Origin of the sequence: Nostoc sp., from assembly GCF_036917195.1 — a bacterium.
In the GTDB taxonomy this organism is placed as follows: Bacteria; Cyanobacteriota; Cyanobacteriia; order Cyanobacteriales; family Nostocaceae; genus Nostoc.
Genome location: NZ_JBALDG010000066.1, coordinates 230,685 through 288,355, shown reverse-complemented (window position 1 = coordinate 288,355; position 57,671 = coordinate 230,685). Strand labels below are relative to the sequence as shown.

52 protein-coding genes and 6 pseudogenes (2 of these 58 cut by a window edge) are annotated in these 57,671 nt (G+C 41.7%); 25 read left to right on the top strand and 33 right to left on the bottom strand.

Annotation, left to right across the window (positions count from 1 at the left end):
- A pseudogene (locus tag V7K40_RS21665) lies at nucleotides 1–331 on the bottom strand (adenylate/guanylate cyclase domain-containing protein); its annotated part reaches 72 nt to the left of the window's first position; the annotation flags it as partial.
- 435 nt (nucleotides 332–766) lie between these two features.
- Between V7K40_RS21665 and aroA the strand changes: the two are divergent.
- The 3 genes from aroA (at nucleotide 767) to V7K40_RS21650 (ending at nucleotide 4,999) form a co-directional block, all read left to right on the top strand.
- Entirely contained in the window at nucleotides 767–2,047 is a 1,281-nt protein-coding gene (aroA, locus tag V7K40_RS21660) for a 3-phosphoshikimate 1-carboxyvinyltransferase (RefSeq protein WP_334963275.1), read from the top strand.
- A 586-nt stretch (nucleotides 2,048–2,633) separates the two neighbouring features.
- Nucleotides 2,634–3,182, top strand: coding sequence for a PEP-CTERM sorting domain-containing protein (locus V7K40_RS21655; protein ID WP_334963273.1), 549 nt, complete (start codon nucleotides 2,634–2,636; stop codon nucleotides 3,180–3,182).
- Between the two features lie 227 nt (nucleotides 3,183–3,409).
- A complete protein-coding gene (locus V7K40_RS21650) occupies nucleotides 3,410–4,999 on the top strand; it encodes an alkaline phosphatase (RefSeq protein ID WP_334963270.1) in 1,590 nt (529 codons plus the stop codon).
- Nucleotides 5,000–5,205: 206 nt separating this feature from the next.
- Here the strand turns inward: V7K40_RS21650 and V7K40_RS21645 are convergent, their stop codons facing one another.
- On the bottom strand, nucleotides 5,206–5,901 hold the full coding sequence (locus V7K40_RS21645; RefSeq protein ID WP_334963268.1) for a DUF3226 domain-containing protein: 696 nt from the start codon (nucleotides 5,899–5,901) through the stop codon (nucleotides 5,206–5,208).
- Nucleotides 5,894–6,988, bottom strand: a complete 1,095-nt coding sequence (locus tag V7K40_RS21640; protein WP_334963266.1) for an AAA family ATPase — start codon at nucleotides 6,986–6,988, stop codon at nucleotides 5,894–5,896. Before V7K40_RS21640 ends, V7K40_RS21645 begins: the two co-directional genes overlap by 8 nt.
- A gap of 135 nt (nucleotides 6,989–7,123) precedes the next feature.
- On the opposite strand from V7K40_RS21640, the gene V7K40_RS21635 reads away from it, so the two are divergent.
- The 5 genes from V7K40_RS21635 to V7K40_RS21615 all read left to right on the top strand — a co-directional run bounded on the left by V7K40_RS21635 (nucleotide 7,124) and on the right by V7K40_RS21615 (nucleotide 9,967).
- A complete protein-coding gene (locus V7K40_RS21635) occupies nucleotides 7,124–7,330 on the top strand; it encodes a CHAT domain-containing protein (protein ID WP_334963264.1) in 207 nt (68 codons plus the stop codon).
- A gap of 159 nt (nucleotides 7,331–7,489) precedes the next feature.
- Nucleotides 7,490–7,669 (top strand): high light inducible protein, encoded by a 180-nt coding sequence (locus tag V7K40_RS21630; RefSeq protein ID WP_334963262.1) that lies wholly within the window; start codon nucleotides 7,490–7,492, stop codon nucleotides 7,667–7,669.
- 287 nt (nucleotides 7,670–7,956) lie between these two features.
- Nucleotides 7,957–8,280, top strand: coding sequence for a hypothetical protein (locus tag V7K40_RS21625; RefSeq protein ID WP_298903980.1), 324 nt, complete (start codon nucleotides 7,957–7,959; stop codon nucleotides 8,278–8,280).
- Nucleotides 8,281–8,923: 643 nt separating this feature from the next.
- Nucleotides 8,924–9,217 carry a hypothetical protein gene (locus V7K40_RS21620; RefSeq protein ID WP_334963260.1) on the top strand — a complete coding sequence of 98 codons (294 nt, stop codon included), beginning with the start codon at nucleotides 8,924–8,926 and terminating at the stop codon, nucleotides 9,215–9,217.
- A 576-nt stretch (nucleotides 9,218–9,793) separates the two neighbouring features.
- A complete protein-coding gene (locus tag V7K40_RS21615) occupies nucleotides 9,794–9,967 on the top strand; it encodes a hypothetical protein (RefSeq protein WP_334963258.1) in 174 nt (57 codons plus the stop codon).
- 211 nt (nucleotides 9,968–10,178) lie between these two features.
- On the opposite strand, the gene V7K40_RS21610 is transcribed toward V7K40_RS21615, so the two are convergent.
- Both V7K40_RS21610 and V7K40_RS21605 read right to left on the bottom strand, forming a co-directional pair.
- Nucleotides 10,179–10,508: a hypothetical protein gene (locus tag V7K40_RS21610; RefSeq protein WP_334963256.1), complete on the bottom strand. Its 330-nt coding sequence runs from the start codon at nucleotides 10,506–10,508 to the stop codon at nucleotides 10,179–10,181.
- 199 nt (nucleotides 10,509–10,707) lie between these two features.
- A complete protein-coding gene (locus V7K40_RS21605) occupies nucleotides 10,708–10,932 on the bottom strand; it encodes a hypothetical protein (RefSeq protein ID WP_334963254.1) in 225 nt (74 codons plus the stop codon).
- Nucleotides 10,933–11,049: 117 nt separating this feature from the next.
- On the opposite strand from V7K40_RS21605, the gene V7K40_RS21600 reads away from it, so the two are divergent.
- Nucleotides 11,050–11,781, top strand: coding sequence for a hypothetical protein (locus V7K40_RS21600; RefSeq protein WP_334963252.1), 732 nt, complete (start codon nucleotides 11,050–11,052; stop codon nucleotides 11,779–11,781).
- A gap of 214 nt (nucleotides 11,782–11,995) precedes the next feature.
- On the opposite strand, the gene V7K40_RS21595 is transcribed toward V7K40_RS21600, so the two are convergent.
- Nucleotides 11,996–12,304, bottom strand: a complete 309-nt coding sequence (locus V7K40_RS21595; RefSeq protein ID WP_334963250.1) for a hypothetical protein — start codon at nucleotides 12,302–12,304, stop codon at nucleotides 11,996–11,998.
- A 200-nt stretch (nucleotides 12,305–12,504) separates the two neighbouring features.
- Nucleotides 12,505–13,536 carry a VOC family protein gene (locus V7K40_RS21590; RefSeq protein WP_334963248.1) on the bottom strand — a complete coding sequence of 344 codons (1,032 nt, stop codon included), beginning with the start codon at nucleotides 13,534–13,536 and terminating at the stop codon, nucleotides 12,505–12,507.
- A 970-nt stretch (nucleotides 13,537–14,506) separates the two neighbouring features.
- Here V7K40_RS21590 and V7K40_RS21585 point away from each other — a divergent pair.
- Together V7K40_RS21585 and V7K40_RS21580 are read left to right on the top strand one after the other, a co-directional pair.
- Nucleotides 14,507–15,883, top strand: a complete 1,377-nt coding sequence (locus V7K40_RS21585) for a calcium-binding protein (protein WP_334963246.1) — start codon at nucleotides 14,507–14,509, stop codon at nucleotides 15,881–15,883.
- A gap of 265 nt (nucleotides 15,884–16,148) precedes the next feature.
- A complete protein-coding gene (locus V7K40_RS21580; protein WP_334963244.1) occupies nucleotides 16,149–17,600 on the top strand; it encodes a PQQ-dependent sugar dehydrogenase in 1,452 nt (483 codons plus the stop codon).
- A gap of 146 nt (nucleotides 17,601–17,746) precedes the next feature.
- Here V7K40_RS21580 and V7K40_RS21575 read toward each other — a convergent pair whose 3' ends face one another.
- A complete protein-coding gene (locus tag V7K40_RS21575; RefSeq protein ID WP_334963493.1) occupies nucleotides 17,747–18,367 on the bottom strand; it encodes an rRNA large subunit pseudouridine synthase E in 621 nt (206 codons plus the stop codon).
- Nucleotides 18,368–18,566: 199 nt separating this feature from the next.
- On the bottom strand, nucleotides 18,567–19,331 hold the full coding sequence (locus V7K40_RS21570) for a methyltransferase domain-containing protein (protein ID WP_334963242.1): 765 nt from the start codon (nucleotides 19,329–19,331) through the stop codon (nucleotides 18,567–18,569).
- Between the two features lie 141 nt (nucleotides 19,332–19,472).
- On the opposite strand from V7K40_RS21570, the gene hisC reads away from it, so the two are divergent.
- Nucleotides 19,473–20,558 carry a histidinol-phosphate transaminase gene (gene hisC, locus V7K40_RS21565; protein ID WP_334963240.1) on the top strand — a complete coding sequence of 362 codons (1,086 nt, stop codon included), beginning with the start codon at nucleotides 19,473–19,475 and terminating at the stop codon, nucleotides 20,556–20,558.
- An 8-nt stretch (nucleotides 20,559–20,566) separates the two neighbouring features.
- Here the strand turns inward: hisC and V7K40_RS21560 are convergent, their stop codons facing one another.
- The 9 genes from V7K40_RS21560 to V7K40_RS21520 all read right to left on the bottom strand — a co-directional run bounded on the left by V7K40_RS21560 (nucleotide 20,567) and on the right by V7K40_RS21520 (nucleotide 25,788).
- A complete protein-coding gene (locus tag V7K40_RS21560; RefSeq protein WP_334963238.1) occupies nucleotides 20,567–21,127 on the bottom strand; it encodes a GNAT family N-acetyltransferase in 561 nt (186 codons plus the stop codon).
- 248 nt (nucleotides 21,128–21,375) lie between these two features.
- The gene (locus V7K40_RS21555; RefSeq protein ID WP_334963236.1) at nucleotides 21,376–22,191 is read right to left on the bottom strand and encodes a class I SAM-dependent methyltransferase; all 816 of its coding nucleotides are present in this window, start codon (nucleotides 22,189–22,191) and stop codon (nucleotides 21,376–21,378) included.
- A 54-nt stretch (nucleotides 22,192–22,245) separates the two neighbouring features.
- Complete coding sequence (locus V7K40_RS21550; protein WP_334963234.1) at nucleotides 22,246–22,722, bottom strand: NUDIX hydrolase; 477 nt, start codon at nucleotides 22,720–22,722, stop codon at nucleotides 22,246–22,248.
- 255 nt (nucleotides 22,723–22,977) lie between these two features.
- Nucleotides 22,978–23,247 carry a hypothetical protein gene (locus V7K40_RS21545; protein ID WP_334963232.1) on the bottom strand — a complete coding sequence of 90 codons (270 nt, stop codon included), beginning with the start codon at nucleotides 23,245–23,247 and terminating at the stop codon, nucleotides 22,978–22,980.
- Entirely contained in the window at nucleotides 23,225–23,482 is a 258-nt protein-coding gene (locus tag V7K40_RS21540) for a hypothetical protein (RefSeq protein ID WP_334963230.1), read from the bottom strand. Before V7K40_RS21540 ends, V7K40_RS21545 begins: the two co-directional genes overlap by 23 nt.
- An 11-nt stretch (nucleotides 23,483–23,493) precedes the next feature.
- The gene (gene hpxZ / locus V7K40_RS21535) at nucleotides 23,494–23,880 is read right to left on the bottom strand and encodes an oxalurate catabolism protein HpxZ (protein ID WP_334963228.1); all 387 of its coding nucleotides are present in this window, start codon (nucleotides 23,878–23,880) and stop codon (nucleotides 23,494–23,496) included.
- A 153-nt stretch (nucleotides 23,881–24,033) separates the two neighbouring features.
- Nucleotides 24,034–24,243 (bottom strand): hypothetical protein, encoded by a 210-nt coding sequence (locus tag V7K40_RS21530; RefSeq protein WP_334963226.1) that lies wholly within the window; start codon nucleotides 24,241–24,243, stop codon nucleotides 24,034–24,036.
- Between the two features lie 38 nt (nucleotides 24,244–24,281).
- Nucleotides 24,282–24,620 (bottom strand): MFS transporter, encoded by a 339-nt coding sequence (locus tag V7K40_RS21525; protein ID WP_334963224.1) that lies wholly within the window; start codon nucleotides 24,618–24,620, stop codon nucleotides 24,282–24,284.
- A gap of 184 nt (nucleotides 24,621–24,804) precedes the next feature.
- A complete protein-coding gene (locus V7K40_RS21520; protein WP_334963222.1) occupies nucleotides 24,805–25,788 on the bottom strand; it encodes a DMT family transporter in 984 nt (327 codons plus the stop codon).
- Nucleotides 25,789–25,851: 63 nt separating this feature from the next.
- On the opposite strand from V7K40_RS21520, the pseudogene V7K40_RS21515 reads away from it, so the two are divergent.
- The 3 genes and pseudogenes from V7K40_RS21515 to V7K40_RS21505 all read left to right on the top strand — a co-directional run.
- Nucleotides 25,852–26,096: pseudogene (locus V7K40_RS21515) on the top strand (hypothetical protein); the annotation flags it as partial.
- Between the two features lie 259 nt (nucleotides 26,097–26,355).
- Entirely contained in the window at nucleotides 26,356–27,063 is a 708-nt protein-coding gene (locus tag V7K40_RS21510) for a Crp/Fnr family transcriptional regulator (protein ID WP_334963220.1), read from the top strand.
- A 282-nt stretch (nucleotides 27,064–27,345) separates the two neighbouring features.
- Nucleotides 27,346–27,741, top strand: a pseudogene (locus tag V7K40_RS21505) (ISLre2 family transposase); the annotation flags it as partial.
- A gap of 223 nt (nucleotides 27,742–27,964) precedes the next feature.
- Here V7K40_RS21505 and V7K40_RS21500 read toward each other — a convergent pair.
- The 3 genes from V7K40_RS21500 to V7K40_RS21490 all read right to left on the bottom strand — a co-directional run bounded on the left by V7K40_RS21500 (nucleotide 27,965) and on the right by V7K40_RS21490 (nucleotide 30,360).
- The gene (locus V7K40_RS21500) at nucleotides 27,965–28,336 is read right to left on the bottom strand and encodes a hypothetical protein (protein WP_334963218.1); all 372 of its coding nucleotides are present in this window, start codon (nucleotides 28,334–28,336) and stop codon (nucleotides 27,965–27,967) included.
- A 9-nt stretch (nucleotides 28,337–28,345) separates the two neighbouring features.
- Entirely contained in the window at nucleotides 28,346–29,260 is a 915-nt protein-coding gene (locus V7K40_RS21495; protein ID WP_334963216.1) for a TauD/TfdA family dioxygenase, read from the bottom strand.
- A 383-nt stretch (nucleotides 29,261–29,643) separates the two neighbouring features.
- Nucleotides 29,644–30,360 carry an SDR family oxidoreductase gene (locus V7K40_RS21490; protein ID WP_334963214.1) on the bottom strand — a complete coding sequence of 239 codons (717 nt, stop codon included), beginning with the start codon at nucleotides 30,358–30,360 and terminating at the stop codon, nucleotides 29,644–29,646.
- On the opposite strand from V7K40_RS21490, the gene V7K40_RS21485 reads away from it, so the two are divergent.
- Complete coding sequence (locus V7K40_RS21485) at nucleotides 30,346–30,711, top strand: GNAT family N-acetyltransferase (protein WP_334963212.1); 366 nt, start codon at nucleotides 30,346–30,348, stop codon at nucleotides 30,709–30,711. The genes V7K40_RS21490 and V7K40_RS21485 overlap by 15 nt on opposite strands.
- A gap of 48 nt (nucleotides 30,712–30,759) precedes the next feature.
- Here V7K40_RS21485 and V7K40_RS21480 read toward each other — a convergent pair whose 3' ends face one another.
- The 8 genes and pseudogenes from V7K40_RS21480 to V7K40_RS21445 form a co-directional block, all read right to left on the bottom strand.
- Nucleotides 30,760–32,055, bottom strand: coding sequence for a dihydroorotase (locus V7K40_RS21480; RefSeq protein WP_334963211.1), 1,296 nt, complete (start codon nucleotides 32,053–32,055; stop codon nucleotides 30,760–30,762).
- Between the two features lie 432 nt (nucleotides 32,056–32,487).
- The gene (locus tag V7K40_RS21475; protein WP_334963210.1) at nucleotides 32,488–33,843 is read right to left on the bottom strand and encodes a histidine phosphatase family protein; all 1,356 of its coding nucleotides are present in this window, start codon (nucleotides 33,841–33,843) and stop codon (nucleotides 32,488–32,490) included.
- 409 nt (nucleotides 33,844–34,252) lie between these two features.
- Nucleotides 34,253–34,606, bottom strand: coding sequence for a hypothetical protein (locus V7K40_RS21470; RefSeq protein WP_334963208.1), 354 nt, complete (start codon nucleotides 34,604–34,606; stop codon nucleotides 34,253–34,255).
- A gap of 348 nt (nucleotides 34,607–34,954) precedes the next feature.
- Nucleotides 34,955–35,197, bottom strand: a complete 243-nt coding sequence (locus V7K40_RS21465; protein ID WP_334963206.1) for a hypothetical protein — start codon at nucleotides 35,195–35,197, stop codon at nucleotides 34,955–34,957.
- A gap of 81 nt (nucleotides 35,198–35,278) precedes the next feature.
- Complete coding sequence (locus V7K40_RS21460; protein WP_334963204.1) at nucleotides 35,279–36,199, bottom strand: bestrophin family ion channel; 921 nt, start codon at nucleotides 36,197–36,199, stop codon at nucleotides 35,279–35,281.
- 655 nt (nucleotides 36,200–36,854) lie between these two features.
- The gene (locus V7K40_RS21455) at nucleotides 36,855–37,253 is read right to left on the bottom strand and encodes a VOC family protein (RefSeq protein WP_334963202.1); all 399 of its coding nucleotides are present in this window, start codon (nucleotides 37,251–37,253) and stop codon (nucleotides 36,855–36,857) included.
- A 972-nt stretch (nucleotides 37,254–38,225) separates the two neighbouring features.
- The gene (locus V7K40_RS21450; protein ID WP_334963201.1) at nucleotides 38,226–38,603 is read right to left on the bottom strand and encodes a hypothetical protein; all 378 of its coding nucleotides are present in this window, start codon (nucleotides 38,601–38,603) and stop codon (nucleotides 38,226–38,228) included.
- A gap of 509 nt (nucleotides 38,604–39,112) precedes the next feature.
- Nucleotides 39,113–39,813: pseudogene (locus tag V7K40_RS21445) on the bottom strand (FAD-dependent oxidoreductase).
- Between the two features lie 123 nt (nucleotides 39,814–39,936).
- Here V7K40_RS21445 and V7K40_RS21440 point away from each other — a divergent pair.
- The 7 genes and pseudogenes from V7K40_RS21440 to V7K40_RS21410 all read left to right on the top strand — a co-directional run bounded on the left by V7K40_RS21440 (nucleotide 39,937) and on the right by V7K40_RS21410 (nucleotide 47,201).
- On the top strand, nucleotides 39,937–40,779 hold the full coding sequence (locus tag V7K40_RS21440) for a YaaW family protein (protein WP_334963200.1): 843 nt from the start codon (nucleotides 39,937–39,939) through the stop codon (nucleotides 40,777–40,779).
- Nucleotides 40,761–42,098, top strand: a complete 1,338-nt coding sequence (locus tag V7K40_RS21435) for an O-antigen ligase family protein (RefSeq protein WP_334963491.1) — start codon at nucleotides 40,761–40,763, stop codon at nucleotides 42,096–42,098. The genes V7K40_RS21440 and V7K40_RS21435 overlap by 19 nt, the downstream gene beginning before the upstream one ends.
- 551 nt (nucleotides 42,099–42,649) lie before the next feature.
- The gene (locus tag V7K40_RS21430; RefSeq protein ID WP_298904038.1) at nucleotides 42,650–43,171 is read left to right on the top strand and encodes a Ycf51 family protein; all 522 of its coding nucleotides are present in this window, start codon (nucleotides 42,650–42,652) and stop codon (nucleotides 43,169–43,171) included.
- Nucleotides 43,172–43,509: 338 nt separating this feature from the next.
- Entirely contained in the window at nucleotides 43,510–44,700 is a 1,191-nt protein-coding gene (locus V7K40_RS21425) for an iron-containing alcohol dehydrogenase family protein (RefSeq protein WP_334963199.1), read from the top strand.
- Nucleotides 44,697–45,908 (top strand): aspartate aminotransferase, encoded by a 1,212-nt coding sequence (locus V7K40_RS21420; RefSeq protein WP_334963197.1) that lies wholly within the window; start codon nucleotides 44,697–44,699, stop codon nucleotides 45,906–45,908. The genes V7K40_RS21425 and V7K40_RS21420 overlap by 4 nt, the downstream gene beginning before the upstream one ends.
- A 160-nt stretch (nucleotides 45,909–46,068) precedes the next feature.
- Nucleotides 46,069–46,185 (top strand): annotated as a pseudogene (locus V7K40_RS21415) (ArsC family transcriptional regulator); the annotation flags it as partial.
- Between the two features lie 464 nt (nucleotides 46,186–46,649).
- Nucleotides 46,650–47,201, top strand: a complete 552-nt coding sequence (locus V7K40_RS21410; RefSeq protein ID WP_334963195.1) for a hypothetical protein — start codon at nucleotides 46,650–46,652, stop codon at nucleotides 47,199–47,201.
- 304 nt (nucleotides 47,202–47,505) lie between these two features.
- On the opposite strand, the gene V7K40_RS21405 is transcribed toward V7K40_RS21410, so the two are convergent.
- Entirely contained in the window at nucleotides 47,506–51,105 is a 3,600-nt protein-coding gene (locus V7K40_RS21405) for a PAS domain S-box protein (protein WP_334963193.1), read from the bottom strand.
- 1 nt (nucleotide 51,106) lies between these two features.
- Nucleotides 51,107–51,424, bottom strand: coding sequence for a helix-turn-helix domain-containing protein (locus V7K40_RS21400; RefSeq protein ID WP_334963191.1), 318 nt, complete (start codon nucleotides 51,422–51,424; stop codon nucleotides 51,107–51,109).
- Nucleotides 51,425–52,105: 681 nt separating this feature from the next.
- Between V7K40_RS21400 and V7K40_RS21395 the strand changes: the two are divergent.
- A pseudogene (locus V7K40_RS21395) lies at nucleotides 52,106–53,141 on the top strand (1-acyl-sn-glycerol-3-phosphate acyltransferase).
- A 390-nt stretch (nucleotides 53,142–53,531) separates the two neighbouring features.
- Here V7K40_RS21395 and V7K40_RS21390 read toward each other — a convergent pair.
- Both V7K40_RS21390 and V7K40_RS21385 read right to left on the bottom strand, forming a co-directional pair.
- Nucleotides 53,532–55,421 carry a transketolase gene (locus V7K40_RS21390; protein ID WP_334963189.1) on the bottom strand — a complete coding sequence of 630 codons (1,890 nt, stop codon included), beginning with the start codon at nucleotides 55,419–55,421 and terminating at the stop codon, nucleotides 53,532–53,534.
- A gap of 568 nt (nucleotides 55,422–55,989) precedes the next feature.
- On the bottom strand, nucleotides 55,990–56,451 hold the full coding sequence (locus tag V7K40_RS21385) for a GNAT family N-acetyltransferase (RefSeq protein WP_334963187.1): 462 nt from the start codon (nucleotides 56,449–56,451) through the stop codon (nucleotides 55,990–55,992).
- An 863-nt stretch (nucleotides 56,452–57,314) separates the two neighbouring features.
- Here V7K40_RS21385 and V7K40_RS21380 point away from each other — a divergent pair.
- Nucleotides 57,315–57,671, top strand: partial view of a hypothetical protein gene (locus tag V7K40_RS21380; RefSeq protein WP_334963185.1) — the 5' portion only. It continues 141 nt past the right edge of the window; 357 of the gene's 498 nt are visible here — the first part of the coding sequence; the start codon lies at nucleotides 57,315–57,317; its stop codon lies off the right edge, out of view.

The window sequence follows — 57,671 nt, the reverse complement described above, 5'->3', positions numbered from 1 at the left end:
GCGTTTTTGAGAACTAAGATTTTCCAGCACAACCTCGCCTGTATTCATTCCAATTCCCATTTCGAGGATTGGGAAATTCATTTGCTGATGAAAGTTTGTTCACTTGCTGCATTACCAATCGCATGGCAATAGCACAGGCGATCGCTCGTTGAAAATCATCTTTGCGACTAATTGGCGCACCAAATATCACAAAAATACCATCAGCCATAAACTCATTAATCGTGCCTTTATACTGGTTTATCACATCTGTCATTGTTCCCAGATAAAGATTCAAAATCTTTACTACTTCTTCAAGTAGCAATTGTTCGGAAATAGCCGAAAATCCTCTTAAATAGGTTTTCAATGCGTAAGTCCTGAAAATATAGGAATGGTTTAATCCATTTCATATTGATAATGCCTGGGTTCTAGATTAGTCAGGTGAATAAAATCAAATATTCCCAAAAGCAAGATTAGATTTTACTTTTCAACTAGGAACTATTGGGCATGGGGCACTTGTCCTGAGCGTAGCCGACACTGAGCATCTTGGCTTGCTTCTCTTCGAGAGGCTGCGCCAACGACTGCGCTACTTCGACGCCGCTCAGTACAAGTCAGCACAAGTCGCTCGATGGAGCCGACGTCGTAAAGCCTACGGCATAGCTACGCTTAGGGCGCAGCCTCTCCAAGAGTTGTATTGGGCAATAATCAATAGTTCTTCTTCCTCTCCCCCTTTTGGTCACAATATGGCAATATATAAAGTTGTAGCTAACCGCCTACGTAGAGGTTTAACGTGGATACCATTGCAATTCCTGCTCTAAATCGGCCAGTGGATGCCACGGTAGAAATTCCCGGTTCTAAAAGTCTTACTAATCGCGCACTGCTCGTTGCTGCTTTGGCACAAGGTGATTCCATTTTAGAAAATGCCTTATTTAGTGAAGACAGCGAGTATTTTGCCAAATGCATAGAGCAATTGGGCATTCCCATTACTTTGAATCCTCATCAGGCACAGATCCAAGTCGCGGGAAGAGGAGGCGACATTCCAGCTAAACAAGCAGATTTATTTGTGGGTTTGGCAGGCACAGCAGCACGGTTTATCTCGGCGTTGGTGGCATTGGGTAACGGCGAATATCGCCTAGATGGCGTTCCCCGGATGCGAGAACGACCGATGGGTGACATGTTGACGGTGCTGGAAGCGGGTGGAGCAACCGTTAACTTTGAGGGAAACTCCGGGTTTATGCCTTACACCGTCTATAGTCGGCAATTCGCTGGTGGAAATTTTCGCTTGAAAGCGAACCAAACAAGTCAGCAACTTTCAGCATTGCTGATGATTGCGCCTTATGCTCAACAAGATACGAGTATTGAGGTTGAGGGGACACTAGTTTCTCAATCTTACGTCAAAATGACCTGTCGTTTGATGGCAGATTTTGGCGTAGAGGTGATTCAAATCAGCGATAATCAATTTCAGATTAAAGCGGATCAACGTTACCAAGCTCGACATTACACAGTAGAACCTGATGCGTCAAATGCTTCTTACTTTTTTGCCGCCGCCGCCGTCACGGGTGGACGGGTGCGCGTCAAACATTTGACCAAACAATCGTGTCAAGGTGATATTCTGTGGCTGAATGTTTTAGAACAGATGGGTTGCCAAATTAAAGATTCGGATGATTACACCGAAGTGACGGGACCGAAGCAATTGCAAGGCATCGACATTGATATGAATGATATATCAGATTTAGTGCAAACATTAGGAGCGATCGCCCCCTTTGCCGGTTCACCTGTTACCATCCGCAATGTGGAACATATTCGATATAAGGAAACCGATCGAATTCGAGCTGTGGTTACAGAGTTGCGTCGGCTAGGAGTTGAGGTTGAAGAATTTGCAGATAGACTGAAAATTGAGCCTGGCCCGATTACCCCGGCGGCGATTGAAACCTATCACGATCATCGAATGGCGATGGCTTTTGCTGTTACTGGCTTGAAGGTTCCAGGAATTGTAATTAAAGATCCTGGCTGTACAGCGAAAACCTTTCCAGATTACTTTACCCGATTCTTTCAAATGTTAGAACAATAAGAGATTGACCAGTATTCTCGTAGGGGAGCCAGTGCGTTGCGGAGGTTCCCGACGCTCGATGACTCGCTAACGCTGCGCTATCCGTTGTAGCAACTGGCGTTGTGTTATACCCTAAGCTAACGCACCAACTCTTTTTACCTTTCGGATCAGCGCTACCAACCTTCAAGGATAGGGCTGAAACTCTATGTGTTACAATCACTTCAAAATTTTTAACATAAATATCTTATACCGATTACCTGTGAGGTTGAATAGAACAATTTGCTCAAGCCCCAAGCCTGGACAAGCCTGATTTTATTCAGTTTCACAAATAATTGGTATTAGTTATTGATTAAGTCTTTCATTGGAAAATTTAAATTCGGTTTTATTTTACCTTTAATTAAAGTTTGCTTAAACTCCTGATTATAAAATAGGGTGACTCCAAATAATTGAAGACTTATTGATTTTTCTGAAAAAGGGAAAAAGCATTAATCATCACTGTTCTAATCAGTGATGAATACCCATTTGGAAATAAGTAAGTTAGAAACAAACTATTTCTATACCTTGCAGTGTGCATTGCTTACAGAAGTTTATGGTGAGAAAAACTCAGATGAAATTGGTTCCACGATTAGTGCTTGCTGCTACTTTGACTTTAGGTTTTGCTACTGTAAATGCAAAATATGCATCGGCTGCAATTATTAATTACGCTTTCACAGTTGATAGTCCCGTAACAAAGGGAAATGGCTTTTTTAGCTTTGATGACTCAACTTTCAGTAATGAAGATAATCCTGTAGCTACCATTAAGTCACTCTCATTACAATTTGACGGTGACTCTACTGTTTATACTGAAAAAGATGACACCAAATATCCAGAATTTCCCCTGGTATTTCCAACTACGTTCTTAACTGGACAAACATCTTTAGCATTAGACTATCTGTTCAACGATAAATCTAATCCTTCCAGTTCTATAAGTTACGAAATCGTTGGTAAGGATTTTACAATTTTCTCTAGAACCTCTCCAGATGCTGAACCGATATTAGGTATAGTTTCGTATACACAAATACCTGAACCTACGCCCTTAATTGGTACTCTCTTTGCTTGTAGTCTGGGCTGGATGATGAAGAGAAAAGTAACATCAATGAAAAAGGTTAGATTTTAACCTTGATTAAGTTAATATTAACGCTTTCTTTGCCAAGGATTAATCTCTTCCTAATATGCTTTGATGTGGCAAAACAACATCTAAGACATTGATGCCAGAAGAAAAAATTGGGAATTAAAACCTGATTTTGGTAAGGGAGTTAGTTACGAAGTTTGCCTAAGACCACCCTGCCTTCTTCGTGTTAGCTGTTGCTGCGTTTTAACTTACCTGTTAGTCAGGAGTAGAAAATGGTGGATTACCGGAATTTTCAGCAGTTCCTACACGGTCGAATCAAACGACGCAATTTAATTATCGGGGCAGGAGCATTGTCTGGTTTGGCGATCGCTAACCAATTTTCTGCTCAAAGAGCGATCGCTAGAAGCAGATTTTCCAATTATCCTTTCACTTTGGGTGTAGCCTCAGGTGATCCCTATCCTAACAGCGTAGTGATCTGGACTCGTCTAGCTCCCGAACCCTTAAACGGAGGTGGAATGCCATCTGCTAATGTGCCAATTCGCTGGGAAGTAGCTACCGATCCCGACATGAGGCGCATTGTCTCCAGAGGTACGGTACTAGCAACTCCACAACTAGCTCACTCAGTTCGAGTTGTGGTAGAGGGATTACAATCTGATACTTGGTACTGGTATCGGTTTCTTGTCGGTCAAGAGGCTAGCCCCATTGGTCGCACTCGTACAGCTCCTCTAGCAGGTGGCTACTTAAATAAATTAAACTTTGCCCTTGTCTCCTGTCAGCACTATGAGCAGGGGTACTATACTGCTTACAAATATATTGCCCAGGACGATCTCAGCTTGGTAGTACATGTTGGTGACTACATCTATGAAGGAGGAATTTCAAAGAATCGCCCCAGACAGCATAACAGTGCAGAAATTGTGACTTTGGAAGATTACCGCAACCGTCACGCCCTCTATAAAACCGATTCCAATCTGCAAGCAGCTCATGCAGCGTTTCCCTGGATTGTTACCTGGGATGACCACGAAGTGGAAAACAACTACGCCAACGACATCTCAGAAATTGATACTGAACCAGATCAGAATCGCGCAATCTTTCTCCAACGGCGGGCTGCTGCCTATCAGGCTTACTACGAACATATGCCACTGCGCCCCTTCTCGCGTCCCGTTGGCCCCGATATGCAACTTTTCCGTCGGCTCTCCTTTGGTAACTTAGCTACCTTCCATGTCCTAGATACCCGCCAATATCGCACCGATCAGCCATGTGGTGATGGCACTAAAGAACGTTGTCCAGAAAATTTAGATCCGAATGCAACGATTACTGGCAAGCGTCAGGAAAATTGGCTATATGATGGTCTAAATAGCTCACAGGCTAAGTGGAACGTTTTGGCCCAGCAAGTTGTAGTTGCTCAGATAGACATGAAACCAGGGAAAGGCGGAACCTACAGCATGGATAAGTGGGATGGTTATGTGGCTTCCCGCGATCGCCTCATGCGTTTTTTAGAACAGCGCAAACCATCTAATCCAATCGTCTTATCAGGCGATATCCATTCCAACTGGGCAATGAATTTAAAGGCTGACTTTAATAATCCAGAATCTACTACAGTTGGGAGTGAATTCGTGTGTACTTCAATAACCTCCGGTGGAGATGGGGCAGACAGCAGCCCAGCAGTTGAAGCTTACTTACCCGATAACCCACATATTAAGTTCTTCAACGGTCAACGGGGGTATGTTCGCTGTGCGCTGACTCCCACAACCTGCAAGACAGACTATCTAGTTTTATCAAACGTCACGACTCCATTTGGCACGATTAGCAAGCGGGCTTCATTTGTGGTTGAAGATGATCGTCCGGGAATACAACAAGTCTAATCGTTTAATTCCCAGGTATCGAAACCAGATAATCACAGATGGATACAGATAAATCATTAGTATTTATCTGTATCCATGTGTGTTTTTATTTTCAGAAAATTGACTTTTGCAAGTCGATGCTTTCTAGCGTCAACCCAATCGACAAGATTAGCGATCGCACTGCTCTAGTTAGACTAAAAACAAATATTTTTTCTATGGCGATGGAATCAACAAAATAGCTGCAAAAAATCCTTCAAATCATTCAAGGCAGGATGCTCAAAATTCCAAATCGTTGTTTTATGGGTCATTACATAATCAAAGCCTTTCATGCTACATTTACGTTCGGCTTGTTTCTTTTCCATTTTTGAGCAAGTATCAAATCGGATGTACATATCAACCCAGAATTTATTAAATTCCTTAACAGTTATTTGTTGACCATTCTTTTGCAAGCAATCTTTCCAACTCTCTAAACAATCAGCATGAACAGAACCTTTTATTTTAATCGTTTTGAGGACTTTTTCAAGTTCTCCTTGCCCATCAAGGTTGGTAAAGTAGCAAGCCAGTTGGATATTGAGATCATCAACAGTTAAATTTACAAATTCCTTAACTTTTATAAGCAATGGTGTTTCTGCAAAAGCTTCTTGAACACATTCATTAATAAAATTAATTCTCTCAATTTCTTGATAATTATCAATATCAATAATGATCCCTACTCTTTCAATCTCACCCTTTTGTATATCAGCTTTTAAGTCTTTAAGAGCATTTGTTAACTTTATTTTATTTAGCCCATCCATTGACATATAATCTTCTTCTGAAATGAGAATTGGGGATGCAATTTCTATATTGCAGTTGAGATAACGAATAATTGCCTGAAGGAAATATTTATCATTTTTGCTTTCCACAATCAAAATATTACTACTCACCTCTCACCTCCTTGTTGTGGCTTATTCCATAATCCAAAGTATCCAAATCTCGTCTTATAGCAACTATCCTGCCAGTCTTAATCTGTCTTGTAAGTTCAAAATGAGCAGATGTATTCTTATATTCTGATCCAGCTTTTATAAAAGCCTTAGTCATTTCTAGGCTATGTGTTGTGGCAAATATTTGCACATTTAACTCATTGGCCAACTTGTAAAGAATAGTCCAAAAATCGGCTTGATTAGAGTGATGAATACCATTTTCTATTTCATCAATCAGCAAAATACTATTCTCATTATTCACAAGTCTTAAGATAATATCAGCGATGCGATTAATTGCATCACCAAATAAAGACAAGGGTAATCTACCTTCTCCCTCTCTCTTAAGATAAACAGTAGGTTCACCAATACTAAAGCTCTCTACTTCTACAATCGAGGAATCAATAGCCTGAAAAGCTCTTAGAACTTCATCATCTTTCTCGTTTAACCGAGCCTTATCAAACTCGATTGTTAAGTCTCTACTAGAAACTCTTAAAAAGGAAGGTATGAAAAAAGCATTTTTATTATCAGGTATTTTTATATCTCTTGCTATCAATCCCTTTGCGCTTGAAATAATTGAAGTTTCAAAAGCTTCTCCCTGATTAATTCTTGTTTTAAGGTGCATCACAGATCGTACAGACTCACTACCTGAAAAAAGGCTTATAATGTTGTCTTTTCTCTCATCCTCACTATCTTGCTCATCGGTTTCTTCTAAAAAATCTTTTACAGATTCATCAACGCATATCTCAACTCTCTTTAAAGATTCATTCTCCAAGGTAGCCTCAATTACAAGTTCACTACTCTTATTCTGATGAAAAAAGAAATTATTCCATGTTCTTTCAGGTAAAGACTTACTAAAACTTGACTGTTCCCGTCTTACGTGTCGGAGCAAAATAATTGTCTCTGGTCGTGGGGCACTATTTAGAAATAGTGCCTCCAGTAATCCAGTTTTTCCAACATTATTCTTTCCACTAATTAAATTGATTTTCTCGAAACCAGATACTTTTAACTCATCAAAACATCTAAAATTTTTAATTTTAATATTTTTAATCACCAGAACCTCTACATTAAAATGTTTTCATTTTATTTTACCTAATAAAACATAAAATTTATCTTCAATTAAAGTATGAGTAATCAAATAGTTAGCCTACACTAATAATACCAAGCATAACACTCAGACTACTTAATAGTGCTGCTCCTATGCCCAACAGTAGCAAATCTCTGCGATGTAGCATGTTTAATTCGGATTATCTATTTCGCTACTCATGGCATTTTCAACAGCAAGCATCCAAAATTATCAGGAGTAGTGTTATGGCTATTTGACGACAAGGGAATGCCACAAAATGGCTTTTTGCGATCGCACGATGTTTTCAACCTCTGCAAGCAGAACTGTTAGTACTCAGCGCCTGTAAAACCCGACTGGAAGAAGATATGTCGAGCAGATTTTTCTTCAGCTTTTCTTTATTCACTCAATGTTGCATTTTCTTAAACATCTGTTACATTACTTTACAGACAGTTACAACTGCTACAACACTTGAACTTTGGAGTTTTACTCATGTCAGGTTTAAAGAATCCTGCACCTATTGTTTCGGAAGATCCTAATGCTGTGCGTTTTGGCTTCACTCCTCAGAGTGAAAATTGGAACGGTCGTCTTGCAATGATTGGTTTTCTATCTGCGATTTTGATTGAAGCTTTTTCTGGTCAAGGCTTACTCCATTTCTGGGGCATCCTCTAAATTGATATAGGCTTTTCGCCTTTACCTGACACTCATCTCATGTTTGGCGAATTACTTGTGATTCCTACGTCACCTCTCCCCTAGCCCCTCCCCCTAGTAGGGAGGGGAGCCTGTAACTTTAGCTATAGGCGGGGTGAGGTTCTCTTATTATGGGCAATTCAACGGAGATATCAGATTGAAAATCTCTTTCCCTGTCACCTATTTTCAAGCAAAATATCAGATTTTTCCGGTTGAGCCAAAATATAAGTGAATAATTACTTTACATTGAATATGTATAGCTAAAACTCATGGAACTACCCCAACGCGTATCAGTCCGCTACAAAGACGCGTCCTTCAATACTAATGAAATCCGCTTGAGAACCTTCCGGCTTGGGTTACAAATATGGGAAGAACAAACCAAACCTAGAAAAACAGAGCTTTATCAGTTTATATCGTCTTGCTTGAAACAAGTTGACCGCCAGGATCGTTTTATGTTTTCTCTACTGTTCATAGAATTAACAGACCTCATACGCAATTCTTCGCTGGAGAGAGGAACGAAAGAGGTTCTGATTAAAACAGCTTTTAGGGAGTTTGGTTGTGCGATAACAGATTTTGAAGACGCTGCCAAATAAAGTTGGTCATGGGGGGTGCTGGTATTGCGTAGGCATAGCCAAACCCAGGCATTACCCTGAAGTCAGCTAACCTAATTGAGTAGGATATCTATAGTAAGCAGCTTTCCAATCAGATTAGTTTTTTTGCTGAATGCCCTATATGCAAGCACTTAAGGGCGATGCCTGCGGCGGGCTACGCCTACGCATTTCTAAACCATCCGCGCACCTTATGAGGACTATTTTTCAGCCATTTGCCTCTAGCCAAATCATAACTCCTGGTGTCATGATTTGTCCATTCGCGCAACCGAACCTTGAAAATCAAATATGGCAAGGCTTTCACAAGCCAGTAATTGCAATTACCTAAAATCCTATTAGGGATTGAAACGGCCAATGCTTTATCCCGCGATCGCTTGGCGATGGTTTTGAATAATCACCTCTAATATAAGAATCCGACTTTAGTTTTACTAGCCATACTGAGGGTATAACCCATCTCAGGTCAGGTTTTGACTGATATCCGATTTCCAAAATAAAATATAAATCCTAGTAGTAGTGACAAAAGTAACTATTTAAACATGACTTTTATCACAGGCGTGTGTCTGATTATTTCGATTACATTGAGAATATACAAATCAAGTAATGCAAGGCACATTACATTAAAGGATATATGAACCGCTTTAAATCTATTCTTCTTGGAGGCTTATTAGCAGCTGCCTCAATTACTGCTTTTTCTCAAAATGCTAATGCTGCTGAATTTAAATCTGATCATGATAATTTTAATCGTAATACTGTAGCTTTTAATTACAGTAAAGTTCAATACAAACGTCAAGTCCGTGAACAACGCGCTCGTGAATTACGTGAACGTCAAGCTGAACGACGCGCTCGTGAATTACGTGAACGCCAAGCTCGTGAACGACATGCTCGTGAATTGCGTGAACGTCAAGCTCGCTTTCATCACTAATAAAAGAAATTCTCGCTCATATTACTTTAGGAGAATAGCAATACTCTCCTTTTTTTGATTGGTATCAATCTGCTTAAATCAATGCTGTTATTATCTTTTAAATAAATCTATTAAATATCTTTGGAAATTAGTTTGCTAGCGGATTGAATATTTGAAAAAGCTAAATTAAAATTCCAATAGTAGTTATATATTTAATGGAAACTGTTACATCTAATGTTATCTAAAATGTAAAGATTATTTGCATTTAATCTGATTTTAAAATTGGCTCTTAATACAATTCGCTACAATTACTATAGTTTTTATTTTTTAATTTCTGAAGAGGTCTAACATTGAATATGGTAATGCGTCTTCCCATAGTTGCTGCCAGCTTCATGGCTGCCAGCATTAGTATAGGTACACTTTTGGGCGTTGCAGCTCCGGCTTCAGCTCAGGAGATAATCACTTGTTCAAGCCAGAATAATCGCAGGAATACTTGTTCAATACCTACTAGAGGTAGAGTGAGGCTTATTAGGCAATTGTCTGACACCAGTTGTAGAGGAAATTGGGGCTATAGAGGTAATCGTATTTGGGTGAGAAATGGTTGCCGAGCTGAGTTCTCAGTTGGCGATCGCAGAAACGGCAGATATGACAGAAACGACAGATATGACAGAAACGATAGATATGACAGAAACGATAGATATGACAGAAACGACAGATATGACAGATAGGAAATTGGTATTTAGGGTGATCCTACCGAAACGGTCTAATTAGATGCGATTGCCTGTAATCCTTGTACAGAAATAGTTTAAGTAAGGTGTATCTGGGGTGATATCAGGCTAATTCCTACTTTCAATCAGCAACACCCAAATTCTACCTAAAGTTATAAGCTCCGGCTCCCCTCCCCTACTAGGGGAGGGGTTGCTCTTGAGAGGTCACGCAGGAATCACAAGTAATTTACTGGACATGATCTCACCAGCGATCGCTAATAAAGAGATGCCAACACCTTATCTGCTGCTGCCCGGAATGCAGTTGCTGCACCAGCACTCATATCGCGTGGCGCACAGATGCGATTTCTCACATAGGCGAGTGTGATCGCTCCAACCGCAGACACAATCGGATCGGCATTGTCTTTGCCGCCCACGCGCCCCCACGGCAATGCTGCACCATTCGCATTGATGAGATAGTCAGCCAGCAATCTGAGGTGAAAATCAACCGCTTCTTTAACGGCTGTTGTGTCGGCATTGACCGCCAATGCTTGCACTCCGGAGTTTTTCAGGATGTCTCCTAAAGCAACTTCTCGGTTATTAGTCAACCTCTCAGCCGCTTCTGCCCGAAATTGGATTTCTTGGCTAACTGCTGGGTCAGGGGCTGTTTAAGTCGGTCAAATCAGAAAAACCTCTATAAATTCCAGTCACAGAGAGTATAGAAAGCTTAAGTCCAAAAATACATATGAACTAAAAGGTGTCTAAAGTCAAGCTAATAGCTGCTAGTAATTTATAATACTTGCAATTTCATCGAGTGTAGCCCAAAAGTGAAGCACCCCATCCAATTAAAGCGCTACAAAAAACTAGCCATGTAGCATTGATGCCTAAGTAAATAGCTAAAATGGCTGAGATGATCGCAATCGCCAAGCCGAGAAAATCTACAAATGGGGCTTGTGGTAATGTTAAAGTGGCTGCCAGCAGTTGCAGGGCTATACTGAGATAGATTTTATATACGTGTATAAGCAATTCCATTCAAAATCTAGGGTTTTCCGTAGTAAAAGTTCTGTAACAGTTCGCTTATATCATTTGCCTAGATGAGATAATTTCCTCTTAATTGTTCGACATAGAGAAAATTAACTCAATATTCGTATGCAGCAAGTATCAAGCGATATTGTAGAGTTACCAATTCATATCAGTGCTAAAACAGTTGCTCGAAGTTTAAGTGTCATAGTTATCTGCCTCACCTTAGCAGGGATTCTAAGTGGCTATTTCTGGGTCTCGAAGTTTCCCCTCCCAGCTTCCAAATGGTTTTACGAACTATTTAACCTAGATGGAGAATTTAATATTCCTGCCTGGTATTCTTCATTCACTCTATTATTTTGTTCGGGATTACTTAAAGTAATTACCGCTATGAAGACGAAAGACCGCTATTTTGTTTACTGGAAAACTCTATCTTGGATATTTTTCTATTTGAGTTTGGATGAAACATTTAGTTTTCACGAGATTTTGATTATTCCGTCAGTGCGAGAATCGCTTCATCTCAATCCTGTATTTTATGAAACCTGGGTTATCCCTGGTATTGTTTTAGTGGGAGTTTTTGCATTTAAATATCTAAAATTTTTGCTCCATCTCCCTTATAAGACTCGATATTTATTTCTGATTGCCGCAATTGTTTATGTGGGTGGAGGCTTAGGCATGGAAATGGTGGGTGGAGTTTTGAGAATAGATTTTGGGCGACGTACCATAATATCCTTAATTGGCATAATTCTTGAAGAGTCTTTGGAAATGGTCGGAATTGTGATTTTTATTTATGCGCTACTAGCTTACCTTAGTAGCTTGAGAGAAAGCATTCAACTGAAAATTTATATATCTGAAAAGTAGTATGATGTCCGGCAAATTAACCAATCATGGCTACTTAGCTTCTAGCAAAGTCTAGCATTAGTCATCTGGCGCAACAAAAGAGAAACTTGTCTCGCTAAACTGATTACTAATGATGTCTGTAACTTTTTGTGAAGTACTTGCTTTGATGCGATCGCAAAAGAATTGTCAGCCAACTGTAGGTTTTTCTTTTACTATATCAATATTCTCTTTGATATCAACATAAATAGGAGATAGTTGGAGTCGTTATGGGGTAAAGCTGTGGTTGCTTATGATTGCCTGTTTGCTTTCTGATTTCGGTAGATTCAGCAAGCAAAAAGGCATATTGCTTACTCAAAAGGCTTGATTGCTTTCTGATTTCGGTAGATTCAGCAAGCAAAAAGGCATATTCTTTACTCAAAAGGCTTGATTGCTTTCTGATTTCGGTAGATTCAGCAAGTAAAAAGGCATATTGCTTACTCAAAAGGCTTGATTGCTTTCTGATTTCGGTAGATTCAGCAAGTAAAAAGACATATTGCTTACTCAATTTACCTGTTTAGTGTTTAAAGATAAAAATTAGATTGCTCAATAGTCATTAATCATGGGGCATTGAGCACTTGTACTGAGCGATCGCAAGAGCGTCTCTAAGAGTTGCCGTAAAGCCTGCGGCATAGCTACGCTTAGGGCGCAGCCTTTCGTAGAGAAGTATTAGTTATTCTCCCCTGCCCCTTGCCCCTCTGGCACTAGTTAATTACCTTCTAGCAAAGTCCAGAAGTAGCCATCTGGCGCAACAAAGGAGAAACTAGTCTCGCCAAACTCATTACTAATGATGTCTGTAACTTTTTGTACAGTACTTGCTTTGATGCGATCGTAATACTCCTGTATTCCCTTAACTCGATAGGTATATAAAGACATACCTAAGCTACCTGGTTGGGCTGCCTCAAAGCGCGATTCTAAATTAATATTTTCTGGGAATCGAATGATGTAAAGCCTACCACTGCGTGCAGCCATCAGGTCAGACTTAGAAGAACGGGGATCATCAAAGGTCGTGACAATAAACTTTTCACCAGGGTTAAGGTCAAAAATATCTCGACCTGCTGGCGAAGATTCATAGCTAGTTTCGACACCATCACGCACACGCAGCAAACCCAAAACTTCTTCATAAAACTTCAGGGTTTCTTTGCTGTCATCCTGAACGATGATTCCCATATGGGTAAACTGACTAGTTTTGAGAGCAGCATTATGGTTAACTTGTCCGTAATCCGGCAGTGTATAACCAAACCGTTGAAATAAAACCTGTCGAGCTAAGGGTTGCAGTAGCAGCATTTCTCGCACACCAATTGCTGGCTCAATAAAAGGACGGCTTTTCCTCTCTTTGTTGTAGATGACTTCCCAATAAGGGTTAGTGTGCCTAATAGGCAAACCTGCGGCTTTTGCATCCTCTATATGATTTAAGATACTTAAAACATCCGCCGTTAAGGTTGTTGCCCAGCGATTTCCTTTAATTTTCATTGACGCTGTTCCTAAACCTTGATGCGTGGGGTTTTGCCAAACCATCAGCCGAATCAAACCATGATCTGAATTTTGATGGTAGAGGCGGATTGAGCGTAAAGATGAATTCACCCCATATAATTGATTGGCTACATCTGCGGTTAATTCACCCACTTGACCAATGCGATAGCCAAATTGCTCCCAATACTGAATTGCAGAAATTGGCTCTGGGATGCCGATACAGACTTCATAGATCCCTTCAATTGCAGTTTGTTGTTCTTGAGTCATAATCAGTGCTGAGTTAGGAGTTATTAGTTTTCCTCGTACCCATGCTCTGCATAGGAACGAGAGAAAAGCAAGGATTTGAGTATTCAAAACGACTTTTTACAGCAGTTTTTATTTAAGTAAGTCGCTTCATTGCGTCTCTGCCGCTAGTTAAAAGGCGGCAGCCCCTTCATTAGGCATTCCCAGTCAGAGACTCTTGAGGAGACAATTTCTAAAAGCTGATTCTAGACTGGCTTTTATCTTAAGTTGACACGTATCAGCATTAGCTGTGCCCATAGGGCGTGGTCTATTTACCTGAAAATAGCTATAAACATTTATAAAATTTATGTAAAGCTTAAGTATTATTAAGCTGCAAAGTTCTCTGGAGTAATCTATAAGTTTAATTTATCTATTTTAAAAAGCATTTCTTTAATATAAAAGTGTTTTTTTTACCAAAAAATTTGATATTGAAATCTAACTTAACGACAATACCATCTTAAGCTGAAAAGTATCGCAACATTTACCAAAAAAATCAGTAGTTTTGAAAAAATATTTGATTAAAGGTTACAAGCATATTTCAATGTATTATAAATCGCATTTATTTGAGATTTTGAAGATTTGGTAAAGAAGTTTACATAACCTTTCCCTCGTGATAATTAAATAATTACAGCTTGGTTAAAAAAATTTGGAGAAAAAAACAAAATATTTGACCTAATTACTTACCATTTGGGTAATCCATTCAGGCATTTTCAGAAAATAAATTATCTAATTTTGTAAAGTAGGTATCTCGTTCGCCCGTAACCAAAGCCGGGTTTTTTGACCCAGCCCACAATAAATAGTTAGATATTTTTTATTTGGAAATCCGTAACCAAATCAATAATTAATGTTTTGTAAATAGGATTACGCAAATAGCAAGTAATCTACATTGAACTGATGAATAGTTCTTTGACTGAGGCTGAACTTACGTATTCGTGAGAAATTCAGGAGAAATAACATGGCATTTATTTTCGGCACTACAAATCCTAACAATCTCTCTGGGACTTCAGGAAATGACACGATAGTTGGTTGGGCTGTTGGTGGTAATGCCAATAGTACCTCCGGTAACGACACCTTGAATGGTGCAGCTGGTAACGATTCCCTCGCTGGTGGCACAGGAAACGACAGTCTAATCGGTGGAGATGGCAATGACACAGTTGATGGAGGCACAGGAAACGACATTTTAATCGGTAGTGCAGGAAACGACACCTTCAAAGGCAGTCAGGGTAACGACAGCATTAATGGTGGAGATGGCTTTGATACCGCAGACTACAGTCAACTAGGTCAAACTATTACCTTGTCAGGTGTCGGTACCATTCAAAAAGCTGGTGGATTGGGGCAAGATCAACTCTTTAAAGTAGAAAAGGTTATTGCTAATGCTAATGTTGCTAACAACACCATAGACGCATCTCAATCTTTGCCTGGGGTATTTATCACCGTTAACTTGCAAACCCAAAATTTGGCTGCTAATAACGTTCCTGGTTTGGGAAGATTGCCATTTACTGTAGTCAACTTTGATAATGTCATCGGCACAAATGCAAATGACATCATTGTTGGCGACAATCAAAATAACCGATTATCCGGTAATAACGGCAATGACACACTTGATGGCGGCACAGGTACTGACACCTTGAATGGGGGAGCAGGCAACGACACTTACATTGTTGACACTACTACTGACATCATTACGGAGGCTGCTAATTCAGGCACAGATATCGTCCGGTCTTCTGTCACCTACACACTAGGCGCCAATATAGAGAATCTGAGGCTGACGGAAAGTAGCGATATCAGCGGGACAGGTAACAGTCTTAACAACTTACTTTTTGGTAATACTTCTAACAACACTTTGAATGGTGGAGGAGGCAATGACACTCTAGATGGTAATAATGGCAATGATATCCTCAATGGTGGCGACAGCAATGATAGTCTACAGGGCGGACCAGGCAATGATGTACTCAATGGAGGGTCTGGAAACGACATCCTCATCGGTGTTTTCCCTGGTAGTCCGCTTCCACCTGGATTAGGGGAAACTGATCAACTGACTGGCGGACCTGGGGCAGACAGATTTATCTTGGGGGACGCTGTAAATGCTTTCTACGACGATAACAATACTGCGAATCCTGGTTTTGGAGACTTGGCTACTATTACTGACTTCGACCCTAGCCAAGATCGAATTGAACTCAATGGACTTCCACAGGACTACCGTCTGCAAGTTGTTGGAAGCAACACACGAATATTCTTAGACAAACCCGGAGCAGAGCAAGATGAAATCATAGGTATTGTGCAAGGGGTAGTGGGTCTCACACTTAGTAGTAACAACTTCACTTTTTTATAAGCAGGAAAATGCTGGAGAACGTACAAACAACACACTCAGCAGCGCTGAAGGGTTGCGTTCCTTATCATCAGGCTCAGACGTTAATTTTTCAGCTCAGTTAGCAACAGTTCAACCGGGGAACACGGCAATGTGTTCCCCTCACCCAACAAGAGATTATTTAGCAAGTCAGTACCCATTGCTCATTTCATCCCGTAATTTCTAAAGCTTTTTCCCTAATTAACAAGATTTAGCCACAAAATCATCTGACTATTTGATGAAGAAAATAATGAATAGCACTAAATTATTCAACCAAGTTCAACGCAGATTTACTGATAAGTTCGTTCTCAAAACGTGCTTTTTAGTTGCCAAAACACTGTTATTTACAATAGTGATGCTAAATAATGGCACTAGTGTAGTAAATGCTGCACCTCAAGCCTTGCGTTCTGATATTAAGATTCGCAAGATTATGTCTACGTTATCGACGATCTCTCCTTCTGTTCGGATTGCAAAAGATCCACGAAACAATACCCTCTATTACTTAAAAAGAAATGGTGATATTTATCAAGTTGATTTAGCCTTATCTACTAGTAAACTTGTGTACAACTCAGGTAATCATAAGCTAGGTGAAACTCAAGGTATGGCTATTGGTCCTGACGGGACAATTTATTTAGTTGGCAATGCAGACCTTGTGAATGACCAGACCAAAGCAATTATTGTTAAAGGGGTAATTAACTCAGGTACAGGAGAGCGCATCTGGTCTGTTTTGGCTACGAGTGCAGGCTATCCCAAAAGCAAAACAGCCTATGACCATCGCTTCAACGGCGTGGTTGTTAGCCCAGATGGTAAGTTTATCTATGTGAATAGCGGTTCTCGTACCGATCATGGTGAGGTTCAGTCTGCTGGTGGTCTATATCCCAATACTCGCGAAGTAGGATTAACCGCCTGTATACTCCGCCTTCCTAGTAATGGTCAAAATCTCTTTCTTGCAAACAATCGAGCAACCTTAAAGACAGCTGGCTATATTTTTGCAGAAGGAACACGCAATACTTTTGATATGGCCTTTGCGTCTAATGGGGATTTGTTTGGCACCGAAAATGGTCCCGATCGCGACATGTCAGAAGAATTAAATTGGTTACGTCTAGGTCATAATTACGGCTTTCCCTGGCGTATAGGCGGGACAGACAATCCCCAACAATTCCCGAATTATAATCCTCTCAAAGACCTTTTGCTAAATCCCAAATTTGGCGCAGTTACAAAAGGCTACTATTATAACGATCCAAGCTTTCCGGCTCGGCCTAATATCACCCTGACTGAACCAATTCGTAATTTAGGACCGGACGCAGATAGTTTCCGCGATCCTCAAGATGGCAAAGTCAAAGACGCTAGTGTTCTTGGGCAAACTTTTAGCACTTTCACAGCACACCGTTCTCCTTTGGGGTTAATTTTTGAAACACAAGGAGCAATGAGTCCAGAATTCAACAGAAATGGATTCGTATTGGGTTGGACACCAGGCGACCCCACTGGCGAAACACTAGCAGGCCCTTTTAAAGATCCCAGCCAAGATCTGTTGGATTTGAAATTGATTAAAGTAGGAACTACCAACTATCAACTTCAAGCCAAGCGCATTGTCCAAGGCTTCAGCAATCCCATTGATACTGAGATTATCGGCAATAAGATTTATGTTCTGGAATACGGTGGGATTCAAGGAATTTGGGAAATTTCTATGCCCACTAAGTAAATCTCAATTTAGTTTATATTGTTCAAAGTTTTGGTTTATATAGCCAGAATGCGTAGGCGTAGACCGTCGCAGACATCGCATCCCAAACGTGCAAAATGCCTCTCAGACTGGAAGTCACTGGCTCACAATAGAAAGTCGAATTCCTGTTAGAGAGCATTTGCCTTTGGAGGAAAACTTTTCGATTTACTGGAATTATGCAAAAATTGCAGTTCAGATGTAGTGAGGTCGCGCCATTGACCCAATTGTAGGTCATCTAATTGTAGGTGGGCTATGCTGACCCTGACCAGTCGCAAAGTCGGAAACCCTACAGCCGCAGTCATGCGCCGTACTTGGCGGTTTTTTCCCTCTGTCAAGGTCATTTCCAGCCAAGCTGTGGGTACATTTTTGCGAAATCTAATTGGCGGGGTGCGTTCAGGTAGCTGTGGTTCTTCTGGTAAAAGCCTAACTTCTGCTGGTTGAGTGCGATAATCTTGAATTTCCACACCTGTTTGCAACCTTTTTATCGCATCTGCATCTGGAATTCGCTCTACCTGTACCCAGTAAGTACGTTTATGACCAAAACGCGGATGGGCGAGGCGATGTTGCAATTGCCCATCGTTCGTTAACAGCAGCAACCCTTCACTATCCCAGTCTAAGCGTCCCACAGGATATACATCAGGTACATCAATATAATCTTTCAGGGTGCTATGCGTGGGAGCATCTTTTGTAAACTGGCTGAGAACGCCATAGGGTTTGTAAAAAATAATATATCGGCAATGATTTGTCATTGGGCATTGGGCACTTGTACTGAGCATCTCGGCTTCTCTACAAGACGCTACGCGAACGCTCGATGGAGCCGAAGTCGAAGTATTGGGCATTGGCATGGGGCATTGGGCATTGTTATTCTTCTCTTGCTTTTCTGCTCCCTGCTTCCCCTGCTCCTATTATCTAACGTGACTTAAACATTTTTGAGTGGAAAATAAGCCTTCAAATACGCCCCCACATTAAGATGCGTTTATAGGGGAAAAAGAACGGACGCTCATCTTCTAGCAACTCGAACAGTTTCTGCTGATAACGTTCTACAAATCGTTCATAGGTTTGGGCATCTAGCTGCGATTCATATGCCGTTAGCAGTGTCCCACGATACCACTCTACTACGGCTTCTCGTGAAGGCAGCACATGTCCATAAATCTGAAGCTTTACTTCCTGCTTCACAAACCCCAATTTATAAAGCAGTTTGGCGTATGTTTCTGGAGAAAGTACCTCTAAACGTCGCACATATCCTCCCAATTCTTGACTAAATTCCTTTGCAGTCTCAACTGCTATCTTATGCACTGGCTCATTATCCATCATTGGTATTTGTATAGCAAGCTGTCCACCAGGTTGTAACTTGCCCCGCAATTTCTCAAATAACGCCTCATGTTCCGTCAACCACTGCAATGCCGCATTAGAAAATATCACATCAAACTTCCCATCTCCTGGGTTTTCCTCAATTTTTCCTTGCTCAAACCGTAGTCCGTTACCTTCAAACTGACGAGCCTTTTGCAGCATTTTCTCAGAAGCATCTATCCCCAAAGTCTCCTGTGCTGCTAGAGTGTCGTGCAGATACTTCGTTAACTTTCCGGTTCCACATCCTAAATCGATAACTCGTAAGTTTTCTTGCCGATGTACCATGTTTACCAAGTCGTAGAACGGACGACTTCTTTCGGACTCAAATCGTTCGTATAGTTCTGGATTCCATTTATCTGGCATCTCTTTATAACTCCTAATTCGTAATTTGTAAGCCGTATTTTTTGATGTAAACGACAAAAAACGATATCGTCAGAAATTGTAGGTTGAAATTTGCTTAAGATACGCACCCAATACTTCGACGCCGCTCAGTACAAGTGCCCTATGACTAACTACTTTCGCTCCAATGTTAATGCAATGGCTAGCTACATTCCCGGTGAGCAGCCCCAACGCGGTACACAGATAATTAAACTCAACAGCAACGAGAACCCCTATCCTCCTTCCCCTGCGGCACTAGCTGTATTGCAGAATATCGATGGCGAGTGGCTGCGCCGATATCCAGAACCTTTCGGCGGGGAATTCCGGCAAGCTGCAAGTAAAGTTTTAGGAGTTCCTAGTGATTGGATCATTGTCGGAAATGGCAGTGACGAATTGTTGAGCGTGATAATTCGAGCCTGTGCAGAACCTGGGAAGAAGGTAGTTTATCCGATGCCAACTTACGTGCTATATCGCACATTAACAGAAATGCAAGCTGCGGAAATTATTGAGATTCCCTACAGCGAGGACTACAGTTTACCCTTGGAAGAACTGGTTGCTGTCGATGGTTCTGTGACATTCATTGCGTCGCCTAATAGTCCATCGGGGCATGTGGTAGCAACAAATGATCTACGAAAATTAGCCAGCCAGTTATCTGGAGTTTTAGTGATTGACGAAGCATATGTAGATTTTACCGAAGAGAATGCATTGGCTTTGGTAAAGGAATACGAAAACGTCATCGTAATTCGCACACTTTCTAAAGGGTACTCGTTGGCAGGATTGCGGCTGGGCTTTGGGGTGGCGAATCCCAAACTGTTGCAGGGGTTGTTTAAGGTGAAGGATAGCTATAACATTGATGCGATCGCTTGTGCAATTGGCTCTGCTGCGATCACCGATCAAGCTTATAAAAATGCTTGTGTGGCAAAAATTAAAGCATCACGGACTAAGCTAGCAACAGACTTAAAACAATTACGTTTTTATCTTTGGGATTCCCAAACTAACTTTTTATTGGCACAGCCAAGAGAAGGAAACGCAGAATATCTCTATCAAAAACTGAAGGAACGGGGAATTTTAATCCGCTACTTCAAGCAACCTGGACTAGATGATAAATTACGCATTACTGTTGGCACCGATGAGCAAAATCAGGCTTTAGTGGAGGCACTAATTTATTTGTTAGAGACTGGGGATAAGGAAAATGGGGAGGAGAGAATCTAAAACCTCGGCTACGCCTTGAATTCTGACTTCTCTGCTTCTGATAAATTGCTTGTTGCAAAAAGTTTACTTTCTGAGCGCTGCACAGCATATATATAGTGTGGTATGTCGCGCCAGAGTTTCTCTTGAACAACCTTGAGGCCATTCTTTTGGGCTACACGCCGGGAGGGAATGTTTTCTGGACGAATCAGGGAAATGACGCGATCGCAACCCAGCCCGTTAAAGGCGTAGTCCTGGCAAGCATATGCGGCTTCAGTTGCGTAACCGTGCATTTGTTGGTCACGGCGGACATGGTAACCAATTTCGAGTTCTTGGTGTCCCTCGACCTCCTGCCAAATTAGTCCGCAGTCGCCGATTACCTCGCCTGTCGCCTTGAGAACCATCGCCCACAAGCCTACGCCGTGCTGTGCGTAGTTGCGGTGCTGCCGGTCAATCCACTTTTGCACCATCTCGCAATCAAACGGTTTTGGATAGTAGCGCATCGACTCTGCATCACCGAGGACAAGCAGTAGCGCGTCGAGGTCAGAAAGCATCATTTCCCGCAATAGTAAGCGATCACTTTCCAATATCATGAGAGTTCAATCCAATCTAAGTACAGCATTTGATTAATTCGTAACGAATTAAATTTGGCAATACCCTGCAATGCCAATGCATCGGCTTATATTGTTAATGCATCGGTTTGCAATGCTAATGCATCGGCTTGAATTGTTAATGCGTCGGCTTGCATTGTTAATGTATCCCGATACAATGCCAATGCATTCCTTTGAAATGTTAATGGTTCCCATGCATTAAAAACGCTACGCTTCTACGCAAAACTGTATTAAGCCCAGTTGCGTACTACAACAATCTTGAACCTACTTTCACCAGACAAATCGTAGTCTAAAGAGCCGTAGTGTTGCAAAGCCCAGTCTTGCAAATCTTGAATTGCACGGGCAAAGATATCATCTGGGATGTGCCAGGTATTGCGGTAAACCTTGTTTCTATAATATTCAAGCAATTTACCCACAGTCAGTTCAGATTGCCATTTGGCTGCAACCACTGTTTCTAAATTTGCTCCTTGTTCGTGCAACTCACCTAAAACTTCTTCTTCTGTTGCACCATAGCCAGGTAAAGGGTAATCATAGCTAGCAATAATATCTTGCCAACGTTGCTGAAAATCAAATCTACCCTGATTCACATCTTCATTAACTTTGCTGAAATTCATATTACCGTGAGTGTAGAGGTAAATTCCTCCTGGCTTGAGGACGCGGCGAATTTCTGCTAATGCTTGCTTCCAAGCAGAAACCAAGTGAAACACATGAACTGTCAACGCCACATCAAAAGAGTTATCAGCAAATGGTAGAGAAGTTGCATCTCCCTTGATTGCTGTAAGTTGGTGAGACACACCCTCTAGCTTTTGATGCAACTCAGCTAGCATTTTTTCAGAGATATCGACACCAGTGTAAGAATAGCCTCTTTTTGCGATCGGGACAGCAATTCTACCAGTGCCAATACCTGTTTCATAGAATTTGGTTTCCGCTGTTGGTGAAACCAAGTTGATGATAAAATCAGTGATTTGCTCGGAGATTCCAGACGGTAGTCCCCGTGTTGCATCGTAGATATCAGAAACGCGATCAAATGAAATGGTTGCAGTCATTTATCTTTTATCCTTTCGTGATGATTATTGACAAAGGCAAATCCAGTGAGATGATTAAGAAAATTGCACTTTACCAAGTTTTTTTAGAGCAAAGAATAATGAACTAATATGTAATGTTTGCAGCAATATACCATTATCAATATTTTTTATTAGCTTTTCTATAGGCAATAAAACTACAGCAATTTGTTCTGTAACGTCTAACTTTAAATCAGTTACACGTTCTACATCTGTTGCTAAAAAACAATGGGTTAAATTGGTATGATTAGCTGGGTTTGGTGATAAGATACCAGTTTCACTAAAATTATTGCTAGTGTAACCAGTCTCTTCTAATAACTCGCGTTTTGCTGCTGTTAGTGGGGAAATATCTTCTACCTCTACAGCACCACTAGGCAATTCTAGAATTGTTTTTCTCAGACCGTGGCGATATTGCTTTACTAAAAGCACTTCCTGATTTTTGGTTAAAGCTACAACATTTACCCATGTTGGATATTCCAGAACATAATAGGGGTCAACTATTGTTCCGTTAGGCATTTGGCAAGTATCAGATCGGACTGAAATCCATTTATCTTTTACTAAATGCCTAGATTTTAATACAATCCAATCAAATGAATGTACCATATTTAAAATAATTCGTATGGTCTGGTAAAAAAAGCAGCTACAGTTTCAATAAACTTTTTTTCTTCTAAATAACCAAGATTGCTACGGTCATGCTCATGTAATCCTCCCATAACTTCAACTGATTTATCAAATTTTTGGGCAATAATCTGGGCAGTTTCTATAGCTTCTCTACTCCTTCACCAAAACTTCTCGCAGCACAACTGTTAAATCCTGCAATGCACGTTCGCCATCGCCGACAAAAGTTCTACCGTGCATTGTCGCCAGTGTATCCGGCTTGAATGCTGCCAACTCTTTGAGAATGCGTTGGCGCAGCCCGCCGCAGGCATCGGTATGTGTTGTGTATGGTATGTAATTGGGAAAAGGACTGGCTTCATAATTGACGATTGTTTGACGGAACCGTTCAATCACATCAGACTCAGTTAATGGCAAGCCATTCATTTAGCGATCCACATTCGTCAGTTTCAAAATGGCTAAAGCTAATCCAGCGAATTTGTGATGGGTCAATGATCTTTGCCAGTGCATCACGTACCAGTGAAAACATTCCCTTTAGACCCGTATGAAACAATAATGGTTCTTCGTCCTTCACTAGAAACTGGATGAATTGCATATCTATTTTTGGGTCATAGGTTGAGATGCAATAGATATCTGGGGCAATTTCGGTAATGCTAGTCATAGTTTTTAAATTCACACTGGCAATAATGAAACATGTGCTGAAACCACCTTCCATCCTTCGGTAAACCTGTACCAAGTCTGGCTTTGTCGCCCGAAACGTTCTACACCATTAATATTGCGGCGAAACTCTAAAGTCACTGTTGCTGCATCTTTCCCAAAGGTTACAACCTTGAGATTCGAGATTTCTCGCTCTATTTTCGGGCTTGGACGAGAGGCGCGAAAGTTACGAATTTCGTCGCTGCCATAGAGGTTTTCTGTGATCCCAAAACGCACCACTTCTGACGCATCCCAAAACAAGCTATCCATCACTTCCAAATTATTATTACAAAGGGCTTCTTCATACTTGAGGTAAAAATCAGTAACTTCAGTTACAACAGTAGGATCATTTACACTAGTCATATCGTTTCGCTCTAATTGGTAATTGTTAATTCGTAACACGTAATTGCACCCCGCGCATAAATAGGCTTACTTGAATCAGCAAGGCACGTATTTTTTTGTTCTTCATCAATGAATAGGGGGCTATCATACCTGAATTAACGTGAGTTCGACGAACTAAAAAACAGCAGGTAAGTGTTTGGGATAGATATCAAGTGAGGGTTTTGTAGGCAAATAAATATAGGCAATTATCATTGTTATTTCGGCGACCGCATTTGTTATTTCGGCGACCGCATTTGCCATTTCGGCGACTACATTTGTTATTTCGGCGACCGCATTTGCCATTTCGGCGATTACATTTGCTATTTCGGCGACCGCATTTGCCATTTCGGCGACCGCATTTGTTATTTCGGCGACCGCATTTGTTATTTCGGCGACCGCATTTCCCGGATTTCTCGCCCTGTTATCAAGAAGCCAAAGGTGTTAGGCCCGCCCTGCAAAATCTCTTTGGCAAAAATCGACCCTAAAGCTAAGTAAAATCCGCACACACAGCAGACCAAAGCTGAACCAATCAAGACTGATCGAATTGGCAAAAATTCAAAGGCATAGTTAAAACTAATTTTCAATTCTTCTAAAGGTTTGTGCGTAAAAATGACGGTTATTTTGGATGTCAGTTGCATTCCCAAAAGGGCAATAATTACAGCAACGTAACTGATAATATCGAGCATAAAACAAAGCCCCGATCCCACCGCCGCAATTAACAAGCCCGCGTAGCTTGCTTCCTCATAGGGGTATGCAGACTTGCTACCGCTACGCTAAGGTAATTAGTAATTAAGAAAGTCAATTTTAATCTGGGTTTCTAGGTCTGCATCTGTAGCTTGATTTGGGATAATTGCTATTACATAAAGTATTCTAAAATTCCCCAATGCCCAAAGCCCGATCCCCAATTTAACTTTTAATTTTCAGCGATTTAACAAAACCTTCGGCACTAAGTAACGCAATCCCCAATGTGACAATACCAATCCCCACGCTCTGAATCACGTTTAAAGTTTCGCTAATCGTTACCCATGCAACTAGTGCCGTCAATGCTGGACTGCTAGAGCCAATTATGGAGGCGGTAGATGCGCCAATCATCCGAATCCCCACATTGTTTAGAGTGTGTCCGATAAAACTGACTAGACCCGAAAATATGCTGCCAATCCATAGAGGTGTCCAGTCAAGTTGGGCGCTCTTAGCTGGCCAGAATAGTAAGCTAACACCGGAGAGCAGTAGAGTACAGGCAAAACTGATCCAGGTAAAGGGAACTGGATGGAATTTTTCCAAACATTTTTGAGCAATGATGCAATAAAAAGCGTAAACGATCCCAGCACTAACACTAGCGAAAATGCCGATCGCAATGGTATGACTGCTGTAGGTGGCAGAAGATTGGGGAATGGTGAGAGCGCTTCCTACCAGAATAATCCCCATCACAAGCCAACGGAACAATGTGGGGCGATCGCCAAAAAACCTCCAGGACAGCAACGCTGTAAATACGGGATAGGTGAAGAACAGGGTCAAAGCAATGCCTGTGGGAATCAAGCCAATAGCAATGTAGAGTGAGGCAATATACACAAACATCAGTACCCCACAGCCAAGAGCTTGGATTAGAATATCCCTGCGTTCATGTAGTGCGCCGGAGGCATCGCGATTGAATAAGTCTTTTAATTCTTTAAGAGCAGATGGATATAGCTTGAATGATACAGATGCCATGAGTGGAACCACCAGCAGCATTCGCATAAACATCAGCAAGAATGAATTCTGCAAATCCGGTTTAACGTATCCACCGAGTAAAAATAAACCGAGTACGAGATGTTCTGAAAACAAAACTCGGACAGTAACGTTGTGAAACGTTAAAACAAAGGAGGATAGTAGAACCGTTAGGATACCCAACACTATAAAAAGTTTCCCTAGAGACGACCTGATTGTATTGTTAAAACCTAACAAACTAAATGAAATTTGAGGAAATCAAAGCCGTCGCTTCAAAAACACTGCCACCCTCTTGGTAGTGGTGCGGTTGAAAGTAAAATTGTCAAGTCGTTAATTTACGTATAAAAGGTAACAGTAAATTCTGGTTAAAAAATAACGCAGAAATTATCTTGCATCAACGCTAACAATGAATAGCTGTAAGTTGGGATAATTTTAGCAATTCTATTTTTAATTTGTTTATTAAACCCAAAATTATTGATAAATTTTATACTTAAATTTCTTATTTAATTGATTTTATAGTGTAATTGATACTAAGTATCAAAAACTTATTGCAGATATTTTTGGAAATAATCGTCAAGTGACTTGCTAATAATCTTTTTGAGATATCTTATCAAGATGAATTCCCCTATAAATCAGTCTTTTTTATGCAAATAAGCGCTTGGTATTTTTCAAAGCTTTTAATAATTAACGGAAGTTGCTACATTATTGTGGGAGTTAGGAGCATTAATATAAGAAACAAGCTTTAACAAAAATATGGCTACTGAAAACCTTCTGCTCTCCGCCCTGCCCTCCGATCTGTACAAGCAGATCAAAAACAATATGGAGCAGGTCGAGCTTTCATACGGCTCGATACTCAACCGACCCGGCGAAACTATTAAAGATGTCTACTTCCCTCTCACCTGCCTGATCTCGGTCACTATCACGATGATGGATGGCATAACGGTTGAAGCCGGAGTGGTCGGAAGCCGCGAGATGGTAGGGATCAACGCCTTCATGGGCGGTCGGGAGACGACGCAGACTGAGTACATCGTCCAGGTTCCAGGCCTTGCGGTGAAAATGAAAGCACATTTGCTGCTCCACGAATTCGACACCAATAAGTCGCTGCGCGACGTGATGCTGAAATACACGCAGGCTTATATGGCGCAACTCTCGCAGAACGTTGCCTGCAACCGCGTTCATAGTATAAAACAACGCATGGCCCGCTGGCTGCTCGAATCCAGTGACCGTCTCGACTCGGATGAACTATTCCTGTCGCATGAGTTCCTCTCCCATATGCTGGGCGTGCGCCGCGCTGGTGTCAGCGAGACCGCCAGTCACCTACAACAAAAAGGTCTCATCCAATACAGCCGAAATAAAATCAAAACCATTGATCGGCAGGGGCTAGAAGAGACCTCCTGCGAGTGTTATGGGGTAATCAAAGACGAATACGACCGCCTGCTAAGGTTTAACCTAAAAAGATAACGGATAAACCCCTTCTACCTTTTGCTAACCGGGTGGGGTGTCGAAACAGCCGTCTGGCCCTGTGTCTAGATGCAAATCTCATCAAAATTACCCAATATCATCCAGCCGGACAGAATAGACTCTAGTAGACAGAACTTAGATGATTCAAGGGAATTAGCAAACAGAGTACCAGACAGCGATGATTGCGGGAGCAACGCGATTTTGTGATGTTGAACTTTAAACGAGTGTTCACGTAGTGTGCCGCAGGTATCGCTAAAACACTTGTTTGCATACAAGGAAATATTTAATATAGATTGGGGAATAAATATTAGTGTGAAAAGAATTGAACGCCTAACTTATCTGTTTGGTCAGATTGGTATTAATCTGCGTCAGTCGAAAATATTAAATCAGGGACAGGGCAACACATCTAGTACTAATATCCTCAAAGATCAACGAGTTGTCATCGCTGTAGATGGAGGGCGAACTAAAATTAGGTTTAATAAAAAAGGCAGACGTAATTCTAAAACAAATCGTCACGGCTTTGTTGGTGAATGGATGGAGCCAAAGTTGCTCACATATGTGGTAAATGAACAGGGTCAGAAGATTAGAACTTCCGAGATACCTATTATCAATGATGGCACGTATTCTGGTCATCAAGAATTTCTCATATTTTTAATTCTTTCCTTGCGCCTAGCAGAGCTTGATAAAATTTATACATCATATTTATATTTTTCAGTTTTTTGTTTGACTCGATACTAAATAGTAGATTTTTCTTGTTACCAAATTACTTGGCGAAAATCTTTTTGAGATAACTGATCAAGATTAGTTAGCGTGTTTTTTATGAGATTTCACGTCAATTAAATAACTAAGTAATTAAATATGTGTTTTGGCGATACCTGCGGCACACTGCGTGAACGCTCGTTTAAAGTCTGACATCACAAAATCGCGTTGCTCCCTTAGAAATGTCAGCAACTAGTTTGATCTCAGGATTTAAGTGATTCAGGTAGACGCCCTCTGCGAGTATTAAAGACTCATTTACAAGTATCAAAGACTCATTCACGAGTATCAAAGACTCATTCACGAGTATTAAAGACTCGTCAGCGAGTATTAAAGACTCGTCAGCGAGTATTAAAGACTCATTCACGAGTATTAAAGACTCGTCAGCGAGTATAAAACACTCGTTGGCGAGTATCAAACACTCGTCGGCGAGTATCAAAGACTCGTTGGCGAGTATCAAACACTCGTCGGCGAGTATCAAAGACTCATCCTCTATTCCCCATGCCCAATGCCCCATGCCCAAGTATTACGCAGTCACAGCCTCACGTCGGTTGTACCCAGAAGCGTCTCCCTTGATAGCTTCACTTTGTTTACCATCGATGCCGACTGGGAGGTCACCAACAATTGTGACTCGTTGAACGTGGCGGGGCTGGTCGCCGTAATCTGCGATCGCATAATGTTGAGTAGCCCGGTTATCCCAAAAGGCAACGTCACCAACTTGCCAACGCCACCGGACTGTGTTCTCAGGACGTGTTACATACGCTTGCAACAGTCGAAGAATATCATCTGATTCAATTGTTGATAAGCCACGGAACTGACGCACAAATCCGCCGATGAATAGCCCCCGCTCCCCAGATTCGGGATGGATGCGTACAACTGGATGCAGAGTCTCGTATACAGTCGAGGTGAAGACAGCCCGGTAAGCCTTGGCATCTTCAGGTAGGTCGAATGCAGTTGCATAGTCGAATTTGTTGCTGTGTACTGCCCAAAGTTGGTCTGCGAGATTACGCAGATGGGTAGGTAAATCTTGGTAGGCAGTTACAGAGTTTGCCCAGATTGTGTCGCCACCAGTCGGGGGAATGTCAAGCGCTCGTAAGATAGAGCCGAGAGGAGGACGGTCTACAAATGTCACATCGGTATGCCAGCTATTGGCGCGGGAAGTGGTGCGGCCATAATTCAGGTCTAAGACTTCGGGATTTTCTGGCAGCGCTGGTACAGTGGGATGGGCTGTAGTGACTTCACCGAAACGACGAGCGAAGGCGACCTGTCCATTAGCATCAAGTTGTTGCTGACCACGGAAAAAGATCACTTTGTATTTGACTAGAGTCTTGCGAATATCGCTGATGATGTCATCGCTAAGGTTAGAACTCAGATTAACACCGATGATTTCAGCACCGATACGTCCTGCAACTGGTTTGATATCAAAGTATTGAGAAGCCATATTTTTTATCTCCAAGAAGTTTATGTTTAGGACTAGCCTTTTTAAGGTGGGTGAAAATTTGGATCAAAAAACTCCTCTTTAACCTCTTAACTCTGTGTTCTCTGTGCCTCTGTGGTTAAATAAAAATTTTTTAACCGCAGAGACGCAAAGGGCGCAGAGAGAAAAAAGAGATTTTACAAGTCACCTTGCAAAGATTAATGTTTTTATTTAGATAGTCAGCAGTCATTCAATTTTGGATTTTAGATTTCGGCTTACTTCGACTTCTCTACGAGACGCTGCGCGAACGCTCAGTACAAGTCGCTCAGTCGAAGGATTTTAGATTTTTTCTTCAATCCATAATTTAAAATTGGCAATATCTGCTGACTTCTGACTCCTTTGAACTGCTAAACACCAGGGGTAGATCCGCCATCAACGATAATCTCTGTTCCTGTAATCGATGCAGCAAGATCAGACACTAAAAATAACGCCAGCGCGGCAATTTCTTCTGGCTGGGCGATTCTTTTTAAAGGAATACTTTGGATGTTTTGTGCCTTCACTTCCTCGACGGTGATCCCTTGTGCTTGGGCATTCTGCCGAGCTAAAGTCTCGGCACGCTCAGTAGCTGTAGCACCAGGCGATATGGCATTAATGCGAATCTTATACTCAGCCAACTCTTTAGAAATGCCCTTTGTGAAGTTGAGCAGAGCCGCATTACTTGTGCCACCAGCTAGGAAGTTAGGACGAGGTGTCCGTCCTGCACCGCCAACTATATTGACAATCCGCCCATCACCCCGACTTTTTTGATGGGGGACGACGGCTCTAACTAGGCGGATATAGCCCAATAATTTTAAGTTCCAAGCATCCAAAAATAAATCATCAGTTGATTCCAGGAAAGACCCAGCACGGGCTGAACCTGCATTATTAATCAAGATATCAATCTGACCAAACTGGGCCAAGGTGGTTGAAACAACTTTCTCAACATCCTCTGCTTTTGTTAGATCAGTGCTGATGGAAATAACTTTCGCCCCTAGTGTAGGTAGAGACTGGATGTCAGCTACTGCATTTTCTAGTCTTTCTTGATTTCGGGCTGCGATCGCTACATTGTGTTGGCACGTCGTCAATCACCAGATGGAACAGAGATTTGGTTGAATTGGGCTGTCTGGTCTTTTGTAGAGAAATGCTACGTTGGATATGTTCAAGCAACAATTACTGTAGATAATAGTGCAATCATTGGATATGTGTTTTTCCCTAATTCATGGGGAAAAGGTTATGCACGCGAAGCGGTGAAGTGGATGATTAATTATTTAGTTGAGACATACCAAAATCTTAATTTTTGCGCTGACGTTAATGTTCAAAATCACCGTTCTATTGCTTTATTGCATAATCTGGGATTTGTCCGCTCGACATTTTTTGAAAATATTCAGTCTAACGAAGATGAATTTAACCACGAAGTACAGTATCAAAAACGCTGATAGATAATTAAATTCAGATTAGATGAATTTCAAAGTGTTTTACATTTTTTAACACCAAGTCTGCACAACATGACCCTTCAACTGTTGTCCTAACCAAGGTGTATTTTGTGAAAGTGTATAAAGACTTTTCCGTTCGACTTTCCAGATTTTCTGGGGATCAAATAAAGTAAGTTCCGCTAGTTGATGAGGTTTGATCGCACTGACTTTCTGCCCCAAACACTCTGCTGGACTACTACTCAATGCCCGCCATAATTCTAAAGCTGTAAATTCCTCAGTTTCAACAAGATATTGCCACAGCAAAGGTAATGCTAACTCTAAACCAATTGCCCCGGCCGGTGCTTCGGCAAAAGCTTGGACTTTTTCTTCGTAGCTGTAGGGTGTGTGATCAATAGCGATCGCATCTATCACACCCGCACGCACCCCTGCACGCAACGCCACAACATCACTGGGATTACCTAAAGGCGGGTCTAAATGCAAGCTAGTGTTATAACTCTTAACTGCTTTTGTATCAAGTAAAAGGTGCATCCAGGTGGTGCTGGCGGTGATGGGTAAACCAGCAGCCTTGGCTGAGGCGATTAATTCCACGCTGCGTGATGTGGAGACACGCATGATATGAACTGGTGTACCGATGGCTGCAACTAATTCAAGCATTGCTGCAATCGCAGTAGTTTCAGCGCTGGCGGGTATTGGGGGTAAACCGAAACGCAGAGCATCTGGCCCTTCTCTGATTACACCATTTGCTGCTAATTGGCGATCGCTAGGCCAAAATGCTACTCGTTTACCCAACGGCTGGACATACTCTAACACTCCCCGCAGCAGCGCCAAATTTTCTAAGGGCTTACCATCGCTAAAACCAACAACTCCAGCAGACGCTAAATCTGCCAATTCTGTCATTTGCTTCCCAGCAATATTTAGGGTGATAGCACCCCAGATATGAAGCAAGGGGAGAGGAGAAGCAGAAGCAGCCAAATTAATTTTCTCCTTCTCCCTTATGTTTCCATGTCTTTTTTGCTGCAACTGTGCCACAAGCGCAGGGTTATCAATAACTGGGGATGTATCGGGCAAAATGCTAACTCTGGTAAAGCCACCAGCCGCAGCAGCTTGTAAAAGAGATAACAGGGTTTCCCGTTCTTCAAACCCTGGTTCACCAGAGTGGCTGTACAAATCCACTAACCCAGGCCCGAGAACTAATCCCTGACAATCTCTAATTTGAGTATCAGAATTGATTTCAGAAATGTGCGAAGCCACTGCTTGAATATAACCATCAGCAATCAACACATCAAAGAGTTCGTCGATTTCAGAAACTGGGTCGATTACCCGTACTTGTTGCAGCAGTTCAGTCATAAAAGTTTTTAGTTATGAGTTATATAGCGGTTCTCGTTTATATGCAATACACTCTGACCTCACTTCCATTCCTCTGCCCTTTTAGGCTACCGTGTACATACAAGTCGGAAAACCTCATCCACATTGGCTTGAATCTCGTTGGGTGCGTTATGGACATTAGTCCTAACGCACCTAATATCTGGGATAGTGCCCTACCCTCAGCAATAACACACCCGACAAAACTAGGATTTTAAGGCTTTCAATCTTACTCCCCTACGCTACAAGGGTTGGGGCTGTTCTTATTAGGTCTGTATTGGACTTAACCCAGAAACGCTATAAGTTATTTGTTCCTCAGTAATTGCTTCTAACTTTATTCCTCACTCCTGTACAGACGCGATTAATCGCGTCTCTCCTAACTCCTGTACAAACGCGATTAATCGCGTCTCTCCTTTTTTACAATGCCCCAGCTGCTGTTTTATCTAGTACCCCTCCACCCAAGTGAGTAGTGATATTCATCGCTTGCAGTACTGGTAAACTATCTATTCCACAAGGGTAGTCGATAACACTGACTGCGCCATTACCCTGGCGAAAATTCCAGAAATTTTCCAGCGATAAACCCAGAATGTGACAAAGCAAGGTTTTATTAGTAGCGTCATGAGCTACTACTAATACAGTTTTGAGTTGATTAGTTAATGCTGCTTGCACAATTGATTCCCAAGCTGCTACGCTGCGTTCCCACACCTGTTGCAAATTTTCCCCTTCAGGCATTTGCACTTGGGTCGGCACTAACCGCCAGCGTTGCAACTCTCCCGGAAACTCTTGCTCTATCTCTGCTTCTAATTTTCCTTCCCAGAGTCCGTGGCTGATTTCTCTTAAACCATTTTGCAATTCTAACTTTAGATTAGGATGGTGTTTTAAAATAATCTCTGCTGTTTCTTTGGGGCGCAGCATTGAGCTACTTACAGCAAAATCAATCGCTACCTCTTGGAGAAATTCGCCTGCTTTTTGCGATTGTTGTCTACCGTTGTCGTTGAGGGGGACATCAATTTGTCCTTGAAATCTGGTTTGGCGATTCCAGTCGGTTTCGCCGTGACGCACTAATAATAACCGTATTCCTTGATGATCCGGTCGCAATGAGGGTAGAGATTCTCCGGTGTGTTGCGTCTGATTTAAGGATTCTAGCTGGACTGGTTCCCCCAATCCTCCAGCAAAATTTAGTACGGTGATGCCACAGTTAGATTGCTGTATTGAATGGTAGCGACTTGCAGGGATGGATAGCGCTGTGCTAATCAGGGCACGATTAATGCCGTTATGTCCCACTATGAGAATAGTTTCGCCTTGATGGTGGGACGACAAAATTACTTGCCAAAACTGCCGTGCTTGTTCGTATAAAGCAGGAACAGGAAAATGTTCTCTTGTTCCTTGTGCATCATTCAGCAGCATCCGCAGTTCGTCAGGGCGTTGATGCCAAGTGCGGTAGTCTTCGGCAAACTTTTGCTTGACTTCGGCACTGAGCAGTCCTTCCCATAAAGGCAAGTCGATTTCCAGCAGCAAATCAGAAACTTGGAGTACAGCAGACTGTTCACGATGAGTAGCTAACTCACTATGAATAATATCTGCTGTGTGTTTCGCTCGTTGCAGCGGACTGCTGTAAATCGCATTAAATAAAATATTACTGAGGGCTTTGCCAACAATACTTGCATCGTTACGACCTTTTTCGGTTAATGTTGACGCATCAGTGCGCCCCTGAATACGCCGCTCGGTGTTATAACCGCTTTGACCGTGGCGCACAATGATGACACGAGTCATCTCAAAGCCCTCCTCTATCTAGACGATTAATTCTACTGCAAAATGATTGGAGAATTATCGACTTGGAAGGCGGATTTAGTAAGGTGCAACACTTTATACTTGTATAAAAGGTAGGATGAGCAACAAAAACCGCCGTTGTGTTAACGATGCTTCCTAACAAAACTGTTTTTATCTAAACATAAATATTCGCTCTAACTCTAATACAGCAAGGCGTCAATCAGCTACCATCTCAATTAACAAGGGGATTTTGCCCCTTGTTAAAGATAGGTAAACTTTCACCACAATGTACTAGCTTTGTTCCATTCTGAAGGTGCGCCCTGCACATGGACTACTGACTAGAAGCTGAAGAAGGCGTCTACACTCGTAAGGTATCTTCACTAAAAATTACAGCGTCAACCTTGATACCTGATCATTTTCTGTCGATATCTAACTGTACTTGCAATCCATCATTGTCACTCCCAGACTGAGCAGGTGTTAAGAAAACAGAAGTGTCTGGCAGTGATAATGATTCGTTAAACTGGATTTTGACTGGAGTTTTATTGCCTCTTCTATTATTGTTGGAGATGCTTGCTGGATTAGTTTGCTCAAAAAACCTTCCAAAGTCATCTTGGGCTGTTCTATTATCAATTCCAACTAGAGAATCACCAGTTAATCTGTATTGTTCTAGATTTGAGCTTGATGTCGGTGACTGGGCGTACACCTGGCTTCCTAAGCTTGCAAAGGCTGCGGTAATTCCCAACAAAGCAATAATTTTGGTGTTCATTTGTTTTATCCAAATTATCTTTGATATTGCTTGTCTTTATTATCTGGGTAAATTATTTTAATTAACTCTATCGTTAGGTTATACTACAATAATTATATTGCGTATATACTTAGATCGTCAATGATTCCTGCTCTGTGTTGCGTAAAATAAATAGAAAAAATATTAGCCAAGCTATAACCTTGGCATCCCTTTAGACAGTGCGATTATCTGGTTTAGTTTCCAAACAATCGCGGTTGAGTTCGTTGAGATATGCCAGGATTAAATCAGAGATATTTAAGAGTCGCAGTAGGGCGATCGCCCTCAGCAAGAAAAGCGATCAAAGATAGTAAAGTCATCGAAAGATAAAAGTTAAAATTTGTTTAAGCGATCACTACAGTAGATAAAGCGGTAAAATTGCGACACCGATAGCAAAGCGTTAGGGAGTATTCGAGCGTCATAGCCCGTCGTAGACATCGCTAACAAGATTTGGACAAACTGACCTAACCGACGTTTCCAGATAGCACGAAAAGTAGACTGACGTTGCAGGATTACTAGATTTTCTCGAATTGCCGCTGTAGTGGGATGATTAACCCCTAAAATGCGATCGCACATTACCAAAGCTTGGGTGTAGAGGGGTTCGGCTTCGCTGTACCGCCCAAAGCTATAACCAAGCCTTGGAAATTTTTCCCAATCTCAACTTTTATCATAGGTCAAATTACCTGGATGCGATCGCGCATTTGGAGTCAGAGTAATTAAATCGTCAATATTGCGTTTCATTGTGTCGCAAATCGTATCTAGAGGTAAGTCGTTGGGGTCATAACCAAAAGGGTTTTCTATCTCCAAACCGATGGCTTCAATGCCAAATACTGTAAAACCAACCAAAGCAGCAATTAAACCTGTCCACCAACCCAAACTATCCACTATTTGAAAAGGTAATAGGAAACAATATAGTAATAATAATTGTTTAAGATGAATGGCATAAGCTAATGGCATAGGTGTTTTTAAAATCCGTTCACAAGCACCTAAATTATCCACCAGATTATTCAATAATTCTTGCATAGAAGTTAACTGATAGCTATTAAGGCAATTGCGATGATACTGCTCCTGTAAATAATCTCCTATCCAAAAGGCAACCTCTATGGGGGGATTATTCATAATCTTCAGTTTTATATACTTAGTAGATGGCATTAAATCTTCTAACTCGCTATTCACTGCTTCTCCCCGCAAATGTAATTTGGTTGTCACAGCAAAAGCTACCAATAAATTTAATGCTGTAATTTTATTGTCTTTATCTTCTGGTGATATTTCATCAATTGATACCCAAATCTGCCGGGCCAGATTTCGGATGTTATTTACTAAAGATCCCCAGCATTTTCTCCCTTCCCAAAATCTCTCATAAGCAGTATTTGTGCGAAATACAAGTAACAAACCTAAAACAATACTGGGAATAACACTTCCTAAAATAGGTTGGGATACAGGCATCTCAAAATGGTCAAGTATAGAAATCAAAAATCCGAAAGCTCCGCACCATAAAATATGTTTGTAAATTGCTTTCATCACCGAACCTTTAAGTTGTAATTTGGTGCGTAGCCATGTGAATTTTTCGGCTGTCATGCAGTCACCCTAAAAGAATATTTAGTGAACCGATAGATTAAACATCGATACTTTAAAAATAATAACTATAGAAATAGCACAATTGGCAAAGAGGATACTGTAATAAGTAGTGTTAGGAAGATCACAGGATATGCTGGCGGCAATGACTATATCCTACCTTCTGTGACAATCCACTGAGGTCGGAAGGGGGAGCAGGGGAGGCTAGTGCGTTGCGCGGGTTAAGAGCGTTGTAGCAACTGCCGTAAGGCAGGGGAAGGATTGTTATATAAAAGTCAAAAGCGATGCCTACGGTGGTCACTTACTTGTACTGAGCATCTCGGCTTCTCTACGAGACGCTCTTGCGTTCGCTCGATAGAGCTGCAGCCGAAGTAGTCGAAGTAGCTTTGCCGTACCCCTACGGGGATCTTGCTAGCAAGAGCGTCTCCAAGAGTTGTACTGGCTACGCCTATGCAGCAATTGTAAATAAATGTAAAGATTTCTCGGTGGCTGCATAAATCCCGTGCCTCATCCCGATAAATCTATAGAACAAAAGGTACATGGCTATCGATGATGGTTATACAACATTAGTCTCTATCATGTATGCCAGTAAATTAAAAAGTTCTAACCTGTACAAATCCTGCCCTGTAAATTGAATGTTTAGACATAACTTATTTAGTTATGTCTTTTTTTTGCAGTTAGTCTCAAAACGTTGAATTTCAATCAAATAACCACTGGGATCACGGAAAAAACAGTGGTAAATGTTGTACTTTTCATTTAGTGTAGGTGGCTTTTCAAATTTGACGCCACGTTCTTTGAGACATTCAAACCACTCATCCACCTGCTGTGTTACCAAGGTAAAAATGACACTTGATTGCTTGTCGGCTGGAGGATCTGATGTTTTGGTTGCTTGACACAATCCCAAATATCCAGAGCCACTAACAGTATAAATTCGACAGGTTCCTTGATCAAGCCACAATTCCAAACCCAGCTTTTGTTGGTAGAATTCTGTGGATGCAGTGAGATCATGGGTATAAAAGAAAGTAATCTGCTGTTCAATTGGCGGATGATCAGACATAAAATACATTTGAGTATATACCCCAACGACATCTGGCGATCGCATAGGTAAAAATTAATTGATGTTAGAAACCTGTTACTGCTCCAGAATGCCTCAAGGGCGTCTGGAGTTTCTTTTTGGAAAAAGCGATCAAAATTTTCTAAATCATCCGGATATGCCAGAACATGGCTGAATAGGGATACATACTGAATTATTTATATTTAACACACGGCATCACTGTTGATGTACCCCTCCTAGCAAACAACTCTCGCAAAGCAGCCTCAGATAAACTGGGGCTGTTTTGCGTTGCTTCCAACGAAAAAGGTGTGTAAACGAGAAGCACAACAGTTGAGCCTTAGACATCCTTAGCTTTATTTGGGTGTATACCCTGATGACGTAGGATGCTATCACGGTGAAAATTTGATATAGGTAAATGCGTATCTTTCCTGGCTCCAGATTTGTCACAAATATTTCTGGAGTTTTTTCATTATTGGAGTTTAAAAATTACCCATCTAGGTCTAAACTCCAGTGAATATTTTACTTTTCTATAGATTGACAGAATAAGTAAAGCAAAGTATGACTTACCCGAAATCATATCCGGTGAAATTGGTGAGCTTATTGCAACTGATGGAAGAAAATTTTCTTTAAATGTTTTATTATATACAGGGTTTACTACAGGGCTTCGACAATACTCACAGCACCCTTTAGCACGTTCGGCAACAGCCTTTTTCTGTTGCATCGTGACTCGGTTTTCAGGCATACATTTGCGTCTGAATTCCTAAATTGTCCATTAAAGCAATAAGTGAAATCCCGCACAGACGCGCTAAATCTGCTATCTGACTTTTCACGGTATCTGGAAAATCTCACTCCTTCTAGGAGAGAGACTTTGAATTTTCCCCCTTCCCGATGCAGGAAGGGGGTTAGGTTTTTCATGGGCCTTTCTATACAACGTGAAAAGTCAGATCAGCAGAGAGCCAAATCTTGTTAGAACTATTAACCAAACCAATGAGAAGGTTCACAAGCTGGTTCAACTGTTTCACAAAGATGATTGCTAATCCAATCTGACTTTTCTTGAATAATTAAACAAATGCCTTGGTGAATCAAATTTTGTAAATGTAGTTGCTGCTCAAAGGGCTTACGAGGCAACTTGTAAAAAGCCAAGCTTCCTTGTTTAGCCTCTGCTAGCGGAATCTGTCCGTCAGACATCACGCTATAAAAGGAGGGAATGCGGTTGAGGACGAAAGCAATTAGCTCTTGACGTAAGTCAGGAATCGCAAAGGCTTGTTGATATGGATGGGATGGATATGTATCCAAAACGCTTTCAATCTCTCCTACTACTGATTGCTGTGTTAAATTGACTACCGTTTTCATAATTTTTAAACTCCTTTTTTAATCTAGTCAATGGTTGGTGGAGAAAACAACTTTTTTAGATGCCAACGTCGTGATCACAATCAGTTAGAAGTAATTCAACTGATAGATACAATAGACTCTGAAACTAACCTTTTATCTTGGTAGAATATCAGACATTTGGCTTTGCTTATTTGAGTTAAGGTCTATACTGGTTCACAGCATGACTTCTTAAAACAGCGTCCAATAAGCTGGTAAATTACCGACATTTTATATTTATAATCCTAATTATTTCAAACTTCTGCCTTTTTGGCAGAAATTTACATAAAACGCAGCATCAAGGCTAGGGGATCAAGATTAACGGCAAGAAAAAAACTTGAATTAGGAACAAGTTTTTAATCAAGTTAAGCTTTTTTGGTAATTTACATCACTTTTTCAGGTCTGCTGCAAAATTTGCTGTTTAATCTAAAAAACTTATTTGTTGCACGTTTGTTTAGTAAGTCATAAAAATAGCAACTCACTATAGGGCAGAATCAGTCTAGCGACAGATGAAATGAACTAGTAAAAACATTTATTAAGTTCACATTATCTAAAGGTAGATGACGCAACTGATTATTAATTTCATCAGCCGCAGCTAATCCAGAAAGCATTGCACCTTGCACAAGATTGCAGCCACACCAATCACCACAACAAATTAAAGGTAGGGGAGTTGCGGCAGACAAAAATGCTTCGTGCCAAGGACGGCTAGGAAAAGCATAACGCCAACGATGTACTTGCATCCATTCAGGAGTATTCAGCCAAGGAAGGGACAGAGATTCAGCTGCTCGTTGCAACATATACTGTCCGGCAGGTTGTAAATCCTGTGATTCTAGATGACGTTGAGCAAAATCAGCGCTACTTTGCACCACAAAATGTGGCTGTTGAGGGTTAGGACGCTTGCTACTGTCCAAACTTCAAGGATATGGCGCGTAGACGCGTTGGCGCAGCCTCTCGTAGAGAAGCGGCTTGTCGTTAGACATCGCAATATTTCCACAAAACGTCACAACAATTCACCCTTTGGCTTCAAGTAACAAGCCCCATGATCCGCCCAAGTTCCATGCAAGCGACGTGTAGCCAGTCTTCCTCCCAAGCCACGGGACTTTTCCACCACTAGCACCGAATATCCAGCTTGACTTAATTGCTGGGCGCAGACTAAACCAGCTATTCCGGCACCAATCACTGCAATATCAGTCATGAGTCAATAGTCCTTAGTCATTAGTTATTAGTTATTATCAAAGGACAAAATTACTACTAATGACTGCTGAAAGCTAATAGTAGAATAAGGTACATAAAGCTGCACGGAAGGGAGGAAGGGAAATTGGATGAAATGAGGGCGGCGCTAGAGTTAGCGACCGAAGAAGAATTGCAAGACTTAACGGCAATTCTATTTAGTCGTAAGTTCAATCCCCTAGACTATGTACACACACCCGAACCCATCGAAGTACAAAGCCAAGACCGTAAAGCTTGGTTAGACGCACTAGAGGGTCGCTTTCGTTTTTTAGCGGCAGATGGGATGACAGTATTACGGGGACGCACAGGGCAGGTAACTTACCGACAAGCGCTAGTTCAAGTATGTAAGTATCTAAAAATTTCCTATTCTAATCAGCTGGCAACTATTGATTTAGAAGCAGAAGTATTTTTGCATCTGCTAGGACAGGTGTGGAAAAAATTACCTGAACAGGAAAAGCAAAAATTGACTGTACGGGTGCAGCATCAGCTGTTCAAATCAGAACTAAAACAACCGCTACCACTTTTATTGCAACGTGACCCCTTGGGGTTACTTTTCAAAGGCGGTAGTGCATTAGCGGTTACTTCCATGCTCCAGCCACTTGTACTTAAGCAAATTGCCCGGCAATTTGCCGTCCACTTTGCTACCTATGAAGTAGCCAAACAAGCGGTAATTACAGGTTCAGAAGCAGCTACAACCCAATTCCAAAGCTATCTAGCTATGCAAATGGCTCGACGGGGTATGACTGTGAGTGCAGCTCGTTATGGGGCAACCCGCAGTATGTTTGCTGTGATTGGGCCAATGATGTGGGCTTGGTTTTTTGCGGATTTAGGGTGGAGAGCGATCGCCACTAACTATGGTCGGATCATCCCTACCATCTTTGCCTTAGCTCAAATTCGCCTCACTCGTGAGGAATATTGGGAGCCAGCTTGAACAAAGCTTTTTACTATTTCAAGTCTCGTTGGCAATCTTGCTGGAACTATTCTCTATGGGCACTGTTAATCTTCCCATTGAGTCCTTTATTGGGGGCTGTGACTGTAGTTGTTGTATCATTAATAACTTTACTGAAACAATACCGGAAAATTAGTCGCCGCCCCCTCAACTGGGGATTTGCCCTTTTGAGTGTATTGCTGGTCATAAGTGCTGGGTTTGCCGATGACAAGACCGCAGCTTTCCTCGGCTTATTTAATTTATTACCATTCTTTTTAGTTTTCGCTGCCCATAGCACTCTGATTCAAACATTTGCCCAATTGCGGCAAATGGCTTGGATTTTGGTGATCGGTTCCATGCCAGTGTTAATTATCGGTTTGGGACAGTTATTTTTAGGCTGGAGTTTGAAGTTAGAGATTTTGTGGGTTGTCTTAGCTTGGACGATCAGACCAGGAGGAAATCCACCAGGGCGCATAGCCTCACTCTTCTTGCACGCTAACACCTTCGCTGCTTATCTAGCGATAGTTTTCATCTTGGGCTTAGGGTTGTGGCTCGAACAATGGCGATTGGGGATTAGGTATCGAAGATTGGGTATTGGAAAGAATTCAGTCCCCTTTCTCTTTTTAACCGTGGCGATGATTACAAATTTCATTGCCTTGGTTTTTACCAGTTCGCGTAATGGGTGGGGGATCGCTATTTTCGCCTGTTTAGCTTATGCACTCTACCAAGGTTGGCGCATTATTGTAGGTGGCGTTGCTGTGATCGTGTCTAGTGTGGTTTTGGCAGCTTTTGCTCCCTCACCAGTGGCTCAATTTTTTCGTCAGTACGTTCCTGCTTTCTTTTGGGCAAGGTTAAATGACGATATGTATCCAGATAGACCAATCGCTTTAATGCGAAAAACTCAGTGGGAGTTTGCCTGGTCTTTAGCTCAGGAACATCCTTGGACTGGTTGGGGGTTACGCAGTTTTAGTAGACTCTACAAAGCCCAGATGCAGATTCCCTTGGGTCATCCCCATAACTTTTTTTTGATGTTATCTGCTGAAACTGGTTTTCCCAGTACTTTTTTATTTTGTAGCTTACTCGCTTGGATTTTGATTACAGGCGTTCAATTATTGCGAAAGTCAAAATATATAAATACAGAAGACAGACTGATATTTTTCAGTTATCTTCTGGCTTTTGTTGCGTGGGTTCTATTTAATACAGTAGATGTAACCCTCTTCGATATTCGTTTGAATGCGCTCTCATGGTTAATTTTGGCTGCAATTTATGGAGTAGTAAATCGTTATAACCAAAAAGACAGATTTGCATCTCATCCAAATTAGTCAGTTAGGAAATAGTGAGCAGTAACTTAAAATTGCCATCAATTTCCGTGTATGCACTGGGGACATTTAGAGTTTTAAATTCATAAGATTACTATATTCACGTCTGTGACTGTGAGAGTGACTAATTAAGTATTAGTCGCTGTTGCTGATTGTTGGGAAGGTGTAGGAACAACCCTTTGCGGTTTTTCTGCATGACGGGCATCTCTTGTAGATGCCCTTTTGTATATTTATTATTTTATTCTTTAAAAAATCTTTAATTTGACGGAATATCTGAAAAATTTTTATCTTTCATCAAGGAAAATAAAACATGATTACTGAAATTAAACTAGGTCTTTGTAAGCCGCCATAACCTATTTATTTGTATGTAAAAAAAGGAGAATTAAGCGGTGAATCCTACTTATGGTATAATTACGATATCAATAATAAAATAACTATTCCTGTGCAACAAACAGGGCTGACTGGGTATATATCCGAACTTAAATTAACGACGAAAGAATTCGGTAAAATGGGTGTGTTGGTAACAAAAAAAAGACGCCTCCATAACCAATCTTATGCTTACAACAGCTGACTTTCTTCAGTACACCCAATGGTCGGGTATAGCCACCTTGGTATTTGCTGCCTTAGCAGTTTTGGCTTTTATTCTCAAATGGGGCATCCGCTTTCGGCTGGTGGGTACGACTGGCTTTATGCTGGTGCTGACAGCTGGTTTATTTGCACTCTCAATAGTCCCCTTGAGTCGGACTGTGATTCCCGGAGCAGTCCGGTACACTTTAGTTTATGACAATGGGTCAACACAAGCGGTGATTGCCACATCACCCCAAATTACACCCACACAATTAGAAGCAACTTTACGTCAAGCAGCTAGTAATCTCTTCTCTTATGGTCGCTCAGGTACACGCGAAGACGACAAGTTGACAGTTCGCGCCCGTACCATTATTCATCCGGAACAAGGGGCTTCTGTACCAGTTTACTTGGGTGAGGTGAAGCGATCGCTCGTTTCGCATCAAAATTCCCCAGTCACAGTCGAAATTTACACAGACAAATTCGCCCAATTGCCAAAACCTACTGCTTAAGAGGAGCACGGGGGCATACTTCGACACTTCGGCATGGTTCGACTGCGCTCACCAGCCGCTCAGTGCATCGCTGCGCTCAGTAACCAGGGGAGCAGAGGGGCAGGGGGGAATTGGACAATTTTTTCTTCAGCCCTCATTCTCCCAGAGGACAAAATAATTTACCTGTTATCAGAATGACAAAATTTATTTTGTATTTACTGATACATTAATAGTTATTTTTAGATTAAGATATTCACACTTTAGTGCTTCCACTGTAAGAAAAGGTCAATCAGCGTGCAAGTAATGGGTACTGAGAGTTTAGATTAAGAAATATCAAGGTTTTGGCAAACTAGATTATTATGTCTAATCAACTTTCTACTCAACGTTCTTTGTCTACTCAAACCTCTAGTTCATTATTTACGCTCACAGTTGCCCCAGCAAAAGTAATCCGTGGTTCTGAGGTGTTGCAAGCAGCCGCAGCAGAGATTGCCTGTTTGGGAAGTCGTCCCTTAATTGTGGCAGGTGAATCTACTCTCGCCATCAGCCGAAAAACTTTGCAACCAGTTTTAGAAACGCAACAGTTACATACTGCCCAAGCTACCTATGGTGCAGATTGCTGCGAAGCTAGCCTGAAATCTTTACAGAAGACGGCAAAAGAACATAAAGCTGATGTAATTATCGGTGTCGGTGGCGGCAAAGCCCTAGATACAGCTAAATTAGTCGCGCAGCAGTTACAGTTGCCAGTGGTGACAATTCCGACATCAGCAGCTACCTGTGCAGCTTGGAGTGCCTTGTCGAATGTTTATTCAAAAGACGGGGCATTTCTTTACGATGTGGGGCTGTCTCGTTGTCCCGATTTACTGATACTTGATTATGACTTGATTAATACTGCACCACAACGGACTTTAATAGCTGGAATTGGGGATGCGATCGCTAAGTGGTATGAAGCCTCAGTTAGCAGTGGGCATTTGCAAGATACTTTAATTATTGCTGCGGTGCAACAAGCACGAGTTTTGCGAGATATCCTGTTGCAAAAGTCAGCCGCCGCCCTGAAAGAACCAGCTAGTGAGGTTTGGCGAGAAGTTGTAGACGCCACTGTTTTACTCGCCGGGGTAGTTGGAGGACTTGGAGGGGCGCAGTGTCGCACAGTTGCTGCCCATGCCGTGCATAATGGTTTAACTCATATTTCAGGACATGGCAGTATTCATGGCGAAAAAGTTGCTTTTGGGATTTTGGTGCAACTGCGTTTAGAAGAAATGCTACAAGGCAATCAACTAGCTGCATCGGCAAGACAACAGTTGTTAAAGTTCTACACAGAAATTGGACTACCCCAAAAATTAAGTGATTTGGGATTGGGCAATATTACATTAGGCGAGTTGCAAACAGCCGCTGAAATTGCTCTGGTTCCTAATTCTGACATCCATCGACTACCATTTAAAGTCGCGCCAGAACAGTTGATGGCGGCAATGGTTTCCACCACTGCACCCATAGATAGTAGAGACATGAATCGAGTTTCGCCCAAGGGAATGAGTGACGAGGTTGAAGAATGAGTTTAAATTGGATTGTCCCAGCAGAACGTATACAAAAACTGCCACCTTATGTATTTGCCCGTTTAGATGAACTGAAATCTAAAGCACGCGAACAAGGGCTGGATTTAATTGATTTGGGTATGGGAAACCCGGATGGTGCAACGCCAGCACCAGTTGTAGAAGCAGCGATCGCCGCTTTAAAAGATCCTGCTAATCACGGTTATCCACCCTTTGAGGGCACAGCTAGTTTCCGCCGGGCAATCACCAATTGGTATCATCGCCGTTATGGTGTGGTTCTCAATCCCGATAGCGAAGCCTTGCCACTACTGGGTTCTAAAGAAGGATTAACCCATCTAGCGATCGCCTACGTTAACCCAGGTGATCTTGTTCTGGTTCCTTCCCCAGCTTATCCCGCCCATTTTCGGGGCCCAGCGATCGCCGGGGGGAAAATCCACAGTTTGATTCTCAAACCAGAGAATGACTGGTTAATCGATTTAGCTGCGATTCCTGACGAGGTTGCAAGACAAGCTAAAATTCTCTATTTCAATTATCCCAGCAATCCCACCGCTGCCACTGCCCCCCGCGAATTTTTTGAAGAAATCGTCGCCTTCGCCCGCAAATATGAAATTTTGCTAGTACATGACTTGTGTTATGCCGAGTTAGCTTTTGATGGTTATCAACCTACTAGCTTGCTAGAAATTCCTGGCGCGAAAGATATTGGTGTGGAATTTCACACCTTATCCAAAACCTACAGTATGGCTGGTTGGCGCGTCGGGTTTGTGGTGGGTAATCGCCATGTAATTCAAGGTTTACGGACGCTGAAAACTAACTTAGATTACGGCATTTTTGCCGCATTACAAACAGCATCTGAAACCGCCTTGCAACTGCCAGATGTGTATTTGCACGAGGTACAACAACGCTATCGTACCCGCCGTGATTTCCTTATTCAAGGATTAGGAGAGTTGGGTTGGGATATCCCCAAAACTAAAGCGACAATGTATCTTTGGGTGAAGTGTCCCGTTGGCGTTGGTTCCACAGATTTTGCCCTGAACGTGTTGCAGCAAACTGGTGTTGTTCTTACCCCAGGTAATGCCTTTGGGGTTGCAGGTGAAGGTTATGTAAGGATAAGTTTAATTGCCGACTGCGATCGCTTAGGTGAAGCTTTACATCGCTTTAAGCAAGCTGGCATCCGCTATCAACCTGAAGCCGTAGTCTCTGCTTCACAATAGAGATAGCGTCCCTTTAGGGACTTCCAAATAAAAAAATAATCAATCGTTTTGGTAAGCAGGGGGAGCAGGGGGAGAAGAAATCGGATAGTCGTATTGGATTACAAAAATTGAGTAATTTAATTTTTGTCAGTCCCTTATCGATAATTCGTGTTGATCGCAAATGGCAAAGGGATTTACGCGAATATTAGGAGAAGGTAAAGTTGCTGTTGCTAGTTCAGGTTTGGCAGCAAATGAGGTAGATCCCGTCACTGTTGAAGTGATGGTAGAAATTGGTATTTAAATTAGCAATCAGACTTCTAATATCAAGTTCGGATAATTAGTTATGATTCCCACAGTCATTGCACCCTACCCACCAAAGCTACGCTTTGGTGGGGTTTTTGGGGTTTTTTTATTTTACCTAACAACGAAGTCAGGATCTATACTGACTTTTCACAGTATCTGGAAAACCTCACTTCTATTTCTCTCTCCTAAAAGGAGGAGCCACTGCGCCCTTGCGCTCTGCCGACTTGTTCGCTCTTAGCGTTCCCGCTCTTTAGCACGTGGCGTTAGAGACTTTGAACTTTCCTCCTTCCCGCGTCGGGAAGGGAGTTATGTTTTTCGTGGGCTTTTTCAGATGGTGTGAAAAGTCAGAGTATAAATCAAGTTGAGAATTATCCGGATTGATGGACAAAAGTAGTGTAATTACTAAATATAAAATGTGATAAAAATTACAACATTAATTAATTTAGTATAAATAATTTTATGTTGTCTGATTTAGATTTAGTTCGAGAGTTTGTATACAACTCTATCCAGAAAAAAGATATTTTATTGGCAAATCGTTCTTTAACAGCACAAACAGTTTATAATATTAACCATCTGGCAACAAAGGCTGAAGGCATAATTGCCACTGCCCAATTAAATACCACACCAACTGAATTCTTAATTCGGTCTAACTCATCCCATTGGGAATTACTGAATCAGGCTTTATCAGAATGCAATTATCTGCTTAAAGGAAACATAGATAGTTGTGGTTTCTATCACTATCAACACTACCAAATCCCTAAAGACTATAGGTTGCAATGTACTAAATCTGTCGTTTTATGGCGAGCTTGGTGGAAATATCGCAAGAATATTTTACGACTAGGAATTCTATCGGATCTTTTAATCCAGACAAGAGATTCATGGTATCCAATCAGAGATTTAACCATTAGTGATGGACTTCTGTATATCAAAACTTTAGGAAATGAAATAGAAATTCATGCAGATGACCTAGTGATTTGGTTAAGCAAAATTGAAGTAAATTCTCAAAATTAGTCATTAGTCAAAAAGTTTACCCCTCCTTACCCCTAAGAAGTCAATACGCTTGGGTTAAGGAAATTTATCTGTTTAGGCAGGCAGGGGAAGCAGGGGAGGCAGTGCGTTGCGCAGGTTCCCCGCATTGTAGCAACTGCCGTGAGGCAGGGGGAGAGAAAAAGGGTTATCCCAAGCGTATTGCCTCTAAGTCATGTCCAAAAGCTTACGCCTTAATGACAAAAGCGCGGCATGAATTACGTAAGCAATTACAAACGGCTTAAACAACAAGTGTTTCGGCTTTTCAAGCCTGCCATTCGTCTCTAAGTTAATTATGTCTTTTTCGAGCTTCCAAGGGTTGTAAGTTAGTTTGCAGATTGCTACAACTACAAATCAGGTTTGCGATCGCTCGAATTAATTTAGCAGGCTCTACTGGTTTGGTGATATGCTGCTCAAATCCGGCAGCAATTGCTTGTTGATAATCAACCTCAGCTGCGTAAGCTGTGAGAGCGATCGCTGGAATTGTCCCTCCCATCTCTGGTGACATGGCTCTGATTTGACGTATCAGCATATAGCCGTCTACTTCCGCCATTCCAATGTCGCTTAACAGCAGATTTGGCTGGAACTCAGGCATGACTTGTAGTGCTTCCACAGCCGATGCTGCTTGAGTTACTACCGCACCAGACTGCTCCAGAATGAAAGCAATTAACTCTCGCGTATCACGCTCATCATCCACAAGCAGAACTTTTACCCCATTTAGATCAGGCGAATCATCAGGTTGTTGCTCACTCTCGTGGCTATTTAGATAAATCTTGCTCAACGGTAGCACGACTGTAAAGGTTGCTCCCTGTTCTTCACCCAAACTTTCTGCCTGAACTGTGCCCCCATGTAGCTCTACAATGTGACGAACAATAGCTAATCCTAATCCCAGTCCGCCGAATTTCCTGGTAGTTGCACCATCAGCTTGTCGGAAGTAGTCAAATACATAAGGTAAAAAATCTGGGTTAATTCCCTTACCTGTATCACTGACTCGAAGTTGAGCCAGAGAATCAAGTGATTGTAAACTGATTTCTACCTGTCCACCTTGGGGTGTAAACTTAATCGCATTGGAAAGTAGATTCCAGATAACTTGCTGCAAGCGAGCTGAATCACCAGTTACTTGGCCGATGTTTGGTTCAAGGACAGTGTTAATCTGAATCGATTTGGCTTCAGCCGCTAAACGTACAGTTTCTATTGCTGCTGCGATCACACTTTCCAGATTCACAGGAGCAATATTTAGGCTGAGTTTACCTTGCAAAATTCGAGAGACATCCAGCAAATCTTCAATTAATTGCGTCTGAAGCTTGGCATTGCGTTCAATAGTTTCGAGGGCGCGAGTGGTAGTTGCTTGATCATACTTTTTAGTTTGCAGTAACTTCGACCATCCCAGGATCGGGTTTAGCGGTGTGCGAAGTTCGTGGGAAAGAACCGCCAGAAATTCATCTTTGATCCGGTTAGCTTGGACTAACTGCTCTTTTTGCTGCTGTAACGAAGCCATCAACTGAGCGCGTTCCAGAGCAACCGCCACCTGATCGGAGGTTGCTTGCAGCAGGGCAATTTCCCCAGAAGTGAAGTGGGTACGGGTGCGGCTGGCAAAGGAGAGGACACCAAGCAGCTTTCCCTGAGCAATTAACGGTTGACCAGCATAGGCTGTGATTCCAAAAGGATGAAGGATTTGGGCATTTGGATGGCTAGAGTGCAGCACATCATTGACGATAATTTGATGGCGTTCTTGCGCCACTAGTCCGCACATCCCTTGATTAAATTCCAGGTATTCAATTGTTTGAAATACTTCATCAGTAATGCCGTTCCAAGCTACTAACCGAAATTTCTGCTTATTTTCATGTGTATCGATTAGATAGTGGAAGTAAAAATGCAAATCCATCTGCGCTGAGAGTTTGCTGAACAAGCTGTTCATTAGATCCAAGGGGCGCTCAGTTGAAAGCAAATCGCTGGTTGTTTCAGAAAGCAGTTTGAGTCGTTCACTGCGCTCTTGCAAGGCTTGTTCAGCAAGCTGGCGTTCACGAAGGGCGCGTTCGCGTTCGGTGATGTCAACTGCAACCCCTCCTACCAGGCGTTGCCCAGATGCATCCGCAATGGGAAACTTATATACTAAAAATTCGCCGAGGGTGCCATCTGTGCGTGGCGTAGACTCGATCGTTTCAACAACCTGATTCGTCTGGGCAACCATTCTAATGTTATCAAGCAGGGGTTGAGCGATTTGGGCTGGGTATAGGTCAAAAATATTTTTATTAATCGCCTTATTTGTTGTTAAATCGAATGTGTTCAGATAAGTTGGACTGAGGTAAAGTACACGTCCGTCTGCATTCGTTATCCATGCGGCGGCTGGAATATTGTCCATAAAAGCTTGAAATTGCTCTTGACTCTGACTCAGCGCTTTTTTAGCTTGTTTGAGATCACTAATATCAAGAATGAATGCAACTGATTTGTGCCGAGATTCTCCTAAAAGAGAGTAGCCAACTACAACTGGGACACTCGAACCATCTTTACGAATGCACTCCTTCTCATAGGGAGTACAGGTTCCCTTCGCTGTTGCTTCGGCAATAGCCAGTTCATCTAAATATTGGTACTCAGGGGGCGTGATATCAGTCCAGCATAGTCTGCCAGCCTGGATATCTTCCTGGGTATAGCCCACAATTCGCAAGAACTCGTCATTGGCTTCAATGATGCTACCATTCACATCACCAAAGAGAATGCCAACTATATTCGCTTTGACAAAACTCCTGAGGCGTTCTTCACTTGCTTGGACTGCCTTTTCTGCTTGCTTGCGATCGCTGATGTCACGGAAGAAAATGTTAAGACCATCCTCACAAGGGTAGACGTGAATCTCCAGCCACAGGTCATACTTGGACGGGTAGTAGTAGTGATGCTCGAAGTGGACGGGAATCTGTTCTGCCATCGCCCGTCGGTATTGGCGTTCTACATTAGTGCCTACTGATGCAGACCACTCCTCCCAGTGCGACTTACCGATAACCTCTGTTCGGAGTTTGCCGTTAATTCGCTCTGCTTCGGCATTTTGGTAGATGATTCGCCAGTCCCGGTCTAAAGTAAGAAATGCATCACTCATGTTTTCCAGAGTGCGTGTATTCCGCTCATTGGCTTGCTGTAATGCCGCTTCTGCTTGTTTGCGTTCGCTCAAATCAACAACAAAGCCAATGACTGTTTCTTGAGTATCTCCCACAAGTACAGAACCGAGCAAAACGGGAATGCGATCGCCATCTTTGCGGATGTATTCCTTTTCAAAGGGTTTACATACTCCGGCCGTTCTAAGTTGTTCCACTGAATACTCACTCAATTGAAGATACTCAGGTGGGGTGATCTCACGCCATTTCATTTGGTTAGCGGACAAATCTTCTCGCGTATAGCCTACCATCTTCAGAAAAGCATCATTGGCTTCGATGATCGAGCCATTTTTTATCTCAGTTAGGATGACTCCAATGATGTTGGATTCTGCTAGTCGGCTAAACCGCATTTCGCTATTTTGCAACAATTTCAGGCTTGTCTCTGCCGAAAGTCTAGCAGTTCGTAACTCTGAAGAGAGGGCAGTAATTAAGAAGGATACTAGTGAGAATGTGGTTAATCGTACCAAGACGTTTGGGCTGAGGAAATCGAACGAGTAGACTGGCTCGATCAAAAAATAAACAACAGTTGTAACAGATAGAGCGATCGCCACTACTCCAAGTCCCATGCCGCCATACCAGGCACTGATTGCCACAGCAGCATAAAATAATGTAAATACGCTCGGATCGAAGACTGGCACCAACAGTCGTGTCAGCAGCAGCGCCGCTATGACTGCCAGAATCATCACACTATAGTTTAGTAACCAAGAGCGCATCATCAAAATCTTTTCTGGTACTTTCACCATCATCTTAGGAGTCCTCTCGCTGTGCTATTAGGAGATACTCGTTCAGTAGTCTTTTGCCTGATTCGCCCATCTTCTGTAACATTTCTTCAACTAGTTTTAGTGCCATCTGTGAAGGCACTGTAGATCCGTTCTCCCAGCGATTGACTGTTCGCAGGGAAACTCCCAACTTAGCTGCAAACTTTTCTTGAGAGAGATTGAGTTGCTGGCGAAGTTCACGGATGAAATCTGAAATTTTTAATAGCTTTCCTAGTTCCATAATAAGAAGATTAAGACAGTTGTCTCGCCATTTGTCTCGAACTTGAGGAAGAATTTGAACAGTCATTAGTCGTTATCAATTTCATCTTTTGGCGAAATACTGATATCAGTTCTCAGTCTTCATTGGTTACTGTTAACTGGAGAAAGTATCTATATAAACATTAAATTTTCTCAGGTGTGTAATGTTCAAATAGGATTATTTTAAGTACTTTGATGAGTTTCAAGCATTACGCAGTGCCAAAAATCTATGGGTAGTGGATTACATTGTTACGGTTCGTACCCTACTTAATATTTTATATATAACAATCCTATTTTAGTTGTAAAAATTATCAAACTGCCAACTCTTGGAGACACTACCTGTAGCAAGATCCCCGTAGGGGTACGCGCAGCGTCTCCAAGAGCGCCAAAAGAAGAAGGAAAGAAGTTTACGAATCATTTAGGAATGCTATATAGCAATCCTATTTGATTTGTGAGAATTGTAATCCGCAGATCCACGACAACTTTTACGAAGTCGGGTATCTTGTTTTTGCGCGTTTTATTTAGGATTGCTATAGATAGCCTTGATACATAAGTTTTCTCTAATAGTTTGCATATATAAACTTTTCCAAATTATCGTTAATTTTGGTAACCAAATCTGAAATGTATTTCCAAACCTGTAATTAATTTTAAATATAGTAAGATTGCCAATGGCAAAACTATAAAGCTATAATGTACATTTAATCAAATTTTTGCCTGAATTTTAACTGTTTTGATTAATCAACACTCCGAAAACCTCCTCAACAGTCAACTGGAAAATACACCAGATGAAGGCTATATATATATTTAGCTGGTTTGATTGGTTTTGTCTTTGGTATCCTCCAGGCTGGCTAATTTTATTCAACCGCCATTGGCAACACTATCACACCGATTCAGACGGTTGGAATTGGCTGGAATATGGATTATTTTTAATTCCTGGCGGATTTTATCTGGCGTTGCTAAGTCGTTGGTTACGTCTTGGTTTTCGTTCGCCCCAAAAAGAAGTTGGTGAATTTGATCCCAAATATCAACAAGCTTTTGGTGAAGAAGTTCTTGGGCCCATCGTTAAATACTATTTTCGGGGAGAATTGCAACAAGTCGAAAACTTGCCGCAAACAGGGCCATTGATTATAGCAATGAATCACGCAGGGATGTGTTTTCCTTGGGATTTTTTGACTTTGGGTTATTTATTAAGTGAAGCTAGAGGATGGGTGGTACAACCCCTAGCAAGTCCAGCATTATTTGAGCATCCTTGGGTGATTTGGTGGTTACCAGCTAAATGGTCGCAGGTTTTGGGTGGTGTGCGAGCCGAATTAGATAATTTTGAGGCAGCTACCGCTCAAGGTAAAATTATCTTATATGCACCCGAAGGTATCCGCGGTCCTCTGAAAGGTTGGAAAAGACGCTATCAACTAGAAAAGTTTGATGTGAGTTTTATTAAGTTGAGCGATCGCTATCAAATTCCCATTCTCTCAGTAGTTTGCATCGGTAGTGAATTTTTACATCCTTGGGCTGTTAATTTCCAGAAATTGCAACGATTAGTCAAATTACCATTCTTGCCTTTCTCACCTTTAATGTTTGTCTTACTTCTGTTTCCTTCAATGGGAATTTGGGCAATGAGAACTCGTCTGCGTTACTTTATTCAGCCTTTGGAACCAGCAGAATTGTACAACTATTCAAACAAAGAGCGTACAGTAGCTTATCGGCAGGCACAACAATTACGCGAAAAACTGCAAAATAAAATTAATCAGTTATTGAGAGAAATTTAATCCTACGAGTCGATTTAAGTTAATCCTTGAAAAAATCATTTGCTATTTTAGTAATAATTCATTACGTTTAAGCTGAATCAAAAGACCTCTAAGGTGAATTCTAGTAATAAATTTATCATAGCCGTTGGTTTCAACTTCGCTTAACCAACTGAGTGGTGGAGAGTTCAGCGAAGTCGAAACTCGTTAACATAGATATTTTTTTCATCAAAAATCACCTAAAAGGTTTTACTATGCAAAACTATCCCTCTCCGACTGGAAGAGGGACAGGTTTGAACTGAAGTTCAAGGTAGGGAGAGGTTCATCGAACTCACGTTAAACGATAATTCTTTCTCCCCCTACTTTTTCTGCTCAACTCAACAGATAACTTTCTCTTTTGCGAACCGTATTGTATTATACCCCTACTGGCTGTCTGACTTGCAATTTCACGGCTTCAACAATGGCATCGGCGTCAATTTTGGCAGCATGGAGCAGTTCTTCTGGTGTGCCAGAACTTGGCATATCAAGCACTGCCAACTTAATTAGCCGTAGTTGAGGTCCATTGTAAGTAGGAATACTACTAGTACCAGCAAAGGCATCAAGCACAGCCGCACTTAATCCGCCTTCCATCCAGTGGTCTTCAACCACGACTAAATTCCCCTTGGTATCGCGTGCAGCTTGATGAAGTGTTTCTACATCAATGGGTTTGACGGAGTAGGCATCTATGATCCGCACCGTGATCCCTTCGTTTTTTAAACGATCGCTAGCCTTAAGTGCTTCATGTAAAGTAATACCAGCGGCAATCACTGTGGCTTGATCTCGCTCAGAGCTACAGATTACTTTGCTACCACCAATGGGGAATTCTTCATCAGAGCCATAGATTACAGGTGTGCTTTCCCTGGTGGTACGGAGGTAGACAATGCCATTGCGATCGCTCATTTGCGCCACTAGTTTAGCCGTCTGATTGCCATCACTAGGATAAAGTACAGTACTACTCCACACCGCCCGGAAGGCTGCTAAGTCCTCCAGTGCCATCTGTGAAGGACCATCCTGACCAATGGATATCCCAGCATGGGAACCCACTAATTTAATGTTAGCACGAGAGATAGCTGCCATTCGGATAAAGTCGTAACCTCTACTCAAGAAGGCTGCGAAGCTGGAAGCAAAGGGTTTGTATTTTCGCACCTGCAAACCTACCGCTGCTGCGATCAGTTGTTGTTCAGCAATGTACATCTCAAAGTAGCGTTCAGGATAGGCTTTGGCAAAATCTTCGGCGTAAGTGGAATTACTCACCTCGCCATCAAGGACAACTACATCGGGTTGAGCGGCTCCCAATGCCACTAAAGCGTCACCATACGCTTTACGTGTTGCGACCTTTGCACCTTTTTCATAAGTGGGAAGTTGCAGTGGTTGAGCATTCCCTGTTGCAGCAGGTTGGCTTTGTTCTTCGGGTTTGTTGACTTTAATTATCATGTGGCGTTCACCACCTAACTCTGCGATCGCCTCTTTCTCTTGGTCGGGTTTGAATGCTTTACCATGCCAACCACCGATATCTTCCACAGAAGCCACACCTTTGCCTTTCTTTGTGCGGGCGATAATTACCGTGGGGCGATCGTTGATGCTCAAAGCAGTGGTAAAGGCTTGGTCAATCTCTGTCAAGTCGTGACCATCAATTTCAATTGCGTGCCAGCCAAAGCCTCTGGCACGCGCAGCATAGGCTTGTGTGTTCCAACCCAGTTCAGTTTCACCGCGTTGCCCTAGTCGATTGACATCGATAATGGCGATCAGATTGTCTAGTTTGGAGTGTGAGGCATGATCAAAAGCCTCCCATACTGATCCCTCAGCTGTTTCGCTATCACCCAGCAATACCCAGACATGGTATGGAAGTTGATCTAAATATTTACCTGCTAAAGCCACCCCCACACCAATTGGTAATCCTTGTCCCAATGAGCCAGTTGCCACATCAACCCAAGGTAAAACTGGTGTGGGATGTCCTTCTAAACGGCTGCCAAATTGCCGTAGCGACAATAACTCCTCATCAGTAATTGCCCCCGCTGCTTTATACATGGCATAGAGTAGAGGTGCAGCGTGTCCTTTAGAGAGAAGGAAGTGATCGCTATTAGGGTTATGTGGATTATCAAAGTCGTAGCGGAGATATTTGGAGAGTAAAACCGCCATCAGATCAGCGGCTGACATGGACGAAGTAGGATGACCTGAACCAGCAACGGTTGTAGCGCGAATACTATCGATACGCAACTGTTGTGCTAATTCATGCCATTGGTCTAGTTGCTCCTGTGTGGTCATAGTAATATTCCTAAATGAAAATCAAGGGTATTGTGGCGAATCCTTTGTTTTATCACTCGTGTTTTGGCTAGACTTGGCTATTTTACCGAAAAAAATGCTAATACGCTCTAGCTAAAAAGAAAGATTATTCTTTTTGAATTTAAATTTGTGATGAATAGTGTCTTTTTTAACCAGAAGCAGACACAAATCTAACTAAACACTTGTTCAGAGATTTGTTTCAATATCCCTAAGTTTACTTTAGATAGTAAGAGCTACAGTGGCTTCTTTCTAATGGAATAACTCAGTTTTCTTTCTTAAGGTATATAAAACTAATTTCACTAGATTCAGAGTTTTATTTCTTGATAAACAAAAAAATCGAGATTACGACGAGAGAAAAAAGGTCGTCTTTGTTTAAAATAGTTAAATTTTCTTGGCAACTAATGGCTGAATAAGCAAGCTGTAATTCATTTTTCTAAAATAATTCTTTTTTCGTCAGCGGTTTTAGCCCTTATTATATGCATATTAAATACTCTTTAGCAGATTAAAACCGTCGAAATTACTGTTTTCAATCAAACCAATTTAGTAATTACTAAATTACTTTTTCCATAACGAAGTTTATCAGCTTTTGCCCTCTCCGTTCTACCTCTTGCTGTTTCACAGCAATAAAATTCTGGCTTTCAAAAAAAGGTTTAGCTGTAATACTAGCTTCTGTAAATAACTTTTCAATTCCTAAAACCTTTGCTTTTGATTCAAGCTGTTCTAAGATTTCCTTACCAATCCCTTTTCTTTGAAAATCTTTATGACAGTAAAAACGGTCAATATGACCATTAGCCTCTAATTCCCCAAAACCAATAATTTTGCCTTGCTCCTCTGCTACATAAGTAAACTTACTTCCTAAACCTTTAATCCAAACGTCAATATCCATATTTGCTGGTGCCCAAGCATCTACTTGTTCTTCTGTGTAATCGTGAATATTTACCTCATGAACAGTGTCGTAGAACAATTTCATAATTTCTTCGGTATCAGCTATTTCGTATGTTCGTAATTTCATCAGGAAGTTAATTAATGATAAATAACTTTATTAATAATATGATCAGCTTTCGTGAGTCTGAGTATTCCCACAGTGAAGCCCAGACTGATCTGCGGCGCTATTTTAGCTTCATCATAATTTATCAAATAGTAAATTTAACTTAATATATATTTATTGAAAGTTAACTAATATACATAATGTTAAATATAGTCACGCTGCAAGCTTGGCAGTCAATATGCAAATGCGATCGCTTACTTCTCACTCAGACATGAATACTTCTCATTTCAGCTCTGAGCAGTGCTGATAACGGAAGAATTAATTTGTTGAGAGAAATTTTCAGTTACTCTCTGAAGTGGTTTTTTGGATGGAAACTTTGAACAAGTTTTTTTGACAATGGGATTAATTCTGCCCTGATGCTATAGAAGCAACTTCATCCCTAATTTCTCATATCAGCCATATCCAAAAAATTGCGATCGCCTGTTAGGGAATAACAGTTAATCTACCTAATTTTTGGTTTAACCAAGAAATATTGGGAGTCATCTGCCAAGAGAAAAATTTCATGTTCCAAACCTCTTGACAAACTACTCATCATCTTAGCTAAATTTTAATGGAGGAACTGCAAATTATAGTCAACAACTTAAATTCTCCGTTCTCAGCACTGCTTAGAGCTTAACCGAGAAGTGTTGACTCAGATATTTCCTTTAAAACAAGCATTTCAGAGCATACAGCACTTTGCGTAAGCGAACTCCTATGGAGAAGCGAAGCGTCTTGTAGAGAAGCTCGTCGTAGACATCGCTGATGTTCAAGGTAAATGTTTTTAGTACCCATGTACTATTTTGCTGCTAAAATGCCTTAAAAGTCAGCTAGCCTTGCTTGATGGTAGTATGAAAAAAATCCTAGACACGGACAAAAAGCCCATTTTGCTCAAAGTTTCGCTGTTGCAGCCTACAGCTGTAACTACTGCTATAGTGCCACTGCAACCCCAAGATGAAAAAATCATTAGTGAACGGGAGCGTTTTTTAGCACAAGTCGAACGCATCAATCAGATGGCGGGAGAGTTAGAAGCAGCGATATTAGAGTTGAAAGTGATCGCCAACACACTTAATACTCAAAAACGTTACCCAGTTCTAAAATGCAAAAATATTTTTATTTGGCAGTCAATTAGCGTCCCTTGGGTGAAACGAAAGCCAGACGAATCATTTATTCTGACGACGCGAAGAGTTGATTTATTCCGAGCAGAA

Excerpts from the sequence above, each read along its gene's own strand:
- V7K40_RS21590 (WP_334963248.1), bottom strand. The coding sequence starts at position 13,536 with ATGACTCAAGAACAACAAACTGCAATTGAAGGGATCTATGAAGTCTGT.
- V7K40_RS21570 (WP_334963242.1), bottom strand. The coding sequence starts at position 19,331 with ATGCCAGATAAATGGAATCCAGAACTATACGAACGATTTGAGTCCGAA.
- V7K40_RS21575 (WP_334963493.1), bottom strand. The coding sequence starts at position 18,367 with ATGACAAATCATTGCCGATATATTATTTTTTACAAACCCTATGGCGTT.
- V7K40_RS21495 (WP_334963216.1), bottom strand. The coding sequence starts at position 29,260 with ATGGCTTCTCAATACTTTGATATCAAACCAGTTGCAGGACGTATCGGT.
- V7K40_RS21500 (WP_334963218.1), bottom strand. The coding sequence starts at position 28,336 with ATGGGGCATTGGGCATGGGGAATAGAGGATGAGTCTTTGATACTCGCC.
- V7K40_RS21400 (WP_334963191.1), bottom strand. The coding sequence starts at position 51,424 with ATGACTGTTCAAATTCTTCCTCAAGTTCGAGACAAATGGCGAGACAAC.
- V7K40_RS21420 (WP_334963197.1), top strand. The coding sequence starts at position 44,697 with ATGAGTTTAAATTGGATTGTCCCAGCAGAACGTATACAAAAACTGCCA.
- V7K40_RS21430 (WP_298904038.1), top strand. The coding sequence starts at position 42,650 with ATGCTTACAACAGCTGACTTTCTTCAGTACACCCAATGGTCGGGTATA.
- hisC (WP_334963240.1), top strand. The coding sequence starts at position 19,473 with ATGACTAACTACTTTCGCTCCAATGTTAATGCAATGGCTAGCTACATT.
- V7K40_RS21465 (WP_334963206.1), bottom strand. The coding sequence starts at position 35,197 with ATGTGCGATCGCATTTTAGGGGTTAATCATCCCACTACAGCGGCAATT.
- V7K40_RS21480 (WP_334963211.1), bottom strand. The coding sequence starts at position 32,055 with ATGACTGAACTGCTGCAACAAGTACGGGTAATCGACCCAGTTTCTGAA.
- V7K40_RS21455 (WP_334963202.1), bottom strand. The coding sequence starts at position 37,253 with ATGTCTGATCATCCGCCAATTGAACAGCAGATTACTTTCTTTTATACC.
- V7K40_RS21625 (WP_298903980.1), top strand. The coding sequence starts at position 7,957 with ATGGAACTACCCCAACGCGTATCAGTCCGCTACAAAGACGCGTCCTTC.
- V7K40_RS21460 (WP_334963204.1), bottom strand. The coding sequence starts at position 36,199 with ATGACAGCCGAAAAATTCACATGGCTACGCACCAAATTACAACTTAAA.
- V7K40_RS21615 (WP_334963258.1), top strand. The coding sequence starts at position 9,794 with ATGGTTGCCGAGCTGAGTTCTCAGTTGGCGATCGCAGAAACGGCAGAT.
- V7K40_RS21390 (WP_334963189.1), bottom strand. The coding sequence starts at position 55,421 with ATGACCACACAGGAGCAACTAGACCAATGGCATGAATTAGCACAACAG.
- V7K40_RS21600 (WP_334963252.1), top strand. The coding sequence starts at position 11,050 with ATGCAGCAAGTATCAAGCGATATTGTAGAGTTACCAATTCATATCAGT.
- V7K40_RS21410 (WP_334963195.1), top strand. The coding sequence starts at position 46,650 with ATGTTGTCTGATTTAGATTTAGTTCGAGAGTTTGTATACAACTCTATC.
- hpxZ (WP_334963228.1), bottom strand. The coding sequence starts at position 23,880 with ATGACTAGTGTAAATGATCCTACTGTTGTAACTGAAGTTACTGATTTT.
- V7K40_RS21425 (WP_334963199.1), top strand. The coding sequence starts at position 43,510 with ATGTCTAATCAACTTTCTACTCAACGTTCTTTGTCTACTCAAACCTCT.
- V7K40_RS21475 (WP_334963210.1), bottom strand. The coding sequence starts at position 33,843 with ATGACTCGTGTCATCATTGTGCGCCACGGTCAAAGCGGTTATAACACC.
- V7K40_RS21545 (WP_334963232.1), bottom strand. The coding sequence starts at position 23,247 with ATGAATGGCTTGCCATTAACTGAGTCTGATGTGATTGAACGGTTCCGT.
- V7K40_RS21655 (WP_334963273.1), top strand. The coding sequence starts at position 2,634 with ATGAAATTGGTTCCACGATTAGTGCTTGCTGCTACTTTGACTTTAGGT.
- V7K40_RS21630 (WP_334963262.1), top strand. The coding sequence starts at position 7,490 with ATGTCAGGTTTAAAGAATCCTGCACCTATTGTTTCGGAAGATCCTAAT.
- V7K40_RS21540 (WP_334963230.1), bottom strand. The coding sequence starts at position 23,482 with ATGACTAGCATTACCGAAATTGCCCCAGATATCTATTGCATCTCAACC.
- V7K40_RS21650 (WP_334963270.1), top strand. The coding sequence starts at position 3,410 with ATGGTGGATTACCGGAATTTTCAGCAGTTCCTACACGGTCGAATCAAA.
- V7K40_RS21555 (WP_334963236.1), bottom strand. The coding sequence starts at position 22,191 with ATGACTGCAACCATTTCATTTGATCGCGTTTCTGATATCTACGATGCA.
- V7K40_RS21385 (WP_334963187.1), bottom strand. The coding sequence starts at position 56,451 with ATGAAATTACGAACATACGAAATAGCTGATACCGAAGAAATTATGAAA.
- V7K40_RS21470 (WP_334963208.1), bottom strand. The coding sequence starts at position 34,606 with ATGAACACCAAAATTATTGCTTTGTTGGGAATTACCGCAGCCTTTGCA.
- V7K40_RS21405 (WP_334963193.1), bottom strand. The coding sequence starts at position 51,105 with ATGATGGTGAAAGTACCAGAAAAGATTTTGATGATGCGCTCTTGGTTA.
- V7K40_RS21450 (WP_334963201.1), bottom strand. The coding sequence starts at position 38,603 with ATGAAAACGGTAGTCAATTTAACACAGCAATCAGTAGTAGGAGAGATT.
- V7K40_RS21605 (WP_334963254.1), bottom strand. The coding sequence starts at position 10,932 with ATGGAATTGCTTATACACGTATATAAAATCTATCTCAGTATAGCCCTG.
- V7K40_RS21585 (WP_334963246.1), top strand. The coding sequence starts at position 14,507 with ATGGCATTTATTTTCGGCACTACAAATCCTAACAATCTCTCTGGGACT.
- V7K40_RS21620 (WP_334963260.1), top strand. The coding sequence starts at position 8,924 with ATGAACCGCTTTAAATCTATTCTTCTTGGAGGCTTATTAGCAGCTGCC.
- V7K40_RS21560 (WP_334963238.1), bottom strand. The coding sequence starts at position 21,127 with ATGATATTGGAAAGTGATCGCTTACTATTGCGGGAAATGATGCTTTCT.
- V7K40_RS21530 (WP_334963226.1), bottom strand. The coding sequence starts at position 24,243 with ATGGCAAATGCGGTCGCCGAAATAGCAAATGTAATCGCCGAAATGGCA.
- V7K40_RS21510 (WP_334963220.1), top strand. The coding sequence starts at position 26,356 with ATGGCTACTGAAAACCTTCTGCTCTCCGCCCTGCCCTCCGATCTGTAC.
- V7K40_RS21550 (WP_334963234.1), bottom strand. The coding sequence starts at position 22,722 with ATGCCTAACGGAACAATAGTTGACCCCTATTATGTTCTGGAATATCCA.
- V7K40_RS21580 (WP_334963244.1), top strand. The coding sequence starts at position 16,149 with ATGAATAGCACTAAATTATTCAACCAAGTTCAACGCAGATTTACTGAT.